Raw genomic sequence first — 47,461 nt, 5'->3', positions numbered from 1 at the left:
TGAGGGTGTGGGAGAGTAGGTCACCGCCGGACTTAACTTGAGTAGATGGTTTGAGGCCCTGGTACCGTTTGGTGCCGGGGCCTCACCTGTTTAACGAGAAGGGGAGGGGGAATTGGGTAGCTGGTGCTGCTTGGTTCCCCCTCTCCTCCTGCTTTAACCTCGATAGCTGCTAAGCGACTAAGGCAACCATAAACACTTGACTTAGGCATCATTGTTCAAGGGGTCACTCGAAATGGGCATAGTGTGGGATATGAGCGAGGCTGCGACTGACTCATCGACGGTGACTCGACTCGTCTTCCAATTGCGAAAGAGGGAAACCGAACGTGAGAACTTATGTCGTTACTGGCGCTGCTTCCGGTATTGGCGCGGCCACTGCAGAATTGATTCGAGAACGTGGGCACAAGGTCATTGGAGTTGATCTACGCGATGCTGAGGTAACTGCTGACCTATCGACGCAGGCGGGCCGGCTAAGCGCCATCAGCCAGACCATAGAGCATTCCGAAGGCAAGATTGACGCGGTCATCGCGGCCGCAGGCATCTCGGCTCCTAAGGCGATTACCGTCTCGGTAAACTACTTCGGCGTAACCAGGTATCTGGAAGGCCTGCTGCCTGCATTGGGACTCTCGCAGTCACCACGCGTGGCCGTGGTTTCCTCGATGGCCTCGATCCAGCAGAATTCCGCTGAACTCGTTGATGCGTTGCTTGCAGGCGACGAGGAAGCAGCCCTGGCCATTGGTGCAGCCTTGGAAGCCGCTGGCCCGCGATCCGGTTACCTGAATTACCCGTCCTCCAAGCGTGCGCTGAGCCGCTGGGTTCGCCGCGAGTGCATCTCGGAGAAGTGGGCCGGCGCAGGGATCCCATTGAACGCTGTGGCTCCTGGCACCGTGATCACCAACATGACTCGGGACCTATTGGCGACAGAAGAAGGCAAAACGATGGTTGACCAGAATGTGCCGATGCCATTGAACTACCACTCTGAAGCCGTGGTAATTGCCAAGCTACTGCTGTGGCTAACGAGTGCAGAAAATACTCACGTCACCGGGCAAACGATTTACTGCGATGGCGGTGCCGAGGCTACGCTCCGCGGGGATGATATCTGGAGCTAGCCCAGTTAGCTGGGTATGTCGAAGGACACTATTGGTAACGCGTTCTGAAGTGGCGCATCCACTGCGTGCTTGATATAGTTATGGAGTTGTCGCAATCGCGAATGACACCGTAGTTTTCCCATGGCTAGCCATGAGGTATAGAGTTACGGCGATCATAGCGTGGGGGAAACGCCCAGATCCATACCGAACCTGGAAGCTAAGACCCACAGCGCCGATGGTACTGCACTCGGGAGGGTGTGGGAGAGTAGGTCATCGCCGGGCATAATTTGCCGAAGGCCCCGAACTTTTGTTCGGGGCCTTCGATGTTTAACCGGACTCTCGCGCAGCGGACTTAAAGCCAATGGCGGCTTGGAGTTCAATTTCCAAGCCGCCATTGGCGCTAGCCAGTATTAGGCGTTGTCCAAGCGCAGACCGCTTTCCGTATCAAACAGGTGCGCGTGCTGCAGATTTGGTGCAATATTGATGCGCTGTCCACGTGCGGGCGGCGTACGGCCGTCAACACGAACCACGACTATCTGAGTTTCGCCGCCTAGCTCTGCCGAACCGTAGATGTAGGCATCTGCGCCGAGCTCTTCAACAACGTCGACAACAATCTCCACGCCTTCGCCGGCACCGACAATCTCGATGTCCTCTGGACGGAAGCCCAAGGTGACTCCACCCTGTGCTCCCGGCGCATCGATAACAGCTGAACCGAAAGCAACCTGTCCATTGGCAGACTGCAACTGCACCAGGTTCATGGCAGGGGACCCAATGAAGCCTGCGACGAAGACATTGCGTGGGCGATCGTAGAGCTCACGAGGAGTGCCTACCTGCTGCAATTCGCCGTCCTTGAGTACGGCAACGCGGTCACCCATAGTCAAGGCTTCCACCTGGTCGTGGGTCACGTACACGGTCGTGACACCGAGTCGGCGGGTCAGCGACGCAATCTGGGTACGGGTCTGCACGCGCAGCTTTGCATCGAGGTTGGACAGCGGTTCGTCCATCAAGAACACCTGGGGCGAACGAACGATGGCGCGACCCATGGCCACACGCTGACGCTGGCCGCCAGACAAGGCCTTGGGCTTGCGGTCCAAGTACTTCTCCAGATCGAGAAGCTTGGCTGCCTCCAGCACGCGCTTCTTGCGTTCCTCCTTGTCGACGCCGGCGATCTTCAAGGCAAAGCCCATATTCTCGGCAACGGTCATGTGGGGGTACAGCGCGTAGTTCTGGAAGACCATGGCGATGTCGCGGTCCTTAGGCGGAACGTTGGTCACATCCTTATCGCCAATGAGAATACGACCGGAGTTTACTTCTTCCAAACCCGCGAGCATGCGCAGGGTGGTGGACTTGCCGCAACCCGAGGGGCCGACCAGGACAAGGAATTCTCCATCTTGGATTTCCAAGTCGATAGCGTCGACGGAAGGCACAAGTGCGCCCGGGTAAATACGGGTGGCCTTTTCAAAGGTCACAGTTGCCATGATGACAATCCTTTCACGGGCAGGTACGTGCCCGACGATCCGTAGTGAAAGTGAGTTGGGACACTTCAGTGTCGCATGGAAATCAGACTTTTCAAAAGGTGTGGTAATTCACTTGGCGAAAGGATATTATGCGCGGCCGCAGTTGGTCCAGGTCCCACCTTGATGCCCAGATCCGCTGCGCCAAGAACCTTGAATCCGTTCTCGTCGGTCACGTCATCACCGACAAAAAGGACCGCTTGGACGTCGAGTACTTCACGCAACCACTGCAGGCTCTGGCCCTTATCACCGTGATGCACGGTGGCCTCTAGCACCGCTTTGCCTTCAAGCAGTTTGATGCCATCCAAATCACCTAGCGCCTGCCGCGCCTGTGCCAGGGCCGTGGCAGCAACATCAGGTGTTGCCTGGCGGACGTGCAGGACCGTGGCCGACGGTTTGTACTCCACGCTGGCGTTCGCGTGCATCGCAGCAACTCGTTCCAGGCGCTGGGTAATTTGTCCGAGCAGCTCGGACTGCCCAGCGGTCAGCGGCTCATCGTGCCAGATCGCGCCCAGCTGTGGCGGAACCATGCGCTCGGCGCCGTGCGAACCAATGCGAATCTCTGGACGAGGCTCAGGATAGACCTCGCTCAAGGACTGCAGGTTACGCCCCGACACCACCGCGGTGTATACCCCGGGACTGGAAGCCAGCTGCTCGAAGGCAGCAGCAGACTCTTCCAGCGGCCGGGCCTCTTGCGGCCGGTCAACCAGCGGGGACATCGTTCCATCAAAGTCCAAAGCAACTAGTACCCGCTGATGGGCAGCAAATTCAGCCAGCGCGGCCTGCAGGGCAGGGTCAAGGTCAGGCAATGGTATTCCTCATCGGAGATCAGGATTCCTGTCGGAATCTTCTAGCGAACGATTTCGTGCACGGAGGTGGCCGCGTTGATCTCGGCCAGCTCGGCCAGGAAGTCCTCGGACCACTTCGAGACGTCGTTGAGCGCCAAGTGGCGGTTCATGCGTTTCATCCGGCGTTCCTGCTCTGCCTCATTCATCTGAACCGCTTCAACGATCCTGGCCTTCATCCCGTCGATATCGTGCGGGTTGACCAGGACAGCCTGGGTCAGCTGATCTGCAGCTCCGGTGTACTCCGAGAGCACCAGTACGCCGCGACCATCCTGGTGCGCAGCGACGAACTCCTTGGCCACCAGATTCATCCCATCGCGCAGGGCCGTGACCAGCAGGACATCGGCTGCCAGATACATGGCGATCATTTCGCGCAGCGGATAGGACTGGTGCAGGTAGCGCAGGGTGGTGTGGCTCAGGGTGTCATGCTGGCCGGTGATCTGCCCGACCATGAGCTCCACCTGATCACGCAGCTCGATGTAGCTGTCCACGTTTTCCCGGCTGGGGCTGGCTACCTGGATCAGGCAGACATCACCGGCGCGCAGAGTCTGGTCGGAGAGCAGCTCGCCATAGGCCTTCAGGCGGTGGCGAATGCCCTTGGTGTAGTCCAAGCGGTCCACGCCCAGCATGATGGTTTTCGGATTGCCCAGCTCATGGCGGATCTGGGCGGCACGGGCAATGATTTGCGGATCGCGTGCGAGCTTGGCGATTTGCTCGGTATCGATGGAAATCGGATGCGCATTGGCACGGCAGAGATTCTGCATGTCGTTACCGGCTGGGGGCGAAGCCACATCGCCCTTGGTGGAGTAGTCGGTGAACCGGCGCAAGCAGCGCAGGAAATTGCTCGCATCGGTTTCGCGCTGGAACCCGACCAAGTCCGCGCCGACCAGTCCCTGCAAGATCTGGGTGCGCCAGGGCAGCTGCGAAAACAGGCTGGCCGCCGGGAACGGTATGTGCAGGAAGAAGCCGATTTTCAGATCGGGTCGCGCCAGCCGCAGCATCTGCGGAACCAGCTGCAGCTGGTAGTCGTGGACCCACACGGTAGCGTTCGGAGCAGCGATTTCCAGTACGGCATCGGCGAATCGCTGGTTGATCCTCTTGTAGCGGTCCCACCAGGTGCGGTGGTACTCCGGTGGCACGATGACGTCGTGGTAGAGCGGCCAAAGCGTCGAGTTGGAGAAGCCCTCGTAGTAGAGGGTCAGGTCATCCTCATCCAGGGGGACCGGAACCAGATGGATGTCATCCTTGTCGAAGCTCTCCAGCTTCTCGCCGATACCGCCATGCCAACCCACCCAGGCACCTTCGGACGCAGCCATGACCGGTTCCAAGGCGGTAACCAAACCACCGGGCGAACGCTGGAATCCTTGCGATCCGTCAGGGTTGGTGATGCGGTCCACCGGAAGGCGGTTGGCTACAACCACAAAATCGTAGGAATATTCGGTCTTTGTACTCGGCGCTGGGGTACCCACTGCAAACCTCCTGGTTTGTTCAATCTGGTTCACCGGCGTGGTGCAGATTCGTCGGTTCTGAGTGAATGACTTCTCGTCAAATTTCCTCGCTCTTGCTATTTAGCCTAGTGAAAACTGACTGCTAAGGGAACGAAGAGACGGATTTCTCCGTCATATGGGCTACTTCTGCGCATGTGCCGCGTGGTCAGCAAAGGACGGGCAGCAAAGAAACGATATCCGACGATGGCTTGGTTTAACGCTCAACTTAAGGTTTTCGAAGCACTTTGGGTGCTGTATGCGAAAGATATGTGAGTCCTGTGAAGGTGGGGGAATCTTGAGTTTTCAAGGATATTGGCGCTCGGAGTTGGCTAAGCTTGACTCCAGATGATAGTTGTCCGCTGACCAAGGAACCGCCAAATTTATGTCTACAAATAATCCGCGCCCATCGAAGGCAGAGCGAACCGCGAGTGCCCGAGAGAAGGCGGCGCAGATGCGTGCCGCTCAAGATGCCGCTCAGAAGCGCAAGTCGCTTTTCGTGAAGCTGGGCGTATTGGCCGCAGTCATTGTGGTCATCGCACTGGTAGTTACCTTGATCGTGCAGAACAACAACGCAAAGGTGGCAGACTCCGGCGCCGTGCCGCAGGGCGGTACCGCAGCCGGTGGCATCATGGTCACCTCGCCGGACACTGTCGCAGAGAAGTCCATCGAGAATGTGGATATCAAGACGCTCGAAGCGCCTGCCGAGGCGCCATCGCCTGCTACCCCACGCGACCTGACGGTGGCTGAAAAGGGCGAACCGATCAACATCGCCATGTACGTTGACGCCAACTGCGTTCACTGTGCAGACTTCGAGGCTACCTACGGGGACCAGATCGAGGAATGGCTGGCCAACGGCGACGTCACCGTTGAATACCGCAACGTCGGCTACCTTGACCGTGGTTCAGCAACCAACTTCTCCTCGCGCGGCGCCAACGCATTGGCTTGCGTCGCCGACGAAAGCCCAGAAGCCTACATGGGCTTCGTCAAGGCGCTGTGGGGCCACTACCCAGAGGGCGAGATGAAGAACGCCGAGCTGGCCGATCTGGCGATCCAGAATGGCGCTGCGCAGTCCGTTGAAAGCTGCATCGCAGATGACAAGTTCCGTCCATTCGTCCAGTACACCACTACTGCCGGCCAGTACGATGGCGTGGCTGGCACCCCATCGATCTTCGTCCAGGGCGAGGTAGTCGATCTGGCAAAGGAAGACTTCCCAACCGCAGTGAAGGAAGCAATCGCTGCCAACAAGTAAGTCGAACCGGTAGCCTCTGGACAATTGTTCGGGATCCGGTAGTATCCTTATTGATCTCGCACCCCGACCGATGGGAAGGAAGCCAATGCTGGCTTCCTTCCCATCGGCATTTAACTCGGAGCATCGCCAATTCGCAGTGCCGCAGGGTTTTCGGATATTCTTATTCGGTACGCCCCCTTAGCTCAGCTGGCCAGAGCGTCTGTCTTGTAAACTGAAGGTCACCGGTTCGAATCCGGTAGGGGGCTCTGACCTGGTCCTGACCAGCAACGGGAACCGTGTCCATGAATCTTCATGGCGCGGTTTCTTTTTTTAGCCCCAGATCATGCCCGAGCCAGCGTCGCGCCTATGGCAGGCTCAAAGATCCCGCCGGTAGAATTCTGCGCAGAACCTATATTTGAAGGAGCCGACCATGGCCGGAGGCCTTGCAGCACTATTGGACGACGTGGCGGCGCTGGTGAAAGTCACCGCGGCATCGCTTGATGACATCGCGCTGGGCGCTGGCAAGGCCAGCACCAAATCGCTAGGCGTCGTCATCGATGATGCGGCAGTCACCCCGCAGTACGTGGCCGGGCTCTCGCCCAAGCGCGAGCTTCCAATCATCTGGAAGATCGCCGTTGGGTCTATCCGGAACAAGATGCTGTTCATCCTTCCGGTGGCGCTGGTCCTATCGCAGTTCGCTCCATGGGCGCTGACCCCGATCCTGATGATCGGTGGCGCCTATCTGGTTTTCGAAGGCGCCGAGAAGCTGCTTGAGGCGATGGGCGCGATCAAGCACCACACTCCGGGCGGCAAGGAGGGAGTGCGCGACGAGAAAGCGATCATCGGATCGGCAGTGCGCACAGACCTCGTGCTTTCCGCGGAGATCATGGTCATCTCGCTGAACGAGGTGTCCCACGAGCCGTTCTTGAATCGCGCGCTGATCCTGATTGTGATCGCCATCCTGATGACCGTCGTGGTCTATGGCGCCGTGGGCTTGATCGTCAAAATGGACGACATCGGCCTGCACATGGCCGCCAAGCCGCGCCAGCTCACGCAGAAGATCGGGCGCGGCCTGGTCAAGGCGATGCCCATCGTGATGTCCATCCTGAGCAAGGTCGGCGTGATCGCGATGCTCTGGGTCGGCGGGCACCTGCTGCTGGTCGGCATGGACGAACTGGGCTGGCACGCACCGTACGGCTTCGTGCACCACGTGGAACTGCTGGTCCACGACGCGACCGGCCAGGCCGGCGCCGTGCTGGGCTGGCTGGTGAACACCGCCTTCTCCTGCCTTGCCGGTTTCATCATGGGTACCGTGATTACCGTCATCATCCTGGGCATCCAGAAGCTGCGCCACAAGGGCAAAGCCGAAGCAGACCACTAGGAACAGGAATCAGCCAGATGCCCGCGCACGTAGAATAGAGAAGTTGCCGCCCGGACTCGGTCTACCGGTCCAGCCCAACTGTCTGGCCTACGTGGAAAGATCGATGCGTGTTGAGTAGAGAATTGACAGATCAGGCCACCGCCCGCCATGCGCGCGGAGCCTACTTCACCCCGGAACCCGTTGCCAGCTTCATGGCGCAGTGGGCGCTGGGGGAGCAAGGATCCAGGGTCCTGGAACCCTCCTGCGGTGAAGCGCAATTCCTTGCCGCTGCCCATCCGGTGCTCGCAGATGGCCGAGACCGGGTCGAGCTGGTGGGCCTGGAACTGCACGAACCATCGGTGCAGGCCGCCCGTGAACGGATGAGCGCCGCCGGGATCGACGCGCGCATCGAGCACGCCAACTTCTTCGAGGTCACCGGCAACGCCGAGTTCGACGCTGTCATCGGCAACCCTCCCTACGTGCGCTACCAGCTGCACCGCGGGGCTGACCGGCAGCTCTCGCGCGCCGCGGCCAAAGCCTCGGGCGTGGAACTGAATGAACTTGCCAGCATCTGGGCCGCTTTCGTCGTGCATGCCACCAGCTTCCTTGCCGTCGGCGGGCGCCTGGCCCTGGTGCTTCCGGCAGAGCTGATGTTCGTGAACTATGCCGGGCCTGTCCGCCAGATGCTGCTTGAACGCTTCGCCAGCGTGCACCTGGCCGTCTTCGAAGAGCGCTTGTTCGCCGACGCGCAGGAAGAAGTGCTGCTGCTGCTGGCCGAGGGCTACCGCGAAGGGGCTAGCGGTTCCTTCAACCTGCACCAATTCCGCAATGCGCTGGATCTGCAAGCCCTGGGCGAAGGCACCCGCCACACCCCGGTGCGCATGAACGAGCGCTGGACCGGTTCCCTGGTCGGCCTCGAAGCCCAGGGGATCTTGTCGGCGGCACTGGCCGCCGGCCGGATGGCGCCGCTGCAGTCCTGGGGCGAAACCTCGCTGGGCGCGGTCACCGGCAATAATAAGTGGTTCACCCTCTCGGCCCAGCAGATCCAGGACCTGGGGCTGGCCCGCGAGGACCTGATCCGGATCTCGCCTCCGGGCTCGCGCCACCTGCGCGGGCTGGAATTGAGCGAGGACGGCTGGGAAAAGCTCGCCGAGCACGGGGCAGCTGCCTACATGTTCCGCCCCGGCGCGGAACCCAGCGGCGCCGGTGCGCGCTTCGTGGCCAGCGGTGAACTGCAGAACGTCGACCAGGCCTACAAGTGCAAGGTGCGCTCGCCGTGGTGGCGGGTGCCGGTGCTCTCGGTGCCGGACCTGTTCATGACCTACATGAACGCCGACACCCCGCGGTTGACCGCCAACGAGGCCGCGGTGCACCACATCAACTCGATCCATGGGGTGTACCTCGGCGCCGATGCGCGCGAGCTGGGCCGCGAGCTGCTCCCGGTGGCATCGCTCAATACCCTGACCATGCTCGGAGCCGAAATGGTGGGCCGCTCCTACGGCGGCGGCATCCTGAAGCTGGAACCGCGTGAAGCCGACCAGCTGCCGGTCCCGGCGATCGGCATGGTGCAGCGCTATGCCCGGCAATTGCGTGCCATCAAGCCGGCGGTGCGTGAACTGCTGGTGCAGGGGCGCAAGCAAGAGGCCACCGACCTGGTGGACGGCGTGGTGCTCGAGCAGCTGCTCGGCTTGGAGCCGGATGCGCTGGAGGCGGTCCGCACTGCGCGAATGAATATGCTCGAACGCCGCAAGGCCAGAAGCAAAGCCGTGAGGGGATGAACGTGGCCAATCCTGCGATCGAAAAGACCTTGGCCTTTGCCGAATTCGATACCACGTTGATGTCAGCGGCGAAGGATTCGCCCTGGCTGGGCAATGGCGCGGTAACCGAGGAATTCAACCCGTCCTTCCCGGTGCTCGAACGCCTGCTGAGCATCCCGGTCCGCAACAAGGCGGTCACCCGATCGGGCCGCTTTGCCCAGGGCGTGGACGCATGGCTGGCCCATGAATTGCGCCGTGCCGGATTCGATGCGGATCTGGTGTGGCCGCGTCCCGAGGCGCCCCGGGTCTTGTCCAGCGACATCCTGGAACTGCTGCGCAAGCTGCCAGAGCGGCTGGCCGACGAGGTGCACGAGTCCATCATGGCGGGCAAGGCGGGCAGCATCGACGCGCGCATCCTGGGCCGCGCCTACATGAAGCAAACCGACGTGGTGATGACCCATTGGTCCACCGGTCCCGAGCTGCTGCTCAGCACCAAGGCGATGACCTCATCCTTCGGCAAGAACCTGGCCAACCGCTATGAAGAGGCCTATGGGGATGCGGCTAACCTGCGGGCCCGCTACCCGCTGGCAGCCGTCGGGTTCTTCTTCGTGCAGCGTGCCACGATCCTGGAATCCGAGCCGGCTGCCTTCCGCCGCACCGTGGACATGATCCGCAAGCTGCGCGACTTCGGCGACGGCTTCGGGTACACCGCCACCGGCCTGCTGCTGGTGGATTGGGATGAGAGCGCAGAGGATCCAGAAGTGAAATGCGTCCACGCTCCGGTGCCAGCGGATATTGCCGCGCCGCAGTTCCTCAACACCATGGTCGATGCGGTCCTGAAGGTCACCCCGATTGACCTGCACGAGGCCGCTCGCGCTCGCCGGGCCGGAGAAGTTGCCCCGCTGCCGGGCCACGGCTCCGTGGACGAGCAGCAGGACGCCCTGTTCTAGGCGGTCACATCACCGGCACGGCGGAGGCCGAATCATCGGATCCGAACTGCGCGGCGAATCCCTGGACCGGGGCCGGGCCGGCCATGAGGCTCGGGGCTGGCATCGCACTTTCGGGAAGGTGGATGGCCACGTGGTCCTCGGAGGCCTGCGGCAATTGCGCGGCCCACTGCCATGCGGCCTCGGTGGCCCGGTAGATGAACTTCAGCTGCCCATCGTGCTCGAAGCTGCGCTCGCGCTGCCACAGCTCCGAGCGCTCGTAGAAGGCCCAGGATGCCGGGTTCTGCGAATCGATGACGCTGATCGGGGTTTTGCCCGAACGCAGCGCGTGGGCAAGGCGCAGCGACGTCGCATGCTGGCGGATGCCCAGGCGGCGGTAGTCCGGGCGCACGGCCATGCAACCGAGCTCCACGGCATTCATCGAAGAAGTCGGGGCAATGATGGAATCATGCACGAGGCCTGCGGCAACCAAGGTGCCCTGGTCGCGCACGGTCACAAGCAGCGAGAGCCGGTCGAACTTCTGGTTCCAGCGCTGGTCGACCAAGGGGTAGAGGGTCGCTAATTCGGCGCGCTGGGCCGGCTGAACGCATAGGGATGACAAGGAAAAGTTCAGGTTTTCAAACACTGGGGTACGGTCCTAAATTCTAAGAACGAACGAAAGATGAGGCTTTTGCGCGGTGGAAAAATCCACTGCGCGGTTTCGTTGGCCTTGAGGGGACCGATGCCGGCGGCTTCCGGCAACTTCCTTGTAGGGTCCAGTTTGAGCTCGATGAGCTAGAAAAATTATGGAGTCTAAAGTCCCTTTTTGACAAGTGGAAATGGGTACTTTTAGGTGAATCGCAAATAAACTATTCGGCGTTGTTTTTCTGCTCTACTCATTGCCTGAACCACGACTGTTCGAACCTGCGCTCGAAGCGGCATTTCGGCGTGTTCCGGGGGCGGAATCCGGGCGCTGGAACCGGTGGCCGATTTGGAGTGAGGTCCACGGCCCGGTAGGATTGCTTATGCGCTTGGCTTGCAAGTCAGGGCGCAGATGGATCTTTAGCTCAGTTGGTTAGAGCGTTCGCCTCACACGCGAAAGGTCGCTGGTTCGAGTCCAGTAAGATCCACCAAGAACGAAAGCCACCGCAATGCGGTGGCTTTCGCTGTTTCCGGGACAGCCAGGATCCTAGGCGCCAAGCAGCTGGTGCACCATGGGCTTGACCTCTTCTCCGAGCAACTTGATGCTGTTCATCATCGCCTCGTGCGGCAAGGAACCGGCAGAGTACTTGATGTCAACGCGCGACAAGCCCAGCTGCTGGGCCACCTTGGCCATCTTCCGTGCCACAGTTTCCGGGCTGCCGGCCATCATGGCTCCCTCGGGCCCCATGGAAGCCTGCAAGCGCATCTTGCTGGCCGGCGGCCAGCCTCGTTCGGCGCCCAGCCGATTCATGGTGCGCTGGTAATGCGGCCAGAGGGTTTCCAGGGCCTCCTGGTCGGTGGAAGCCACCAAGCCATGGAAGTGCGCCGAGACCGGCAATTCTCCATGGCCGAACTCCTTCAGCGCACGGCGGTAGAGAGTGGCCAAGCCTTCGAAAGCCGAGGGCTGGCCGCCGATAATGGCCAAGCACAACGGCAAGCCATGCCGGGCCGCGCGGGTTACCGACTGCGGGCTGCCACCCACACCCACCCAGGTGGTCAAGGGCTGGTCTTCCAGCAGCGGGTAGATCTGCTGGTTGCGCAAGGCGGCGCGGTGCTTGCCCTGCCAGGAAACCGGCGTGCCGTGGCGGAGCTTGGCCAGCAGATGCAGCTTCTCTTCGAACAGGTCCTCGTAGTCTTCAAGATCCAGGCCGAAGAGCGGGAAGGATTCAATGAAGGAGCCGCGGCCTGCGATGATCTCCACTCGCCCGTTGGAGATCGCGTCCAAGGTGGCAAAGCGTTCGTAGACGCGCACCGGGTCGTCGCTGGAGAGCACGGTCACCGCGGTGCCGAGCTTGATGCGCTGGGTAGTGCTGGCCAGGGCGGCCAGAACCATTTCGGGGGAGGAGATGGCATAGTCATCGCGGTGGTGCTCGCCGACACCGAAGAAATCAAGGCCCGAGGCTTCGGCCTGCTGCCCCTCGGCGATGACATTGCGGATCACCTGGGCATGGCTCAGCGGGTTGCCCTGGGCATCCTCGGTGATGTCGCCGAAGGTCTCGGCTCCGATTTCTGGCAAAGGGAACTGCGTATTCATTGGATCCTCCGGATTATATGCAAACACATCTAACTTCTGCATGGTGCAACCAACTGCCGAGCGCCGGTATTCCAGTGGCCGAAAATACCCTTAAATGTGTTCGGCAATACCTCCCGAATTCGCCACGTTCCCGACAACTTTTCATGCACGGGTTGTATGGTGAATCCCATGGGAAAAACTTTGGATGAGGGGGCATGATTCGTGGCGCATCGATCTAGCGAGGAACAGGCCGCCTCGTCGAATGCCGTAGGCGAGGATCCGGCTCCGCTAGCTGGCGTCTTGCCCCGCATTGCCACTAGTGAGATCAACATGGGCTTCCATCCGGCAGAGCCCGCCGAAGAGCCGGCAACGGCATCTGAATTGCCGCTCAATACGGCGGTCAGCGCCAACGTGGCGGCTGCCGATGTCTCGGATATCGAGTGGCGCACCGGCCAGGTTCACACCACCGATGAGGGCATTACCCTCATGCCTACCCGCGCCAACCCGGTGGCCCGTCGGCTGCTGGCGAAAATGTGGATCTCGGATACCCCTCCCACTGAGGCGCTGAACATCGTTGAGCGCCTGCAGGGCACCCCCTACGCCAACCCCAAGGTCAATGTGGACCAGGACGCGTCCAACCGGCGCACCATGGAGTTCGCGCTGGATTTGGGCGAGACCTTGATCCGCTACGGCGCAGGCGCCTTGGAAGTGGAAACCAGCGTGATCGCGGTGACCGCGGCACTGGGCCTGAGCCACTTGGACGTGGACATCACCAACCAGTCCCTGCATTTGAACTACAGCCCGCCGGACGCCGAAAGCTACTCGGTGCTGCGTGTGGTCCGCTCCTACACCTCGAACTACGCCGGCATGGTGCTGGTGCACGAACTCGTCTCGGATATCATTGCCGGCGGCGTATCGCGATCCGTTTCAGCGAAGCGGCTGAAGGACATCACGCGGCAGCCCAAGCCGTTCCCGCGCTGGATCGTCGCCTGCGGCCGGGCCGTGTTCGCGGCCGCGTTCGTGCTCTTCATTGGCGGCTCGTGGGCTGGTGCGCTGGTGGCGATGCTGTCCTCGAGCCTCGTGACGCAGATCGGCCGATACGGCTCGCGCTGGAGAGTGCCCGAGTTCTTCACTATCGCGGCCTCGACATTGGTGGTCACCGGCATCGCCTTGCTGGGGCATCAATTCCACGCTCCGCTGGATCCGGCGCTGGTGGTCTCTGGCGGCATCTTGCTGCTGCTTCCGTCGGGCAGATTCGTTTCGGCATTGCAGGATGCCATCAACGGCTTCCCGGTGACAGCGGTAGGCCGGTTGTTCTCGGCCAGCCTGATCTACGGGGCGATCCTCTGCGGAATTGCTACGGCCCTGGTGATCTCGGATCTGCTCGGGGGAGAGAAGGTCGACGTTCACCAGATCGTCCAAACCGACTATCCGGCCTGGCTGCTGGTGGTCTTGGTGGGCGTGGCCATTGTCGCCGGTGCGGTCACCGAGCAGAGCGCGCTGCGCCTGCTGCTGCCTACCGCCGGCATTGCGGTCGGCGGCTACCTGGTGCAGCTGCTGGCTGAAAGCATTGGACTCGGAGACCGGGCTACCCCGGCGCTGGTCGCCACGGTGATCGGTTTCGCCGCGCGGCTGGCAGCGGACAAACTCCGCTCCCCGCAGCTGGTGCTAGCGGCTCCTGCGGTCATGTTCCTGCTTCCGGGCCTGATGATCTTCCGCGCAATGTACGGCATCGTCATCAACGTCAATGACACCGCCACGGGACTGGTGGAGATGTTCAACGCCATGGCGATCATGCTCTCCATCGCTGGCGGCGTCGTCTTCGGCGATACGCTGTGCCGTCCATTGACCTCCAGCGCCCGGCGTGAGCGCCGGCGGATCCGCCGACGCTAGGCTTTCGGCAACGACCAGTCAATCGGCTTCTGTCCGCTGTCGGACAGGAGCCGATTGATGCTTGAGAAGGGCTTGGAGCCGAAGAACCCGCGCGAGGCTGAGAGCGGCGAAGGATGGGCGCTTTGCAGCTGCACGGCATTGGACAGGGACTCGGAGAGTTTCTGCGCATGCTGGCCCCAGAGCAAAGCCGCCGGAGGCCGCGGACGGTCATTGAGCGCGGTGAGGATGGCATGCAGAATTGGCGCCCAACCCAGCTTCTGATGCGAGCCGGCATTGCCAGCGGCTACGGAGAGCACCTGGTTCAACAGCAAGACGCCTTCTGAGAGCCATGGACTGAGATCCGGATGCGCAACCGGATCCAGCCCCAGATCGGACTGCAATTCCTTGTAGATATTGGCCAAGGAGCGCGGCAGCGGTCGCACCTGCTTGTTGGCCGCGAAGGCCAAACCGTTTGCGTGGCCGGGTGTCGGATATGGGTCTTGGCCAATAATTAGGACCTTGACTTCGGACAATGGCAGGCTCAGTGCGCGGAACATCACCTCCGGTGCCGGCAGGATCTGTTCACCGGCCGCCGAACGGGCCGCCAACTCGGTGGCCAGGGAACGCAGCAACGAGTCCTGCTCGCAGAGTGCCGGTACCCAGTCTGCAGCGATAAACCCGTGGTCGGCCATGGATTGGGCACCATGGTAGAACGGGAAATCAGCCGCTTCGTACACTGGTGTCCGAGCTGGCTGGGGTGCATCGAAAAGTGCTGGCTGCAAATCGTCCATAGGGGTAATTGTGCCGTTTTTCTGGCGTGCCTGTGCTCGGCCACACGGTGTTAGGCAAGCAGATTGGTTAGAATATCGGTGGTATGTCTACCGATGGTGGATTACATGCATAACCGAAACCTGAGAAAACTGGTCCAATGACAGAGGTGAGAACGTATGGCTGAGAATGAATTGCTGGTGGATTTCGTCATGAACCCGGATTCGGAATTGGATGAGCGTTCGCAACAGATCCTCAACCTGGAAAAGTTGTGGTGGAAGTATGCCGGGGCCAAGGAACAAGCCATTACCAAGCAGTTTTCGATGTCGCCGACGAATTATTACCAGCTGCTGAACCAGCTGATTGAAACCGACGCGGCACTGGCCTACGACCCGATGTTGGTCAAGCGCCTGCGCAGAGCACGTTCCACAAAACGTCGCGTGGGCGGTAAGGTCGGCACGGGACGATAACCCTGCCTGCCGTGACCAATCAGACCTCGAGCAAGGACAAGAATGACCAACTACCCGCGTGACGAATTTGATCGCGTTCCGGAGTTCAGCACCCGTGTGGGTTCGCACCACGCCCACGGATGGGCGCAGTCCGCCGCGTCGAAGTCAACCGGTGGGAAATTGCGCTGGGTAGTGCTGACCGCTGTACTCGTGCTGGTGATCGGTGCCTTGTCCTTCATCTTCGGCCCTCAGCTCAAGGAGACCCTCGCGACTTCCACGGGAAGCGACACCTCGCAAACCCAGGAAGTCACCGCCGAGCCCTCCGTGGAACCCACACCTAGTGAATCCGCATCGCCAACGAGCACCATCGATGACGAAGACGTGCTCTACGGCCAGCTGATTGGCGTGTACAACGCGGCAAGTGTTGCCGGTCTGGCTAATGAAGGCGAAGACGCCATGGCCGAAGCCGGGTTCACCAGCATTGTGGCCGACAACTGGACCAGGCCCGCAGAAGTCTCCACGGTTTATTACATGTCCGAGTCCTACCGCACTACCGCTGAAAAAGCTGCAGAAATCCTGAATATCGACGAAGTTCTGCAGACCAGCAACATTCCGAACCGGGTCACCGTGGTTCTGGGCTCCGATGACACCCTGGGGCTAAACGAATAATTCGTTCATAATTCCATTCGCTTAGAGCCGATCGGCTTGCACTCGCCATGCGAGAGTGCCAATATTTGTATTAGCACTCATGCGTTGCGACTGCTAACGCCGGTCGGCTTTTGCGTTCTCCAAGAACTCCATGAAGCACCGGACAGCGGACGCAGGGCGTGGGCGTGGAAAATACCTCAGATAGCGAGAGCTGAAACGGTTGCTGGCCCGATGCCGCACCGGTCCACTCGTCCGTCGCGGGCGCTGTCTGTCGGTTGCATTTTCGCAAAATCGTCCCGAAAGGACCGTACGCCACAATGGCTAAGATGATTGCATTTGACGAGGAAGCACGCCGCGGACTTGAGCGCGGCCTGAACACCCTTGCTGACGCGGTGAAGGTCACCCTGGGCCCACGCGGCCGCAACGTTGTTCTGGAAAAGAAGTGGGGCGCTCCTACTATCACCAACGACGGCGTGTCCATCGCTAAGGAAATCGACCTCGAAGAGCCTTACGAGAAGATCGGCGCAGAGCTGGTCAAGGAAGTTGCCAAGAAGACCGACGACGTCGCTGGCGACGGTACCACCACCGCAACCGTGCTGGCACAGGCACTGGTCAAGGAAGGCCTGCGCAACGTTGCTGCAGGTGCTGACCCAATCGCACTGCGCCGCGGTATCGACAAGGCCGTAGAAGCTGTTACCGCTGAACTGTTCGCCGCTGCGAAGAAGGTCGAATCCAAGGAGCAGATCGCTGCTACCGCTTCGATCTCTGCTGGCGATCCGGAAATCGGCGCACTGATCGCTGAAGCTCTCGACAAGGTCGGCGAGCAGGGCGTTATCACCGTTGAAGAATCCAACACCTTCGGCCTGGAGCTGGAGCTGGCAGAGGGCATGCGCTTCGATAAGGGCTACATCTCCGCTTACTTCGTCACCGACGCTGAGCGCCAGGAAACCGTTCTTGAGGACCCTTACGTCCTCATCGTGAACTCGAAGATCTCCTCGGTCAAGGACATGGTGACCTTGCTGGAGAAGGTCATGCAGTCGAACAAGTCGCTGCTGATCATCGCCGAAGATGTCGAGGGCGAAGCCCTGGCTACCCTGATCCTGAACAAGATCCGCGGCCTGTTCAAGTCCGTTGCTGTCAAGGCTCCGGGCTTCGGCGACCGTCGCAAGGCCATGCTGACCGACATCGCTATCCTCACCGGCGGCCAGGTTGTTTCCGAGGAAATCGGCCTGTCCCTGGACAACGTAGGCCTGGAAGTCCTCGGTACCGCCCGCAAGGTCGTTATCACCAAGGACGAGACCACCATCGTTGAAGGTGGCGGCGAAGCCGACGCCATCGAGGGACGCAAGGCCCAGATCGCTGCCGAGATCAAGAACACCGACTCGGACTACGACCGCGAGAAGCTGCAGGAGCGCCACGCAAAGCTCTCCGGCGGTGTCGCTGTGCTGAAGGCCGGCGCTGCTACCGAGGTAGAGCTCAAGGAGCGCAAGCACCGCATCGAAGATGCCGTGCGCAACGCCAAGGCAGCTGTTGAAGAAGGCATCGTCGCCGGTGGTGGCGTTGCACTGATCCAGGCTGGCGCTGCAGCATTCGAGAAGCTGGTTCTGGAAGGCGACGAAGCTACCGGTGCGAACATCGTCCGCGTTGGCATCGAAGCCCCGCTGAAGCAGATTGCCCTGAACGCTGGCATGGAGCCAGGCGTTGTCGCTGACAAGGTCAAGGGCCTGCCAGCAGGTCACGGCCTGAACGCTGCAACCGGCGAATACGTCAACCTGCTTGAAGCTGGTGTCAACGACCCAGTGAAGGTGACCCGTTCGGCACTGCAGAACGCGGCATCGATCGCTGGCCTGTTCCTGACCACCGAAGCTGTTGTCGCAGATAAGCCAGCTCCTGCTGGCGCTGCCCCAGCCGGTGGCGATGACATGGGTGGCATGGGCGGAATGGGCGGCTTCTAAGCTTCCCGCACGCACTAAGCACGCAGTAATCGCGCCGATGGCCCGGATCCTTTCGAGGAATCCGGGCCATCGGCCGTTTAACGTGGGACAAGCGTTGCACTACAGCCAGCTGTGCAACAGCTCCAGCTCGGTGCCCAAATTATTCCGCGCGCGCTGCTCCCAGCGCCGGGATCCGGCTTGGGTGCCGTAGATCAGTTCTTTCTCCAACAGGCCGCAGAGGATCTTGCTGCGCCCGGAAGCAAGCACATGGCGGGGAAGATGCCCGTACTCCTTGTAGATCGCCTCGGCGTAGCGCTGGTAGGCCGGAGCGGGGCGGGCCAGGACCTCCAGATCGGCATCGCAGAGGATATGGCCCAGGCGATCGGTTTCTGCCGGGGCATGCTTGGCGGTGAGCATGACCAGCCCGCTGACCTTCGAGACGGCACCAGGGGAGAGGACTCCCCACAGCCGTTCACGGGCCAAGGTGGCCGACTTGAACTCGTCCTCGCTGGTTCCAGCGTAGACGGCGTCGTGGAACCACGCAGCGAGTTGGAGCAGCATGAGCTCTTCGGGATCGGCCTGGCCTTCAGCCAGCCAGTCGATGGCTTCGAGCACGGAGAGCAGATGCACCCGGTCGTGGTAGTGGCGATGGCTCTCGGACCAATAGCCCAACAGCTCGGTTCCGAGCTGAGGCTCGGTGGGCAAGGTGCGGGACCACCGCCGGGTGAGGACGGTTCCCAGCTTCTCCGGACGGTATTTGGCTGGTATCCGAATCCCGGACTTGACCAGTGCGCGGACCAGCTCGGATCCGGAGACTTCAAGGGCGCCAGCAGCCACGAGCCGATCGTAGCGTTCGCGAGGCACATCGTAGTGATCCCGGTCGAAAGCTCGGCGGGAGATTTCTTGCTGCCCGGCGAACTCATGGAGTTCAGCCAATGAAGTATCCGACACCAAGTGGGCAAAGAGCGTGCCGTGGGCAGGCCAGCGCGGCGGGTCGATCAGAATGCTCATAAGGCTAAGCCTACTGATCAACCGGCCGTCGCGTCTGCGGTTTTCAGTAACGGAACAGCGAGGTGTTGACCTGCTCGACCTCTTCGTACTGCATGGAGGCATGGTTCAAGGCCGTGGCAATGCTGCTCAGCGCCTCTTCGATCTGCACATGGGTTGAGCGCCATTCGGCCACGATCGACTGGAAGGAGGCCGCGGCGGAACCCTGCCAGGTGCTTTGCAACTGGTCCAGGTTCATTTGCATGGTCGAGACCTCATTGCGTAGCCGGTCAATGGTGTTCATGACGGCCTGGGATTTAACCTGCATCTCGCCGGTGTTGGTGGAGAACGTACTCACTGGAATCGTCCTTTCTGGAATGAGCGGTTTGATCACTGATGCACTCACCTTAGAAACACCACACCCCGTGCTGGTCAAAACCGGCACGGGGTGTGGAGAAAGCCAATGGCGCTAGTCTCCCGTATCGTCGACTTCCGGTGCTTTCGGTTCGCGCAGCGGCACGTAGGGCATGGAGATGGACATCGTGGCGCCGCCGCCGGGGGTATCTGCCAACGCCACCGAACCTCCGTGCTGCTGGACGATGGCCGCAACAATGGCCAAGCCCAGGCCGGAACCGCCGGTCTCGCGTTGGCGCGAGCTATCGGAGCGGTAGAAGCGTTCAAAAATGCGCTTGGAATCCTCGGCCGGGATGCCCGGGCCGTGGTCGCGGATTTCAACGACCGCGTCCAGCGTTCCAGCCACCAATGAGCGCACGCCGACGGCAATTTCCAAGGGGGAACCTTCCGGGGTGTAGCGCAGCGCGTTGGTGAGCAGGTTGGCGATGATCTGCCGGATGCGGGCATCATCACCGACGGTGCTCGCTGGGCTGGGGCGTTCGGACACGAGCCCCACAAGTTTGACGGTACGGTCCGGTGCACGGACCTTGGTGTCTTCCACCGCGTCCTGGCCCAGGACCAGCAAATCCACTGGCTGCTTTTCCATGGGGCGCTGCTCGTCCAGGCGGGCGAGCATTAAGAGGTCCTCAACCAGGCGGGCCATGCGCTTGGATTCGCTTTCGATGCGGCCCATCGCCGAGTCCATGGCCTCCGGATCCGCCAGCCCGCCGTAGCGGTAGAACTCCGAATAGCCCTGGATGGTGACCAACGGGGTACGCAGCTCATGCGAGGCGTCCTGGATAAAGCGGCGCATCTTCTGCTCGGAAGCCTCGCGGTCGTTGAACGCCTTTTCAATTTGGGCCAGCATGGCGTTGAGCGAGCGCGAGAGCCTGCCCACTTCGGTCTCTGCGGGATAGTCCTTCACGCGCTGGGACAGATCGCCATCGGCGATCATCGACGCAGTGCGCTCCACATTGATCAGCGGCTTGAGCGAACGCCCGGTGAGCCCGTAGGCGATCATCGACATCAGCAGGGCCGCAAGCGTGCCGGTGGAGAGCACCAGCACCGCAGTTTGGTTAACGGTACGGTTCACATTATCCAGCGGCATGGACAAGAACAGGTTCAGCTCGCTGCTCTTCAACGGGATCATCACCGTACGCCAACCAGCGGAGGTGGGGAAGGCGCCGGGGACCGTGGCGGGGGAGTTCGGGTGGGCTGCCAGCTGCTGGATCTGTTCCATATTAAGCAGCGGCAGGTCCGTGCCGTTGGAAGGACCGACCCGCGAACGCGGCATCACGTAGACGATCTCGCCGTCCTGGTCGCGAATGTCAGCGTAGGCGCTGCTGAGCCCGAGCAGCGTGGCATCGACATCCAAGGCGTCATGGCTGCCGTTGTCCTCGTTCAAGGAGTAGAGGTAGGCCTTGTTCAGCCCGTAGGCCATCGTCGACTTGGACACGTTCAGCTGCTTGTCGATCTGGCTGGTCATCGCGATCCTCAGCGTATGCGCCGAACCGATAGCTGTAGCGAAGATCGCGACGATCATCAGTCCAAACATGACCGCGACCAGTTTGGTCCGCAACGAGGTGCGACGCCACTGGGCTCGAAATGACTTCATATGCTGACTTTACAAGGCCTTCAATTATTGGCGCGGACCGTTACGTGTGCCGTTAGCGGCGGTCTGGGGTGCGCATCAGGTAGCCCACGCCGCGCTTGGTCTGGATCAGTGCAGGCCACTCCGGGCGGTCCACCTTGCGACGCAGGTAGGAAATGTAGGATTCCACGATCGAGGCATCGCCGTTGAAGTCGTATTCCCAGACATGGTCCAAGATCTGCGACTTGGACAGTACGCGGTTCGGGTTCATCATCAGGTAGCGCAGCAGCTTGAACTCGGTGGGGGACAGGTCAATGATCTCCCCGGCACGGCGCACCTCGTGGGCGTCGTCATCCAGCTCAAGGTCGGCCACGATGATGGTCGCGTTCTCGTCCTCGCCATTGGCGGTACGACGCAGGACGGCACGGATGCGGGCTACGACTTCATCCAGGCTGAATGGCTTGGTGACATAGTCGTCGCCGCCGACGGTCAAGCCAGTGACCTTGTCGCTGGTGTCGTCGCGCGCGGTCAGGAACAGCACCGGGAAGTGTCGGCCAGCGGCGCGCAATTTCCGGGTAATGGTGAAACCGTCCATGTCAGGAAGCATGACGTCCAGGACGGCCAGGTCCGGCTCCTCGGCTTCAACGGCGGCGAGGGCTTCGCGTCCGTTGGCAGCAGCGACAACTTCGAAGCCTGCAAAGCGCAGGGAAGTGGAGAGCAGTTCGCGGATATTCGGCTCGTCATCGACAACGAGAAGTTTTGCCTCAGCAGTTTTTGGACTCATGGATTACAGTGTGCCGAAGAAGTCTGGGCGTCAGCTGAGTGAATGCTGAAGCGAGTGGCTAGCTTTTTCGGCGCCTGGCGACGTTTCCGAAGACCACGATGGCGGCCAGGATGAATGCCGTTGGCAAGCCCAAGCGCGCAAAGAGCATCAGCAGCGGCGGGATGGCTATCTCCTGGAAGTAGAAGACGAGGGTTCCGACCAGCGCCAAGGCGGAAAGGATGGCGATGATGATCGCCAATCGGGAAAGTGCAGTCATGGTTTTGGATGAATCGCTCACGCTACCAAGTTTAGCCCCGGAGCCATGGGCGACAGGCGGAATGCGAAGATTGCCGGGCAAAGATGAATTCACCGCACGAGAGATGACATAATCTTAGATAAAGGACTTGAAGCGATCCAGCAGATTGAGCACCCGGCAAGACGCAGAGAAGAATTCCGGCAGTGGCTCCGCCGGATCGCACATATGAATATGCATGGCGCTGAGCAGGCCTCGGCCATGCAGCTTAGCTACAAGAACGAACGAGGTAAATGATCATGCCTAGCGGCAAGGTTAAGTGGTACGAAAAGGCCAAGGGCTTCGGCTTCATCACCGCCGAAGATGGCAAAGAGATCTACGTCAATGCCGCGGCATTGCCCGAAGGCGTGCATGACCTGCGCCCCGGAACCCGCCTGGAATTCGGCGTTGCCGAAGGCCGCCGCGGTCCACAGGCACTGAGCCTGCGCTTGCTCGAAGCCGCTCCATCGGTCGCACGTGCCAAGCGCAAGAAGCCCGAAGACGAGGCAGTGCTGATCGAAGATCTTATTAAGCTGCTCGACAACGTTTCCAATAGCTTGCGCAATGGGCGTTATCCTGAACAGGCATATGGCAAGAAGGTTGCTACCGTACTTCGTGCGGTAGCCGACGATCTGGACGCATAAATAATGGCCCGTAAACCCAAGTTGGACACCATCCTCGCCGAGGCAGTGGATACTGCTCGCGGCGCGCTCGCAGAAATTGCCGGTGCGTCAGAAATCGGCGAACACCTAGGCGTCACGGCGGAAGGTGAGCGACTTGTCACCCATCGTTTTGTCTCCCATAAGTCGGGATATCAAGGATGGACCTGGTTCGCCACGCTTGCGCGGGTCTCACGGGCAAAATCCAAGGACCTGACGGTTTGCGAAGTAGGCATTATTGCAGGGGAGCAGTCATTGCTCGCTCCGGCATGGGTGCCATGGGCCGACCGCCTGGCAAAGGAAGAGATTGAAGCGGCCAAGGCCGCCGAAGCCGCAGAGGACTTGGCCGGGACCGGCGGGGAAGCCGACGGTCCTGAAGCTTCGGAGCCAGCGAAGGAGCCGGATCCATCGGATCCAGGCGCCGAGGCTCAGGATCCGCAGACCGAAGCCGAAGCGGACGGCGCCGAAAATGACGATGACGCTGTGCAGCAGCATAAGTCGCCGGCACGTCGCCAGGTACGCCGCCGTCGCACGGCGCAGCGCACCGCAGCCCGTCGCCGGGCAGCGCAGCGTAATCGCACGCGCAAGGAAAACTAGGCAATAGCGGCAAAGACCTTCGCACAACGATGATGAACCGTTGTGCGAAGGTCTTTGGCTTTAATCGAGGGTTCTTAGAGCTGCTCGATCACGTAGTCGATGCACTTGAGCAGTGCTTCGACGTCGCTTGGCTCGATCGCAACGAAGGTGGCGATCCGCAGCTGGTTGCGGCCCAGCTTGCGGTATGGTTCCACGTCGACAACGCCGTTAGCGCGCAGTGCCTTGGCAATTGCCGAGGCATCGACCGAGTCATCGAAGTCAATGGTGGAGATGACGTTCGAGCGGTGCGCTGGGTCGGCCACATAAGGGGAAGCGATTTCGGAAGCCTCGGCCCAAGCCCGGATCATCCCTGCGGACTGTGCCGTGCGCGCTGCCGCCCACTTCAGGCCGCCGTTGGCATTGATCCACTTGATCTGCGCATCCAGGCCCACAAGAGTGGTCAGCGATGGCGTGTTGTAGGTCTGGTTCTTCAAGGAGTTATCCAGCGCGGTCGCCAGGTTCAAGAAGTCGGGGATCCAGCGGTCGGTTGCTGCAATTTCCTCGATGCGGGCAATCGCGGCGGGAGAAACGAAGGCCAGCCACAGGCCGCCGTCGGAAGCGAAGTTCTTCTGCGGAGCGAAGTAGTACACGTCGGTCTCGGACAGATCCACGTCCAGGCCTCCGGCGGCGCTGGTGGCGTCAATGACTACCAGTGCATCGTCGTTGGCGCCAGCAACGCGCTTGATCGGCGCCGCGGCACCGGTTGAGGTCTCATTGTGCGGCCACGCGTAGAGGTCTACGCCGGCTTCGGCTACGGGTTCAGGTACGGTGCCCGGCTCGCCGACAATGATGGAGGAAGGTTCCAGGAATGGAGCCTTGTCGGTGGCTTTGGCGAACTTCGAGCCGAATTCGCCGAAGGACAGGTGCTGCGCCTTGGAACGGACCAGGCTGAATGCAGCGGCATCCCAGAACGCGGTGGATCCACCCACGCCGAGAAGAACTTCGTAACCCTCTGGTGCGCTGAACATTTCCTTCAGGCCGTCCTGAACCGAAGCTACGAGGTTCTTGACCGGAGCCTGGCGGTGGGAGGTGCCCAGCAGTTCGGCGCCGGCATCGACGATGGCCTGGATCTGTTCTGCGCGAACCTTGGAAGGTCCTGCACCGAATCGACCATCGGCGGGCAGAAGGTTTTCTGGAATGTTGATATCCGTGCTCATCGCGCTCCTCTTGTAGCGATAGATTGAAGTGCCATAACGGCCACCATTACCCATGGTTTGGAATATTGACAGATAGCCTTGGCGTTTCAATAGATATCTTCGCAAATAGCGGGGTGCCGTGAGAAAAGCGCGTCGGTCGGTTACGCCGAGGGCTTGGCGGGTTACAGGGCTTTCTGCAGCTCCGACCAAGTAGAGTGGGATATCGACGCCACGTAAATTTCGAGCGAACTTAATTGTTGTGACTTCCAGGAGCGACTGCCGTGTCTGATCTTATCGATACAACTGAGATGTATCTGCGTACCATTCTTGAGCTTCAAGAAGAGGAAATCGTGGCATTGCGCGCCCGAATTGCAGAGCGTCTTGGCCACTCGGGCCCAACCGTGTCGCAGACGGTTGCTCGCATGGAACGAGACGGCCTGGTTATCGTATCGACCGATCGCCACCTTGCTTTGACCGAAAAAGGTCACGAGCTGGCTACGGGCGTGATGCGCAAGCACCGCTTGGCGGAGCGCCTGTTGTCGGACATCATCGGGTTGGACTGGGAGTACGTGCACGATGAAGCGTGCCGCTGGGAACACGTGATGAGCGAACGCGTCGAGCGTCGGCTCTTTGATCTTCTGGGCAAGCCAACAGTGTCGCCCTACGGCAACCCAATTCCGGGCCTGGAAGTCCTCGGTGGCCCCAATGTGGGCGAAATCTCACATGAAGTAGAGAACTTGGATGATGCCCTGCTGTCCGGAAACATCGGCCCGGTGGCAATTGAGCGCCTGGCCGAACCTATCCAAACGGACCCAATCCTGCTCGGACAACTGAACGAAGGTGGAATCCGCCCAGGTGCGATTGTCACCTTGGAGCGCGCCGACGACTACGTTGTAGTGCGCGTGGACGGCATCGAAGGCGCTCTGGAGCTGCCGGTCGAGGTCAGCGCACACGTATTTGTAAAGTCTCAGAAAAGATAACGAAATTGTAACTTTCGGCGTTGACAGGTAGCGTTAAGCCTTGGAGCTAGCGATCTAGTTAGCTCTATCCATTTTTGGTGCGACCGCCTAGTGTTGCCCTGCGCCAGAAACGGTCACCAAATCTTGAGGGCAATAACGGGGGACCCACTTTCCGGCGTGCAAACGCCTTGGGGTGAAGTTCTGCGACAAGCAGGCCGGCTGATTCTCAATAGCCGAACCCGACAGCTAACTTCGTAGGCGCAACAGTGAGAGGAATGTTTTGGTAGAAACCAAGACTGCGGGACGTCGCCGCGCTGCCGGCGTCGAAGTAGATGTGATTGCAGAAGTCACCGCTTCGACTGCTGAGCGTAACGGCGGGCGCCGAGCAGCACGTGCCGCTGCCACCGTCCCGATGATTGCACCGGTCAAGCCGGTACATGAAGATTTCGTTGGTCGACGATTCGACTCCATGCAGCGCTACGGTGTTGCTCCTAACCAGACCCTGCTGGCCGGCAAGGATACCGCGAGCAACGTCGTTGCATTGCCAGGAGCTGTTCAAGCCCCTGCCAGCAAGCCTGCCCCGATCGAAGCAGCAGGCAATGTCGAGTTCATTTCTAGCCTCAAGTCCAAGGTTCAGAAATCCACCCACCGTGGATTCGCCCACAAGGTGGCAGCCGTAGCCGCCGTTTCGGGTTTGGCGCTTGCCGCCGTAACTCCACAGCTCTCCGGCAGCGCGGAGGAGAACAAGGCCGTTGAGGTCGCAGCTCAGCGCACCGCCACTTCCGCAGTTGTAGATGTAACTGCACCTACCGGCAATGCGGAACTGTCCGTGGAGCGTGCAGCTTTGACCTCCGAGCTGAACACCGAAGTTGCCAAGGAAGAGAAGTTCGCCGAGATCATGACCGCTTCGGGCGGTAGCGTCACGGCCATCAAGGACACCTCGGGATTGCTCGGCGCACCGGTCACCACGAAGCGCATCACCTCCACGTTCGGGCACCGCAAGAATCCAACCGGTCCAGGTTTCATGATTCACAGCGGCACCGACTACGGTGTGCCAAGCGGTACCAAGGTCTACGCGGCAGCTGACGGTGTTGTGACTGTCTCGGGTTGGGCTGGGCACTCCGGTAACCGCATCACCCTTGACCACGGCAACGGCCTGGAGACCGGTTACAGCCACAACAGCCAGCTGGTTGTGAAGGTTGGCCAGAAAGTTAAGCGCGGTGACGTTGTTGCGTTGGCCGGCAGCACTGGCAACTCAACCGGTCCTCACGTGCACTTCGAAGTGATCGTTGACGGTCAGTTCAAAGACCCAGCAGGTTGGTTATAACGACGTTCGTCACCATTCCGTGATCAAAACGTGACATTTCAAAAAACTTCCTATAGTCTTGTATGCGTGCCATGGGGATCCCTGGGCATCATTGCGTGAGAACCGAGCACTGCCAACACGCAATGAGTAGTTATACACAACTCGTACGGCAGTGGCGGGGGAACCAATATCGGGTCGTTAGTTTTGGCTAACAACCCTAGGGGTGAAGTGGATAGAGAAGGCAACTTCGAATCCACCGAGGTAACTCCACTTCGAACCCGACAGCTTACCTCGTAGGTATCAAGGAGAGGCAATATTTTGACCAAGAGTCATGCACGCGGACGTCGCCGCGCCGACGTTCCACGCACCAACTCGCTACAGGCGATTTCGCAGGCCGTAGCATCCAACGCTGGCTCGGTAGGCCGCCAGGCCGCCGTTGTAGCTGCAGCATCCGGCTTGATCGTCACTCTGGGCGTGCCTGGCCAGGCAACTGCACCACGTGACGTTTCTGCATCGCCTGTTGACACCATCAATCCAGAGCGTGTTGCAGTCAAGGCAGTAAAGGTAGCTGCTGACAAGAAGGCTGATGTCGCAATCGAGCGCGCCAGCTTCACCGCTGAAGAGAAGCCAGAGCCTGTTGTCATTGCAGTTTCGAATGACATCACCCCAACTACCCGCAGCAGCAACTCGGGTAACTCTGATTCGATGGCCCCGATGACTCGTCAGAGCCGTTCGGGTGGACAGGAATCGGCTCCGCAGCAGAAGGCTCAGCCAAAGGCTGAAACTCCTGTTCAGACCTCCAACCTTTCCGGCATCGCAGGCACCGCTGCCAAGTACGTGGGCGTTCCATACGTATGGGGTGGCAACGGTCCAAGCGGCTGGGATTGCTCCGGCTTCGTCAAGTACGTCTACGCGCAGCACGGCATCAACATTGCTCGCGGCACCTCGGCCATCCTCGGATCCGGCCAGTTCGTCCGCACCAGCAACCCTAAGCCAGGCGACTTGGTATTCCAGAACGGTGGCGGCCACGTCGGCATCTACCTGGGCGGCGGCCAGATGATCGGCGCGCAGAACCCAACCGTGGACACCATGATCCACTCGGTTTCGCGCAACCCGCTGTACGGCTACTACACCCTAGCTGGCTAAGCTTCAAAGCTTTTCATAGGCCATCGGATGAGAAAGACATCCGATGGCCTATGTTCGTTTAACCAGTTGAACTCCGGGCATCAGAACGATGAAAAGAAGACAATTTCTTGGTTAGGTACCCACCAATAATCCGAAGCATCGCATAGGCTAGCGCTTAGAGACACTCCGAGCAGAACGCGAGCTCCATCAATGCCAGATGGTGGCCATCGGTTCATGAAGGTAGTACGAGCAATGCGAACTTTGGTATTAAACGCAGGATACGAACCACTAGCAGTTGTGACGTTCCGTCGAGCACTAGTGCTAGTCATGACCGAAAAAGCGAGCATCGTTCTCCAAGATGATCTCGCCCCCATCCGCAGTTCTCATGGAGATCTACCTCGGCCAACTGTCATCGTTCTGAAACGCTATGTACGACGCCCCTACAGGGACATGCAACATGTCACCCGTAGGGGCGTTCTGCGTAGAGACGCTTTTACCTGCGCGTATTGCGGCAAAGCTGCCAATACGATTGACCACGTGATTCCCCGCAGCAGGGGAGGCCAGAACACCTGGGAGAACCTCGTGGCCGCTTGCCTGCTATGCAATAGCCGCAAAGCGGACAAGATGCTCTCGCAACTGGGCTGGCAACTGCGTATTACACCTCATCGTCCACGCGTTGCTGGCCATCTGGTTTCGGGACTGCAGCACGTTGATGCGGCATGGGACGAATACTTGCACGCAAGCTAGCCGCTGGCCTGATGCTGCTGGGAGGAACCCAGTGGCGCCTATTTCTTGCTGCGTTCAATGGCTAGCGGCAGGACGCGGTCGCGAAGCAACGGAGCTAGATCGTCGCGTTCCAGGGCCACCTGCGGGTCGATCCACAGCAGCTCCTCCAATTCCGCTAACGGGACGAGTTCGCCATCGAAGGCTGCGCTGTATAAAGAGGCGCGGATCATCGTCTCCGCCTCGTTGGCAGCCGGTCCGATCCATTCGCCGTCGTATTGCAGCTCGTCAGCGGTGAAGCTGAGGCCCAATTCTTCACGAATTTCTCGAATGATAGTTTGTAACGCTGTTTCCCCGGCTTCGGGTTTGCCGCCAGGTTGCATGAACTTCGTCGTTCCACGCTTGCGAACCAGGAGAATTTCTCCTTGGTTGTTGATTAAACACGCCGCTGAGATCGTCAAATTTTTCTTCACTAAAACACAATATCGCGTGTTTATAGGAGTTAGAGATGGTAACGTGCTTAATTGGATCTCCAACGGTTTTAGTTCTAGTTCACCATGGTTACTTTACTCGCAGTATCTAACCGAAGTATTGATGACTACCGAAAACGTTGGAATTGAAAGATCGATCCATCAACTTTACAGATCTATGGAGCAATAAATGCGACGGGGTACAAATCTAGGACGCTTGGGAGACTTCAACCAAGCCGTAATTCTTGAGTCAATTCGACGGGCACCAGAGGGAATTAGCCGCGTTGAACTGGCCGGTTCGACTGGTCTGTCGCCACAGACCATTTCCAACGTTGTCCGCCGTTTGCTGGATGACGGAATCGTCCGAGAAGACCGCACGATCGTCTCCGGACCAGGCAAGCCTCGCACCGTTCTGGAGCTCGAAGGCAACCGTCTTGTTTCCATTGGCATCCACCTAGACCCCAGCGTGCTGACCTTCGTCGCAATGAACCTGCGCGGCGAGGTCCTGCGCGAACGCCGCATCGAAGTTCCCAACCTCGAAGTAGCTACCGAAACTGTCCAGCTCATGGCAACTACCGTTAAGGAACTCATTGCCGAGATCCGCGTGCCGAAGAAGCACATCGTCGGTGTCGGCATTGCTGTTCCGGGTCCAGTAAACGTCGAAGAAGGAGTGGTGCTGAACCCGCCACTGCTCGATGGCTGGGCAGATGTTGAACTGGTGAACCCGCTGCGCAAGCTCTTGCGCCTGCAGGTCATTATCGAAAAGGACACCATCGCTTCAGCAGTTGGCGAACTGTGGCAGTCCAAGGAAGAGAAGAACAACGACTTCGTCTTCATTTACTGCGGTCACGGCTTCGGCGCTGGCCTGGTATTCAACGGCGATGTCCACCACGGTGCAAGCAACAACGCTGGCGAAATCGGCCACTACTCAACCGGTTACAAATCTGTGGCCTGCGAACAATGCGGTGCGGAGGATTGCCTCGCTTCCGGCACCTCCTACGAATTCATCGCCGCGCAGGCCAAGGAGCGCGGGCTGGAACTGCCAAGCTACGAAATCGTTGGCCCGGAACAGCGGGCTGCCGGAATGAACCGCCTCTACGAGCTGGCTCACGAAGGAAACAAGGTCGCCAAGGAACTGGTCACCGAAGCCATGATCAAGGTTGGCGAAGTTGCCGGCCAGCTTGCCAACTCGCTGGACGTTCGCGAAGTCGTCTTCGGCGGTCCACAGTGGGAAAAGGTATCCGAACTGGTCGACGATCAAGTCCGCGACGCCATTGGCCGCCGCTTCGCCCTGCGCGGAGTGCATGAAATCGAAACCCGCACCTCCGAGCTCGGCTCCAACGTCGGCGCCATCGGTGGCGCTTGCGTGGTCATGGACGCTTCGCTGTCGCCAAAGGCGACCGCATTGCTGCTGCGTTAAGCGAGACTCATACTAAGCACTGCGGGTACGTTCCAGATGGAACGTACCCGCAGTGCTTAACTCCGTAGTAACGACAAGAGCCTTGTTTCCCGTCCGAGGACTGGAAACAAGGCTCTAGTTGTGCCCCTGGCCGGAATCGAACCGACGGCCTACCCTTTAGGAGAGGGTCGCTCTATCCTACTGAGCTACAGGGGCATGGGCGTGAAAACACCAACAACACTATCTTACTAGGATGTCCCGGGTGTAATTCCCACGCACTGGCTTAGGCAGTACCCTCGCGAATTGCGAGCATCTTTGCCTTGAGCGCACGATTGGCACGGATAGCGCCAAGACCCACAACAAGACCCGCAGTGATGATCAGCAGTGCCCAGCGGATGGTCGTGAGGATCGATGCCAAAACGACAGCTCCTTCACTGAGGTCACCAGTTAACAGGGCATCAATTGCGAAGTTCTCCCAAATATCGATTGCTGCGAAGCCCAGAGGGGCGACCCAAGCCAGCCAACGCGTCTGGCGGTGAGGAATCCAGCGGATGAACAACAGCATGGAGAAGACCGCCGTAAACATCGGGAAGAGGAAACCAGCGGTCTTGTGCAAGTAGTTGAGCTGGCCAACAGCATCTTCATCCATGGCGCCACGCAATGCTTCTATGTCGCTTACGGTGTAGCCGAAAATACGCTGATCGGGCATCGCCAGGGAATCGCTGAGGTCCTGCATCTGCACCATCGTGAGCAGATGGTAGTACGCGAATAGCGCAGCGCATATGATCAAGCCCACCGAGATTAGCAGCATCGGGTTCGAACTGTTCTCGTGGGAGGTGCTTTGCACCTTGCCTGGCCCCATGTTCATGCCGCGCGGCGCGTTCGGCGCCTGGGCGAACTGCTGGGGCTTGCGGTATTCCTTGGTTTTCCTGACCTTCTTTGCCATATCTCCTATTATGCCCGGCCAATAGCGTGGGCTTTCCCGCTCACACTGAAAGTGTCCGGCGCTCCACGTAGACTGGCTACATCATGGATTTCCTTTTTGACGATTTCGCCCCGGATACCGCACAGCAGGTCATGCCCACTGCTGAGGAGCTTTTGGTCGGCATGAACCCGCAGCAGGAAGAAGCAGTTCGTTATGCTGGGGGCCCGTTGCTGATCGTGGCCGGCGCTGGTTCAGGAAAGACCCGTGTGCTTACGCACCGCATTGCCTACCTCCTGGCGACCGGCCGTGCTCGGCCGCACGAAATCCTGGCGATCACCTTCACCAACAAGGCCGCTGCCGAAATGCGCGAACGAGCCGCTGAGCTTATTGGCGACGAGCAAGCGAAGAAGATGTGGATCTCTACTTTCCACTCCTCATGCGTGCGTATTTTGCGTCGCGAGGCGGCCACCATTGGAATGAAATCCAACTTCTCAATCTACGACTCCACGGATTCCTTGCGCCTGATCACCTTAGTCGCCAAATCTTTGGAGATCGACCCGAAGCGTTTCACGCCCAAGGCGATTGCCCACAAGATCTCCTCGTTGAAAAATGAGCTGATAGATGATGAAGACTACGCGGCGACGATCAATACCAATGATCCGTTCTCGCGAGCCGTTTCCGAGGTCTACCGCGGTTACACCCGCCGCCTGCGCGCTGCCAACGCCATGGACTTCGACGACCTGATTGGACAGGTCATCTACATGTTCCGTGCGTTCCCGCGAGTGGCCGATAACTACCGCCGCCGGTTCCGCCATGTGCTCATTGACGAATACCAGGATACTAACCACGCCCAGTACTCGCTGGTGCGTGAACTCACCGGTGCCGAAGGTGATACCGTCCCAGGCGAACTGACCGTTGTCGGCGACTCCGACCAGTCGATTTACGCTTTCCGCGGTGCCGATATCCGCAACATCGTCGACTTCGAAAAGGACTATCCGAACGCGGCAACCATCAAGCTGGAACAGAACTATCGTTCCACCCAGACGATTCTGTCCGCGGCCAACGAGGTCATCAAGCGAAACCCCGACCGCAATGACAAGAAGCTGTGGACTGCCAGCGGCGACGGCGAGAAGATCACCGGTTATGTTGGTGAATCAGAATCCGACGAAGCACGCTGGATTGCCGAAGAAATACTGCGCTTGAACGATGACGAGGATGTCCGCCCGGGCGACGTGGCGATCTTCTACCGCACTAACGCCCAATCGCGTGCACTGGAAGAACAGCTGATGCGCGTGGACCTGAAGTACCGCGTAGTCGGCGGCACCCGGTTCTACGACCGCAAGGAAATCAAGGACGCACTGGCCTACCTGCGCGCCTTGGTAAACCCGGATGATGACATCAACGTCCGCCGTATCCTCAACGAGCCCAAGCGCGGCATCGGCGACCGTGCCGAAGGCGCCGTGGCAGCGTTGGCTGAACGGGATCGCGTTTCCTTCATGGACGCATTGCGCCGTTCGGATGAAGCACCAGGCTTGGGAACCCGCGGAATCAAGATGACTGCTGCGTTCGTCTCCATGATGGATGACTTGAAGACCGTGGCAGAAGGCTCAGGCCCGGCAGAGGCCCTTGAAGCAGTGCTGGAGCAGACCGGTTACCTGGAGACCCTTCGGCTCTCCTCGGATCCGCAGGATGAGTCGCGGGTGGAGAACCTTGCCGAATTGGTCGCCGTGGTCCGGGACTACGTGAACGAAGAACCGGAAGGCGGTCTCGAAGGGTTCCTGGAGCGCGTGGCGCTCGTAGCCGATGCCGACCAGATTCCAGAGGCTCCCAGCGATGATGAGGGAGCAGCAATGGCCGTGCAGGAAGGCGTGGTCACCTTGATGACCCTGCATACTGCCAAGGGCTTGGAATTCCCGGTGGTCTTCCTGACGGGCATGGAGCACGGTGTCTTCCCGCACCAGCGTTCCATGACCGACGAAAAGGAGCTCGCCGAAGAACGCCGCTTGGCCTATGTCGGACTGACCCGTGCCCGTGAACGCCTGTACCTGACCCGTGCCGAACAGCGCAGCCTTTGGGGGCAGGCCCAGTACAACCCTGCGAGCCAGTTCCTGGAAGAGGTTCCGGGCGAGCTGATCGACTGGAAGAGCGAGGGCTCTGGCGGTGGAATGGGCTTCGGTTTCGGTAACGCAGCGGTGAATTTCGCCACGAGCAGATATGAACGTGGCAGCCACTGGGGTGCAGGTTCGGCATCGGCGCAACCGGTGCGAGGGCACAACGCCGCCCCTATTTCCAAGACGCGAGTTGTGCAGAATAAGGACATTACCATCCCTGAAGTCGGGCAGAATGTTAAGCATTCCTCGTTTGGCTTGGGCACTGTTATTGCTTTAGAAGGCGCAGGCGACAAGACGGTGGCCAAGGTGCAGTTCCCGGACTCCGAGAAGAGGCTATTGCTGCGCTATGCACCGCTAGAAATCGTGGACTAGCCGACGGGCCCTCCGTGTTTCCTGCGTCACATTCGGCTGCTTTGATGCAGGACCCGCGAGTTTCTCTACGTGTTGTAAAAGTGGGAAGTTTGCGAAAGTCGGGATAGTCTGAGAGGTGCGCACGGGCTACGGCGCCTAACGACGTCCCGGTAGTTGCGGTGCGCTCTCTTTGGCATGGCATGGATTTCGGTCTGTGGCCGTGCCGCGAGTCAGCATGAACTTCGAACGAAGGACACAAACCCGTGGACCTGTATGAGTACCAGGCGCGCGATCTATTCGAGGCACACGGCGTTCCCGTGCTTGCCGGTATCGTCGCTTACACCCCGGAAGAAGCAAAAGCCGCAGCTGAGAAGATCGGCGGCGTTGTTGTAGTAAAGGCACAGGTCAAGGTTGGTGGCCGTGGCAAGGCTGGCGGCGTCAAGGTCGCTAAGACCGCCGACGAAGCTTTCGAGCACGCTTCCAACATCCTCGGTATGGACATCAAGGGCCACACCGTAAACAAGGTCATGATCGCTCAGGGCGCCGACATTGCTGAGGAATTCTACTTCTCCGTACTGCTGGACCGTGCAAACCGCAACTACCTGGCCATGTGCTCGGTAGAAGGTGGCATGGAGATCGAGGTGCTCGCAGTTGAGCGCCCGGATGCTCTGGCGAAGGTTGCCGTTGACCCAATCGTCGGCATTGATGCCGCGAAGGCCGCTGAAATCGTTGAGGCAGCTAACTTCCCTGAAGAGCTGCGCGCAAAGGTTGCAGACACCATCCAGAAGCTCTGGGTTGTATTCAAGGAAGAAGACGCCACCCTCGTAGAGGTAAACCCACTGGTGAAGACCGGTGCCGGTGACATCGTTGCACTGGATGGCAAGGTTTCCCTGGACGACAACGCATCTGAGGTTCGCCACCCGGCTCACGAAGAGCTCGAGGACAAGGGCGCAGCCGATCCGCTGGAAGCCAAGGCAAAGGCCGCTGGCCTGAACTACGTCAAGCTGGACGGCGAAGTAGGCATCATCGGCAACGGTGCTGGCCTGGTCATGTCGACCCTGGACGTTGTTGCCTACGCTGGCGAGAACCACGGTTCGGTCAAGCCTGCTAACTTCCTTGACATTGGCGGTGGCGCATCGGCTGAGGTCATGGCTAACGGCCTTGACGTCATCCTGAATGACCCACAGGTCAAGTCGGTCTTCGTCAACGTCTTCGGTGGCATCACCGCATGTGACGCTGTCGCAAACGGCATCGTTGGCGCGCTGAACACCCTGGGTGACGCAGCGAACAAGCCACTGGTTGTCCGCCTGGACGGCAACAACGTTGAAGAGGGTCGCGCCATCTTGGCCGAGGCCAACCACCCGTTGGTCACCCTGGCAGCAACCATGGATGAGGGCGCCGACAAGGCTGCCGAGCTCGCCAACGCAGCGAAGTAAGAGGGATAAGCGAACAATGAGCATTTACCTGAACAAGGACTCCAAGGTCATCGTCCAGGGCATCACCGGCGGCGAAGGCACCAAGCACACCGCCCTGATGCTCAAGGCTGGCACCAACATTGTTGGCGGCGTTAACGCCCGCAAGGCCGGCACCACCGTGACCCACGGTGACAAGGACATCAAGGTTTTCGGCACCGTGGCTGAGGCCAAGGCCGAGACCGGCGCAGACGTATCGATCGTCTTCGTCCCACCTAAGTTCACCAAGGACGCAGTCGTTGAGGCTATCGAGGCCGAAGTTGGCCTCGTTGTAGTCATCACCGAAGGTGTTCCAGTACAGGACTCCGCTGAGTTCTGGGCTCTGGCACAGTCGAAGGTTGACGCCGACGGCAACCAGATCACCCGCATCATCGGCCCTAACTGCCCAGGCATCATCACCCCAGGTGAAGCACTGGTTGGTATCACCCCGAACAACATCACCGGCAAGGGCCCAATCGGCTTGGTTTCCAAGTCAGGTACCCTGACCTACCAGATGATGTACGAACTGCGCGACTTGGGCTTCTCGACCGCAATCGGCATCGGCGGCGACCCAGTCATCGGCACCACCCACATCGATGCCCTGGCTGCTTTCGAAGCTGATCCAGAAACCAAGGCCATCGTCATGATCGGTGAAATCGGTGGCGACGCTGAAGAGCGCGCTGCTGATTACATCAAGGCCAACGTCACCAAGCCAGTTGTTGGCTACGTGGCTGGCTTCACCGCTCCTGAGGGCAAGACCATGGGCCACGCAGGCGCCATCGTTTCCGGTTCGGCTGGCACCGCCCAGGCGAAGAAGGAAGCACTGGAAGCTGCAGGCGTCAAGGTCGGCAAGACTCCTTCGGAGACTGCTGTGCTGCTGCGCGAAGTTTACGCAGCTCTCTAAGCTGACGCTGAACCAGGGCTGACGCCCTGGAGCATACGCCGGAAACGAACGGTCGCCGCTTCTCCTGAATCTTCAGGAGAAGCGGCGACCGTTTCGCATTTAATTGAAATCTTCTAGTCAAATCGCTGATGCACTCATAAGCTGATTAGAATATATGGTTCCAGGGTCTTAAAAAAGGATTGCCGATGATGCGGAGAAGCTACTGGGCAACACTAGCGTGCTTATCCCTGGCATTGGCATCATGCACGAGCCCGGAGGCCGGCGAAAGTACGGGGCCGTTGCCTTTGAGCCCCGAAAAGGCAAGTTCATGCGATCGACCGTACATTGCCAGTGGCGGTCAGTTGCGTGGTGCACCGCAGCTGATCCGGGTCGACCGGTTCCATGATCAGCAGATGCGCCAAACTCTGATCGATGCACCCGTCGGCTCGACTATCAGCTTCAGCCCTCGTCCCAACTGGGACAACGTCAATGAAGTGATCATGGCAGCCAGCGCCGTCTCCGAAGCCACTGTCGCCGAAGAGCCCTACGATGCCAGTGACGGGCTGGAATCGTTGATCAGAAGCTCCGACCAGTCTGCGGGGCTTCTGGGCTACTGGGCAGCGCGTCCCGTGACCTACACATATAGCGTTCAATGCCTCAACGAGCAGCAGAGCCGCTACACGCTGGTCTTCGATACCTGGTCCGACTCCGAATTCGGAATCCTTGACTGCAAGCTGAGGCTGGATGCGATGGCTCAATGGGCTGCGCAAGCAGCCTATGAATCCTACTGCCAATTCTCCTAGCCGTTGAGCCGGATACAACAATGGCGGGCTGGTTCCGCTTGGAACCGGCTCCGCCATCGCTTAACCCTATTGCGAGGCTATCTAGCCTCGGACTGCTCCGCCTCGGCGTCTGCAATCTCCTGCTGGTAGTTCATTTCCAATTCAGGAACCTGCTCGAAGAGCGCTTCGACATCGAGGTCAGGGTTCTCGTCCTGGGTTTCAACTAGCTCAATGGCTTCCGCTTCCGACGCGACCGAAGGCAGCGAGCCGGGCAATGGCTTCCGAGCGGATTCGCGCAGGTAGCAGACCGCAATGAAACCCGCGACCGAGGTGCCCATAACCCAGAAGGCCGGAGCCAGGGAGGATTTGGTCAGGGTCACCAACGCCTGCATGATGAACGGCGCGAAGCCACCAAAGATGGCTACGGCGAAGTTGTACGAGATGCCCATGCCACCGTAACGCGAGGCGGTTGGGAACAGCGCTGGCAACGACGAAGCCAGATTGGCAACGTAGAAGACTACCGGGACTGCCAGCAGCGCAAGGCCAAGCAGGGTGGACCAGATCTGGCCATGCATCATGAACAGGAAGGCAGGGATAGCCAGGACGATGGCCGAAACCGAACCAATGAACAGGACCTTGCGACGGCCCACGCTATCGGAAAGCTTGCCCGCCAAGGGGATGCACAAGGACATGCCCACCAGGATCGGCAGGGTCAGCAGGTTGCCGTGCACCGGATCGTATTCCAGCGTCTCAGTGAGGTAGGTAGGCATGTAGCTGGTCAGTGCGTAACCGGCGGTGTTGGCCGCCGATACCAGTACGAAGCCGGTGAGCAATTCGCGCCAGTAGGCCTTCACCAGGTCGATGACGCCCTTCGGGGCATCGGCAGCGCTCCGTGCGTCCTCGCTCGCGCGGTTAGCGGCTTCCTGGGCTTCCTTGAAGGCTGGAGTGTCTTCGATCTTGGCGCGGAACCACAGTGCGATAACACCCAGTGGAAGGGCCACCAGGAATGGAATGCGCCATGCGAAGCCTTCCATGACATCGTCGCTCAGGGTCAGCTGGAGGATGGAGACGAAGGCGGCACCCAGGGCGAAGCCCATGTAGGAACCTAGATCCAGCAGCGAGGCGAAGAATCCACGACGCTTGTCCGGGGCATATTCGGTAATGAACGTAGTAGCACCGGCGTACTCGCCGCCAGTGGAGAAGCCCTGGGCAAGCTTCAACACGACCAGGAGAATTGGTGCTGCTACACCCCATACCGAGTAATCCGGGAGGATTCCGATGCCAAACGTGGCCGCTGCCATCATGAGCAGGGTGAAGACCAGAATCTTCTGGCGTCCTACTCGGTCACCCAGCTGGCCCAAAATCACGCCACCAAGCGGGCGCGCGACGAAGGTGACAGCGAATACGCCTAGGCTGAACAGGGTTTGGATTGCAGGCTCGACGGTGTCGGGCATGAAGAGCTTGCCGATAATTACTGCAAGATAGCCGTAGACACCTACGTCGTACCATTCCATCAAATTGCCAACGACGGTACCGCCGATGGCTTTCTTGAGCATCGAATTATCGACGACGTTGACGTCTTCTACCTTCAGGCGGCGTTTCCTCAGGAATCGCTGCTTCCGTGTGTTTTTTGCTTCCATAGTTTCACTCCTCATATCTTTCTTGATCTTGTCCCGGTGCCGGCGACCATATTCATCCACAAGAATGAGGAGCGAAATAGCTGCTCCTTGAGCTGGTTGCGGTCGCCGTGTGACTCGTCGAAATCGATAGATTTCTACTCAAAAATCCGGCGAAAAACCGGCATTGAGCGATGAAACGCTTAAGCGGACAATCATTAAGTTTACCAAAAATTGGATTAATTCCCTGATCGAGGGGCTCTCCAGGGGCGTATGCGTGCCCATGGGAGCAGTCGAATCCTGCGTGGACCTACCGCCGAATACCCACGGAAGCATGGGGCAAACGAGCCATTGGCCAAGTTGTGGATCGAGGTGCGCGAAAAGCCGAAATTGTGTCGAAGGACTCGGAGCGCCAGGGGTTGGAAATCAGCGAAACAACGCGAAAACGGTGCACTTGAAGGTCCTGAATCCGGTGGCGAATGGGGGCTTCCGACGGTAAAAAACGCACGCTGTTCAGCAGCGGTTGGCGCTCAGTCCACAGGGCACAAAAATGCCCCAAGATTGCTGGTGGGCAGCTTGGGGCATGTAGTCGAAGCAGGCTAGCCGCGGAGGCCGGCAGCAGCTTCAGTATCAACTCTCAGGAATGAAGAGCCGATGGCAGCGAACGCGCCCGGAATCAGGAGCATCCGGTGCTTCGGGTTATAGAAAATCTCTTCGAGCGGAGACGCCAGAACTCTGCGAATCTTTTCCAGAAGCCGGTCGTTTTCCAGGGACAGGCGTTCCTGTTCGGTTTCAATCACCACACGATCGTTGTTGATACTCACCGATGCACTCATCCAGTCATCATCGGGGGTACTGAGAGTCTCCGATTTAATCAGGGACACGGTTATTACCGCCTTTGTCGTTCGTATCGCCCGGACGAGGATCCGTCTGGGCGCTTGCCCGATGAACGCACTATGTGTGGCGTAGCGCACATCATCGGTCACTTCGAATATACAGGGTTTTACTGAGCGCCGCCTGCTAATACGGCGGATTTAATCAACCTGTTACTCAAGCAGTCCTCGGATATCTTGGGCGGTCAAGGCCTTGGAGAATCCATCGGCTTCATCCATCACTGTCGAGATCAGCTTGCGTTTGCTTTCCTGCAGCGCCACAACCTTCTCTTCGATGGTGCCCTGCGAAATCATTCGGTACACCATCACCTGTCGCGTCTGGCCGATGCGGTGCGTACGGTCGATAGCCTGGGCTTCCACGGCTGGGTTCCACCATGGATCCAGCAAGAAGCAGTAGTCCGCTTCGGTCAGGTTCAAGCCGAATCCGCCGGCCTTCAAGGAGATCAAGAACAGCGGAGCTTCGCCTTCCTTGAACTGCTCGATGACCTTGGCGCGGTTGCGGGTATTGCCGTCCAGGTAAACGAACTTCACGCCACGCTCGGTCAGCTTGTCGGCCAGCACCTTCAGATACGAGGTGAACTGGCTGAAGATCAGCGCACGGTGGCCTTCGCCCACCACATCATCGAGCTGGTCGAAGAGTGCTTCCAGCTTTGAACCGGGTACGTCCGACAGCGCTGGATCCACCAATGAAGGTTCCAGAGCCAGCATGCGCAGATGGGTCAGCGACTGGAAAATGGTGAAGCGGTTGCGATCCAGATCTTCAACCAGGTGCAAGATTTTCTGGCGTTCGCGGTTCAGATGGGTGTCGTAGACATGCTGGTGTTCTTCGGAAAGGCGCACCAGAAGCTGTTGCTCCTGCTTGGCCGGAAGATCCAGCACCACGGATTCCTTGGTGCGGCGCAGCATGAATGGCTTGATGCGACGCTGCAGCAATGCAAGGGTGTCCTTGTCGCCCAGCACTTCGATAGGGCGGGCGAATTGGCGATTAAAGCGTGTTGTGTTCAGGAACAATGCCGGAGCAACCAGCGACAGCAAAGCACCGAGCTCGGAAAGGTTGTTTTCCATCGGGGTACCAGTGACGGCCAATTTGAAATTGGTCTGCAGGTTCACCGCGGTGCGATGGGCCTTGGTGGATTTGTTCTTCACGAACTGCGCCTCATCGAGGATCAAGCCGGCAAAGCGCTGCGCCTCGTAAATCTCGTCGTTCAGACGCAACAGGGTATAGGTCGTGAGAATGACATCGTAATTCTCGGCCAGTTCGCTCAGCTGCCGTGGCGAAGGCAAGGTGCCCTCGACGCTGACTACCCGCAGGGATGGGGCGAACTTGTTGATTTCCATTTCCCAGTTGGAAACCACCGAGCTCGGGGCGACGACCAAGAACGGCAGACGGGTGCGCTGGGTTGCGGGCAGCTGAGCACATGCCTGCGGATCGGCCCAGAGCTTGTGGGCATGGAGAATCAGGGCAATCGTTTGCAAGGTCTTGCCCAAGCCCATGTCATCGGCGAGGATTCCGCCGAATCCGCCTTCATACAGGCGAGAGAGCCAGTGGAACCCTTCAACCTGGTAAGGGCGCAATTGGGCGTTCAGCGTGTTCGGCACCTGCGCGTGGTGGGCTTCAGCGACCTTGAGCAGTGAACGCATGCGTGCGATAAACAAGTCCGCGCCGTCAATGCCTTCAGCCATCTCATCAAGTTCTTCGAACAATGAGATTTGGAAGACCGTAAGCTTCAGGTCTCCCTCCTTCGGCTTGTCATTCATTGCCTGCGCCTCGTCAACGAGCGCCTTGAGCTTGGCGAACATGGGGTGGTTCAACGAGAACCAAGTGTTATCCGGCAGGCGCAGCTTCATCTGGCCATTGCTCATGGCCTCGACGATCTGCGAGAAAGGAACCTCGTGGTTGCCCACGGTGATCAGCAAGCCAAGGTCCAGCCAGTCGGTCCGTTCATGATTCACGGCATTGATCTTCAGCTGAGGAAGTTCACGCAGCTGACGGAATTTCGGCCGGGTACCCTTCTCAACCAGCTTGACTTCAGGAATGCGTTCCAGCGCGGGGAGGATCTCGGTGACGAAATCGATGGTGTCATCGCGGGCGTAGAACTTCGGCGACAAGTTGGGATTGCCGCTTTCTTCATGGACCAGGAAAACTTCATGCACTGCGGCCTGAAGCAGTTCCTCGGCCTCAAGGTCATACACTTCCTGGTCGCCAGGGATCCCCGGGTAGAGGATCTGGAAGTCCAGCGCGGCGGTGTCGTTCGGTTCGTTATTCTCGTTGAATTCGCGCTTGTAGACCACGGTCGCCTGCACATAGGGCGGTTTCAAAGCAGGCAATTCCAGCTCGTCGCTAACGCTACGCAGCTCGAAACGGCGGGCCAAACGCGGGTAGGAGGATTCAAAGAAATCGTTGATCTCCGGCCTAGGCACGGTGACCGGACGGCGGTCAACATACCAGCGGCGGTGCGCGTCAGGAATCGGCTCAACACTTGGCGCGAGCCAAATTTCATCGGGCTGAGCCAACTGGGCATAGAAACCATGCTCGGCGATGACACCGCTTGGTGCTTCCGGATCGAGAATGAGATCCTGGTTTGCAATGTGCAGGACACCGTCCAATTGCAGTCGTTGCTCATCCAGGGAGGCCTGCATGCTGAAGCTTGCTGGAGCAACGATGCGCACGCGCTGCTCGGATCGGGTCGTGATCAGCGGAATTCCCAGCTCATCAGCTTGGTCAAGCAGCGGCCAGAGCAGATCGGAAGCGTACTCGTCCAGGAACAGCCAGTCCTCATCCACCTTGAACTGCAGCTGGCTGTCGCTGCGCGCCATGGAGGCAAAGCGGGTAAACCAGTGGTGCTGCGCCCGCAGCAGGTTCCAGCCGTAGGTCTTGAAGCCCAGGGTGGTCCAGCGAAGCTGGCCACGAACCCAACGGCCTTCGGTGTTGCGTACCATTGGGCGCACTCCCAAGCGGAAGCGCTTATTGCGGGTCGGGTGCGGGATGGTTCCGGTCGGCATCCACTGTTGCTGCTGGGTGGCGTCCTTCGAATCGAAGAGCAGGAACTGAAGCGCCATCGGCACTACCGGATCGTGCTGCGAACCAAGCAGGCCATCGGCCGGGCCCGGCTCGGACTCTTCAAACCATGAATCGACTTGCTGCGACCAAACTGTGTTCGGCTTCTCTTCCCGGGCAGGCACGGCGCGTGGCTGGGAAGCGATCTTGTTGGAGACAATAGCCAGTGCCGCGATGTGCGAGCAGATTCCGGGTGCGTCGCAGGTGCACTCGCACGATTCGATCTTCCACTCTCCACCGTCCATGAGGACCTGGATCATCGGAGAATATTCTTCGCCAGAATCGGTGACGGTGCCTTCGATCTGGTGGGTGCTTTCGTCGAATTCCACGTCAACCACGGAATTTGCTTCTGCAGCCAGGTTCTTTCCATAGAAGAAAGGAACGTTGCCCAGAAAAGCCAATAAGTGGCGGGCATCAATGGTTGGTGGAACAGATTCAATCATCCTCTCATCGTTTCACGTTCCGGGCCTTCGCGAAAGTTGAAGGGCCTTTCTGTGAATAATCACTATCTATGACGTAGCGTTGACGCATGTCCCAAGTGTGGCCCTACCTTCCAGCACGCGCAGTGACCATAACGACGCTCGTTGAATTCGACCGTCTCGCAGCCGAAGCGCTGGCTTCCCACCGCGCACGCGGAAAAGGCTGGCGAGTGCACCGTGTTGATCTGCGCGAACGGGATACCGTGCTGGAATCCTTGGATCTTTCCGAAGCGCTATTCATCGATTGCCAGTATTCCGCGCAAGGAGCGCAGATCGTGCAAGCCACTGGCGGGCTGTGCATGAGCTCGGGGGAGGAGCTTCCCTTCGAGACGGTGGCTCGCGGCTTGTATTCGCCGCATGAGTTGTACTCGGGGATCCGGACGCAGACCTACGAGCATGTGCCTGATGCGAAGATCTACGCGTACTCCCAGCAGCATGCAGCGGTGAATTCCGATAGCGATAGCAATGCGCTGGCAAGAACCCTGCATGATCACCACATTGGCCAGGCGCTGGTCTCGGCAGTGTACGAGGGCACGTTCAAGGAAACCCCGATTATCGGGGTGATGGGCGGGCATGCGATGAGCCGGGGCACTGCGCAGTATGCGCAAGCTTTGGAGCTTGGGCGCATGATTACCCGGGCCGGCTACGCGGTCGCCACCGGTGGAGGCCCCGGCGCAATGGAAGCTGCCAATGCCGGTGCGTGGCTGGCCGATTACGGACCAGAAGATGTCGCTACGGCATTGCAGATGCTGGCCGAAGTGCCAGATGCGATCCATCAGCGCACCGGCTGGGCGAGAACTGCGTTGATGGTCAAGGAGCGTTTCCCGAGCCAGCGGCAGTCCCTGGGCGTGCCAACCTGGTTCTACGGCCATGAGCCGCCGAATCTGTTTGCCACCCAGATTGCCAAGTTCTTCACCAATTCCATTCGTGAAGCGATTCTGCTGGAGCAGTCCAACGGCGGGCTGGTAGTTCTGCCCGGGGCCGCTGGCACGGTGCAGGAAATCTTCCAGGATGCCTGCGAAAACTACTACGCTACCGGTGCTCGCGTGGTGCCGATGGTGCTGATCGGCAAGGACTATTGGACGAGGGATCTGCCTGCTTGGCCGCTGCTTCAGGCCCTGGCCAAGGACCGTGTCATGGAACAGAAGATTGCTCTGGTGGAAACCGCCGAAGAAGCGATGGAGTTCATCCAGAGCATGCAAACCCTGCGCCGGCGTACCCGGAGGCCGGAGAACAGCTAGAGCACGGCATGGAAAATGCCGGTACAGACAGTGCCGTACCGGCAGTCGCAACGTAGCGGGCTACTAGCTGATGCTGACGTCGAAGATCAGGCCCAAGCAGTAGGTGATGGCCGCTGCGCCCCAGCCGATGGCTAGCTGGCGCAGGCCGCGCTTGAGTGGCGAGGCACCGGAGAGCAGGCCTACGATCCCGCCGGTGATCATCAGGGCCAATCCCACCAGGACTACCGAGACGATGATCGCGGTCATGCCGGACAGGCCAAGGATATACGGCAGGATCGGCACCACAGCACCGGAAGCAAAGAGGAAGAACGAGGTGGCCGCCGCACCGGTGGCCGAACCCAGCTCCTGGTGCTCCTTCTCGAGTTCTTCGCCGCGACCCTCTGGGTTCAGCGAGAAGTCGGGGTTGCAATCGCAGGTGAACAGGCCCATGCGTTCGGCGGCCCGGTGCTCGGCATCTTCATCGCTCATGCCGCGGGCCTTATAGATTAGCAGCAGCTCGTTGGCGTCCAGATCAAGGTTCGGGGCCGCTGTCAGCGTGACCTGGGTTGGGCGTGAAGCTGTCAGCAGCTCGCGCTGGGAACGCACCGAAACGTATTCGCCAGCTGCCATGGACAGTGCACCGGCCAGCAAGCCGGCAATGCCGGAGAACAGCACGAAGGTCGCTGAAACACCGGTCGCACCGATGCCCATGATCAACGCGAGATTGGAAACCAGCCCGTCGTTGGCGCCGAAGACCGCAGCACGGAAGTTGCCCGAAAGGCGCGCACGGCCTGCTGTAGCAAGCGCGCGAACGACTTCTTCGTGGACCTGTTCGTCGGCCGCCATCTGCGCGGTGGCGTCCTTGTCATCGCGGTAGGGCGAACTGCTCTCGGAGCGCTGGGCCATGGCCAGGACGAAGACCGAACCGAAATGCAATGCCAGGAAACGCAGCATGGTGCGGCGCAGCGACGGGCGGACTTCCTTGACATGTTCGCCGAGCAGGACGCGCCAGTGGGATTCGTGGCGTGCTTCCGCCTCTGCCAGGCCCAGCAGGATTTGCCGTTCCTGCCCGGTTTTCTTTTCCGCGAGGGCCCGGTAGATGGAGCCTTCTGCGACTTCATCAGCGAGATACTTGCGCCATCGCTGGATCTGCGCTTTGGTAGGTTCGGTTGCTGAGTGCTGTGACATCGCGAAGATGACTCTCCTGGAACATGGAGTTTCCCAATGAAACCCGTGGATCGGATCAACTACCCAGTTTAGTCAGGGCTCCTGCACTTGGGAATTTGGCAAGACTAAAAGCAAATCGCTTGCCCGCAGGATCTCCGGCGACTGGCACCACCAGCAGCAATTCAGATGTGGCCGGGTCGAAGGTCGGCCGGCGGGCACAACGAGCAATGAGCTGTTCAAGCCTGAGCGGATCTGCAACGTAGCGGGTGCGCCAGCGGCCTTCGGCCTTGAACTGCACTTGGCCGGTCTGGCGGTCGATGACGGGCAGAATCGGATATGCCATGGGACGTCAACTCTCTTGCGCGCTCTTGCCCGTGCACCTGTTGATGCGCGGACCGCTTCCTCATCCGAACCACCCATGAACTTGGGGTTGGTGCGCGGCCAGTCGGAGCTTGGCGCCGCGTCTCGTGAAGCAACATTTCCGATGGTACCGCCGGTGGCAGGGCGCGGTGAAGTCCGAATGCGTAATATGACTGCGGCTCAGCTGCCCGGGGCAAAGGCATTGGCCAGTTGCTGCAGCTTCTCGCGTTGTTCGGCCCATTGCCCCGCGGTGTAGCCGGGCAGCAGATCCAGTTGCGCGGTCCAGCCAGCACGGCCATCGAGCTGCTCGCGGATAATATCCAGATGCCCTGCATGCCGGGAGGTCTCGGCGAGCGCATGGATGAGCAGGTGATCCAAGGTGGTTTTGCCAGCTGGCCCCCACCACGGTACCTCTACGGGACAGTCCAGGGGCAGGTCGCTGATGGCTTCATCGGCGAAGGCGATGGCTTTCCGATACAGGCCGATCAGCTGTTGCGCATCCATATCTGCTGGCGGGAGGAAATCCGCGTCGGGATCATGCGGCGCAATGAATTCGCGAACGTAGGGGTCATCGGCCCTGCGCTTGAGGCAGGTGCCGAAATATTCGTATTCATTGATCGCCAAATGGTGCAGTACTCCCAGGATATGGGTGCCTGTGGGGGTGAGCGGAGTGCGTGCCAGGTGTTCGGCGAGGCCTTCTGCCTTGTAGATCGCATTCTCGCGCGCGTCGTTCAGGTACCCGCAGAGCTTGTCCTTGGTGCTGTCCATGGACAGAGTCTAGTGAGCGCTGCAGCCTCGCGGTAGAGGGCGCGGTGTGTTTACCATTGGTAAACTTGCCCCGCAGGCCTTGAAGCCAAAGTGGTTGCGGTTGTTGCTGCAGAAAACGTCGAGGAGCCAAACGATGAAAACCTTGCCAGTTGAACCAACCGGTGCTGCGATCAATATCGGTGCGAGGCTGCGCGGGGTGCGGCAGACCCAGCGTATGACCATTGACCAGGTCGCCGAGCTATCCGGACTGACCAAGGGTTTCCTCTCGCGTGTGGAGCGCGACCTGACCAGCCCTTCGGTTTCCACTCTTTTGCGGTTGTGCGAAGTGCTGGGCATGGAGGTCGGTACCCTCTTCGAGGTTCCTGAAACGAAACTGGTCCGACTGGAGCAGGCGCCCCGTGTTTCCCTGGGCGGTGACGGCATCACGGAGCAGCTGGTCACGCCGCGCAGCGAGAAGCGGGTGCAGATGATTCGCGCCGAGATTGCGCCCAAGGGCACCGGTGAAGCGGAACTGTATTCGGTGGATTGCGAGCTGGAAGTGCTGCACGTGATCGCTGGAAAATTCATCCTGGTATTGCCTGATCAGCGCGTAGAACTCGAAGCAGGCGATACGATCACCTTCCCCGGGCGTGAACCGCATAGCTGGGAAAACGATTCTGATGAGGTCGCTGTGGTTACCTGGACGCTGATCCTCTCATGACGCCAAGCCACGGCACTTGCTGCCATGGCACGGCATGCGCAGTGCGGCTGCGCGTTCGTCTGCGGGGAGATGAACCGCGTATTCTAGGAACGATGCGTTGTTCCGGGCGCTCGGGACAATCAGTGATGGGAGAGGCGTGAGGACAGGCGAACCAACCGCTGCGCAAGATC

General features: G+C 59.6%; 43 protein-coding genes, 3 tRNA genes, 1 rRNA gene and 3 riboswitches (1 of these 50 cut by a window edge). Of the genes, 26 read left to right on the top strand and 21 right to left on the bottom strand.

The features are described from left to right. Positions 1-323: 323 nt before the first annotated feature. Both ACIP6G_RS17360 and rrf read left to right on the top strand, forming a co-directional pair. A complete protein-coding gene (locus ACIP6G_RS17360) occupies positions 324-1,106 on the top strand; it encodes an SDR family oxidoreductase (protein ID WP_400291515.1) in 783 nt (260 codons plus the stop codon). Between the two features lie 144 nt (positions 1,107-1,250). Next, positions 1,251-1,367, top strand: a 5S ribosomal RNA gene (gene rrf, locus ACIP6G_RS17355). Positions 1,368-1,495: 128 nt separating this feature from the next. Here the strand turns inward: rrf and ACIP6G_RS17350 are convergent. From ACIP6G_RS17350 to ACIP6G_RS17340, 3 genes are all read right to left on the bottom strand, one after another. After that, positions 1,496-2,563: an ABC transporter ATP-binding protein gene (locus tag ACIP6G_RS17350; RefSeq protein WP_105659109.1), complete on the bottom strand. Its 1,068-nt coding sequence runs from the start codon at positions 2,561-2,563 to the stop codon at positions 1,496-1,498. Between the two features lie 65 nt (positions 2,564-2,628). Continuing rightward, positions 2,629-3,408 (bottom strand): trehalose-phosphatase, encoded by a 780-nt coding sequence (otsB, locus tag ACIP6G_RS17345; protein ID WP_400291513.1) that lies wholly within the window; start codon positions 3,406-3,408, stop codon positions 2,629-2,631. A gap of 41 nt (positions 3,409-3,449) precedes the next feature. Next, positions 3,450-4,913, bottom strand: coding sequence for a trehalose-6-phosphate synthase (locus ACIP6G_RS17340; protein WP_332503258.1), 1,464 nt, complete (start codon positions 4,911-4,913; stop codon positions 3,450-3,452). Positions 4,914-5,313: 400 nt separating this feature from the next. Between ACIP6G_RS17340 and ACIP6G_RS17335 the strand changes: the two genes are divergently transcribed. The 5 genes from ACIP6G_RS17335 (at position 5,314) to ACIP6G_RS17315 (ending at position 10,226) form a co-directional block, all read left to right on the top strand. Next, positions 5,314-6,180: a thioredoxin domain-containing protein gene (locus tag ACIP6G_RS17335; protein ID WP_332728156.1), complete on the top strand. Its 867-nt coding sequence runs from the start codon at positions 5,314-5,316 to the stop codon at positions 6,178-6,180. Between the two features lie 171 nt (positions 6,181-6,351). Then, positions 6,352-6,425 (top strand) — tRNA-Thr (locus ACIP6G_RS17330). Between the two features lie 164 nt (positions 6,426-6,589). Beyond that, on the top strand, positions 6,590-7,540 hold the full coding sequence (locus tag ACIP6G_RS17325; RefSeq protein WP_332487740.1) for a DUF808 domain-containing protein: 951 nt from the start codon (positions 6,590-6,592) through the stop codon (positions 7,538-7,540). A 122-nt stretch (positions 7,541-7,662) separates the two neighbouring features. Next, complete coding sequence (locus ACIP6G_RS17320) at positions 7,663-9,297, top strand: class I SAM-dependent DNA methyltransferase (protein ID WP_400291511.1); 1,635 nt, start codon at positions 7,663-7,665, stop codon at positions 9,295-9,297. Then, a complete protein-coding gene (locus ACIP6G_RS17315) occupies positions 9,294-10,226 on the top strand; it encodes a hypothetical protein (protein ID WP_400291509.1) in 933 nt (310 codons plus the stop codon). The genes ACIP6G_RS17320 and ACIP6G_RS17315 overlap by 4 nt, the downstream gene beginning before the upstream one ends. A 4-nt stretch (positions 10,227-10,230) precedes the next feature. On the opposite strand, the gene ACIP6G_RS17310 is transcribed toward ACIP6G_RS17315, so the two are convergent. After that, positions 10,231-10,848 (bottom strand): GNAT family N-acetyltransferase, encoded by a 618-nt coding sequence (locus ACIP6G_RS17310; protein ID WP_332487736.1) that lies wholly within the window; start codon positions 10,846-10,848, stop codon positions 10,231-10,233. A gap of 410 nt (positions 10,849-11,258) precedes the next feature. On the opposite strand from ACIP6G_RS17310, the gene ACIP6G_RS17305 reads away from it, so the two are divergent. After that, a tRNA-Val gene (locus ACIP6G_RS17305) sits at positions 11,259-11,335 on the top strand. 56 nt (positions 11,336-11,391) lie between these two features. Here ACIP6G_RS17305 and ACIP6G_RS17300 read toward each other — a convergent pair. Further along, complete coding sequence (locus tag ACIP6G_RS17300; protein ID WP_105661591.1) at positions 11,392-12,438, bottom strand: LLM class flavin-dependent oxidoreductase; 1,047 nt, start codon at positions 12,436-12,438, stop codon at positions 11,392-11,394. Positions 12,439-12,639: 201 nt separating this feature from the next. Between ACIP6G_RS17300 and ACIP6G_RS17295 the strand changes: the two genes are divergently transcribed. Then, the gene (locus tag ACIP6G_RS17295) at positions 12,640-14,310 is read left to right on the top strand and encodes a threonine/serine exporter ThrE family protein (protein WP_105659118.1); all 1,671 of its coding nucleotides are present in this window, start codon (positions 12,640-12,642) and stop codon (positions 14,308-14,310) included. On the opposite strand, the gene ACIP6G_RS17290 is transcribed toward ACIP6G_RS17295, so the two are convergent. Further along, entirely contained in the window at positions 14,307-15,080 is a 774-nt protein-coding gene (locus ACIP6G_RS17290; RefSeq protein ID WP_400291506.1) for a uracil-DNA glycosylase, read from the bottom strand. The two genes, ACIP6G_RS17295 and ACIP6G_RS17290, sit on opposite strands and share 4 nt — an antisense overlap. 156 nt (positions 15,081-15,236) lie before the next feature. Here ACIP6G_RS17290 and ACIP6G_RS17285 point away from each other — a divergent pair, with 156 nt between their 5' ends. From ACIP6G_RS17285 to groL, 3 genes are all read left to right on the top strand, one after another. Next, positions 15,237-15,527 carry a DUF3263 domain-containing protein gene (locus ACIP6G_RS17285; protein ID WP_105659120.1) on the top strand — a complete coding sequence of 97 codons (291 nt, stop codon included), beginning with the start codon at positions 15,237-15,239 and terminating at the stop codon, positions 15,525-15,527. A gap of 42 nt (positions 15,528-15,569) precedes the next feature. Further along, positions 15,570-16,175 (top strand): LytR C-terminal domain-containing protein, encoded by a 606-nt coding sequence (locus ACIP6G_RS17280; protein ID WP_105659121.1) that lies wholly within the window; start codon positions 15,570-15,572, stop codon positions 16,173-16,175. 296 nt (positions 16,176-16,471) lie between these two features. Then, positions 16,472-18,109 carry a chaperonin GroEL gene (gene groL / locus ACIP6G_RS17275; protein ID WP_105659122.1) on the top strand — a complete coding sequence of 546 codons (1,638 nt, stop codon included), beginning with the start codon at positions 16,472-16,474 and terminating at the stop codon, positions 18,107-18,109. A 99-nt stretch (positions 18,110-18,208) separates the two neighbouring features. Here groL and ACIP6G_RS17270 read toward each other — a convergent pair whose 3' ends face one another. From ACIP6G_RS17270 to ACIP6G_RS17250, 5 genes are all read right to left on the bottom strand, one after another. After that, positions 18,209-19,099 (bottom strand): DUF4031 domain-containing protein, encoded by an 891-nt coding sequence (locus ACIP6G_RS17270; protein ID WP_400291503.1) that lies wholly within the window; start codon positions 19,097-19,099, stop codon positions 18,209-18,211. A gap of 43 nt (positions 19,100-19,142) precedes the next feature. Further along, complete coding sequence (locus ACIP6G_RS17265; protein ID WP_038990044.1) at positions 19,143-19,433, bottom strand: WXG100 family type VII secretion target; 291 nt, start codon at positions 19,431-19,433, stop codon at positions 19,143-19,145. 111 nt (positions 19,434-19,544) lie between these two features. Beyond that, entirely contained in the window at positions 19,545-21,083 is a 1,539-nt protein-coding gene (locus tag ACIP6G_RS17260; RefSeq protein ID WP_400291501.1) for an ATP-binding protein, read from the bottom strand. 52 nt (positions 21,084-21,135) lie between these two features. Further along, a complete protein-coding gene (locus tag ACIP6G_RS17255; RefSeq protein ID WP_105659125.1) occupies positions 21,136-21,843 on the bottom strand; it encodes a response regulator transcription factor in 708 nt (235 codons plus the stop codon). 58 nt (positions 21,844-21,901) lie between these two features. Then, a complete protein-coding gene (locus tag ACIP6G_RS17250; RefSeq protein WP_105659126.1) occupies positions 21,902-22,120 on the bottom strand; it encodes a hypothetical protein in 219 nt (72 codons plus the stop codon). A gap of 254 nt (positions 22,121-22,374) precedes the next feature. On the opposite strand from ACIP6G_RS17250, the gene ACIP6G_RS17245 reads away from it, so the two are divergent. Together ACIP6G_RS17245 and ACIP6G_RS17240 are read left to right on the top strand one after the other, a co-directional pair. After that, positions 22,375-22,758: a cold-shock protein gene (locus ACIP6G_RS17245; protein WP_038990235.1), complete on the top strand. Its 384-nt coding sequence runs from the start codon at positions 22,375-22,377 to the stop codon at positions 22,756-22,758. Positions 22,759-22,761: 3 nt separating this feature from the next. Beyond that, entirely contained in the window at positions 22,762-23,370 is a 609-nt protein-coding gene (locus ACIP6G_RS17240) for a DUF3027 domain-containing protein (protein ID WP_400291498.1), read from the top strand. 74 nt (positions 23,371-23,444) lie between these two features. Here the strand turns inward: ACIP6G_RS17240 and serC are convergent, their stop codons facing one another. Next, entirely contained in the window at positions 23,445-24,566 is a 1,122-nt protein-coding gene (gene serC / locus ACIP6G_RS17235) for a phosphoserine transaminase (RefSeq protein WP_105659128.1), read from the bottom strand. Between the two features lie 260 nt (positions 24,567-24,826). Here serC and ACIP6G_RS17230 point away from each other — a divergent pair, with 260 nt between their 5' ends. The 4 genes from ACIP6G_RS17230 to ACIP6G_RS17215 all read left to right on the top strand — a co-directional run bounded on the left by ACIP6G_RS17230 (position 24,827) and on the right by ACIP6G_RS17215 (position 28,682). After that, complete coding sequence (locus ACIP6G_RS17230; protein ID WP_105659129.1) at positions 24,827-25,525, top strand: metal-dependent transcriptional regulator; 699 nt, start codon at positions 24,827-24,829, stop codon at positions 25,523-25,525. 104 nt (positions 25,526-25,629) lie between these two features. Next, a riboswitch (cyclic di-AMP (ydaO/yuaA leader) is annotated at positions 25,630-25,780 on the top strand. 4 nt (positions 25,781-25,784) lie between these two features. Further along, positions 25,785-26,831, top strand: a complete 1,047-nt coding sequence (locus ACIP6G_RS17225) for a M23 family metallopeptidase (RefSeq protein WP_105661597.1) — start codon at positions 25,785-25,787, stop codon at positions 26,829-26,831. 123 nt (positions 26,832-26,954) lie between these two features. After that, positions 26,955-27,125, top strand: a riboswitch (cyclic di-AMP (ydaO/yuaA leader). Positions 27,126-27,128: 3 nt separating this feature from the next. Beyond that, positions 27,129-27,956, top strand: a complete 828-nt coding sequence (locus tag ACIP6G_RS17220) for a C40 family peptidase (protein WP_105661598.1) — start codon at positions 27,129-27,131, stop codon at positions 27,954-27,956. Positions 27,957-28,145: 189 nt separating this feature from the next. Further along, on the top strand, positions 28,146-28,682 hold the full coding sequence (locus tag ACIP6G_RS17215) for an HNH endonuclease (RefSeq protein ID WP_400291495.1): 537 nt from the start codon (positions 28,146-28,148) through the stop codon (positions 28,680-28,682). Between the two features lie 38 nt (positions 28,683-28,720). Here the strand turns inward: ACIP6G_RS17215 and ACIP6G_RS17210 are convergent, their stop codons facing one another. Next, positions 28,721-29,131 carry an NUDIX domain-containing protein gene (locus tag ACIP6G_RS17210; RefSeq protein ID WP_105659133.1) on the bottom strand — a complete coding sequence of 137 codons (411 nt, stop codon included), beginning with the start codon at positions 29,129-29,131 and terminating at the stop codon, positions 28,721-28,723. Between the two features lie 187 nt (positions 29,132-29,318). Here ACIP6G_RS17210 and ACIP6G_RS17205 point away from each other — a divergent pair, with 187 nt between their 5' ends. Further along, entirely contained in the window at positions 29,319-30,548 is a 1,230-nt protein-coding gene (locus ACIP6G_RS17205) for an ROK family transcriptional regulator (protein ID WP_105661599.1), read from the top strand. 121 nt (positions 30,549-30,669) lie between these two features. Here ACIP6G_RS17205 and ACIP6G_RS17200 read toward each other — a convergent pair. After that, positions 30,670-30,743, bottom strand: a tRNA-Arg gene (locus ACIP6G_RS17200). 67 nt (positions 30,744-30,810) lie between these two features. Further along, positions 30,811-31,473 (bottom strand): hypothetical protein, encoded by a 663-nt coding sequence (locus ACIP6G_RS17195; RefSeq protein ID WP_400291493.1) that lies wholly within the window; start codon positions 31,471-31,473, stop codon positions 30,811-30,813. 83 nt (positions 31,474-31,556) lie between these two features. On the opposite strand from ACIP6G_RS17195, the gene pcrA reads away from it, so the two are divergent. The 4 genes from pcrA (at position 31,557) to ACIP6G_RS17175 (ending at position 37,051) form a co-directional block, all read left to right on the top strand. Next, a complete protein-coding gene (pcrA, locus tag ACIP6G_RS17190) occupies positions 31,557-33,935 on the top strand; it encodes a DNA helicase PcrA (protein WP_400291491.1) in 2,379 nt (792 codons plus the stop codon). Positions 33,936-34,177: 242 nt separating this feature from the next. Further along, positions 34,178-35,350, top strand: coding sequence for an ADP-forming succinate--CoA ligase subunit beta (gene sucC / locus ACIP6G_RS17185; RefSeq protein WP_105659137.1), 1,173 nt, complete (start codon positions 34,178-34,180; stop codon positions 35,348-35,350). 16 nt (positions 35,351-35,366) lie between these two features. Then, a complete protein-coding gene (gene sucD / locus ACIP6G_RS17180) occupies positions 35,367-36,269 on the top strand; it encodes a succinate--CoA ligase subunit alpha (RefSeq protein ID WP_133833227.1) in 903 nt (300 codons plus the stop codon). A gap of 392 nt (positions 36,270-36,661) precedes the next feature. Then, on the top strand, positions 36,662-37,051 hold the full coding sequence (locus ACIP6G_RS17175) for a hypothetical protein (protein WP_400291489.1): 390 nt from the start codon (positions 36,662-36,664) through the stop codon (positions 37,049-37,051). Between the two features lie 77 nt (positions 37,052-37,128). On the opposite strand, the gene ACIP6G_RS17170 is transcribed toward ACIP6G_RS17175, so the two are convergent. The 3 genes from ACIP6G_RS17170 to ACIP6G_RS17160 all read right to left on the bottom strand — a co-directional run bounded on the left by ACIP6G_RS17170 (position 37,129) and on the right by ACIP6G_RS17160 (position 43,040). After that, a complete protein-coding gene (locus ACIP6G_RS17170) occupies positions 37,129-38,670 on the bottom strand; it encodes an MFS transporter (protein ID WP_400291487.1) in 1,542 nt (513 codons plus the stop codon). A 575-nt stretch (positions 38,671-39,245) separates the two neighbouring features. Then, positions 39,246-39,530 carry a hypothetical protein gene (locus tag ACIP6G_RS17165; RefSeq protein WP_146112257.1) on the bottom strand — a complete coding sequence of 95 codons (285 nt, stop codon included), beginning with the start codon at positions 39,528-39,530 and terminating at the stop codon, positions 39,246-39,248. A 162-nt stretch (positions 39,531-39,692) separates the two neighbouring features. Further along, entirely contained in the window at positions 39,693-43,040 is a 3,348-nt protein-coding gene (locus tag ACIP6G_RS17160) for an SNF2-related protein (protein ID WP_400291485.1), read from the bottom strand. Positions 43,041-43,126: 86 nt separating this feature from the next. Between ACIP6G_RS17160 and ACIP6G_RS17155 the strand changes: the two genes are divergently transcribed. Then, positions 43,127-44,317: an LOG family protein gene (locus ACIP6G_RS17155; RefSeq protein WP_400291483.1), complete on the top strand. Its 1,191-nt coding sequence runs from the start codon at positions 43,127-43,129 to the stop codon at positions 44,315-44,317. Between the two features lie 63 nt (positions 44,318-44,380). Here ACIP6G_RS17155 and ACIP6G_RS17150 read toward each other — a convergent pair whose 3' ends face one another. The 3 genes from ACIP6G_RS17150 to ACIP6G_RS17140 form a co-directional block, all read right to left on the bottom strand. Beyond that, positions 44,381-45,484 (bottom strand): VIT1/CCC1 transporter family protein, encoded by a 1,104-nt coding sequence (locus ACIP6G_RS17150; protein ID WP_400291481.1) that lies wholly within the window; start codon positions 45,482-45,484, stop codon positions 44,381-44,383. A gap of 55 nt (positions 45,485-45,539) precedes the next feature. Then, a complete protein-coding gene (locus ACIP6G_RS17145; protein ID WP_388024970.1) occupies positions 45,540-45,806 on the bottom strand; it encodes a hypothetical protein in 267 nt (88 codons plus the stop codon). Between the two features lie 16 nt (positions 45,807-45,822). Beyond that, a riboswitch (SAM riboswitch) is annotated at positions 45,823-45,936 on the bottom strand. 67 nt (positions 45,937-46,003) lie between these two features. After that, positions 46,004-46,591 (bottom strand): DinB family protein, encoded by a 588-nt coding sequence (locus tag ACIP6G_RS17140; protein ID WP_400291479.1) that lies wholly within the window; start codon positions 46,589-46,591, stop codon positions 46,004-46,006. A 133-nt stretch (positions 46,592-46,724) separates the two neighbouring features. On the opposite strand from ACIP6G_RS17140, the gene ACIP6G_RS17135 reads away from it, so the two are divergent. Together ACIP6G_RS17135 and ACIP6G_RS17130 are read left to right on the top strand one after the other, a co-directional pair. Then, positions 46,725-47,291 carry a helix-turn-helix domain-containing protein gene (locus tag ACIP6G_RS17135; protein WP_105661607.1) on the top strand — a complete coding sequence of 189 codons (567 nt, stop codon included), beginning with the start codon at positions 46,725-46,727 and terminating at the stop codon, positions 47,289-47,291. 136 nt (positions 47,292-47,427) lie between these two features. Continuing rightward, positions 47,428-47,461: the 5' end (the start) of a hypothetical protein gene (locus ACIP6G_RS17130; protein WP_133833221.1), read on the top strand. Its footprint extends 383 nt past the window's final position; 34 of the gene's 417 nt are visible here — the first part of the coding sequence; its start codon is at positions 47,428-47,430; its stop codon lies off the right edge, out of view.

Origin of the sequence: Glutamicibacter sp. NPDC088483 (genome assembly GCF_044753145.1) — a bacterium.
GTDB lineage: Bacteria > Actinomycetota > Actinomycetes > Actinomycetales > Micrococcaceae > Glutamicibacter.
Note: the sequence above shows the minus strand (reverse complement) of the source record. Positions and strands in the feature narration are given on the sequence as shown.

Excerpts from the sequence above, each read along its gene's own strand:
- ACIP6G_RS17270 (WP_400291503.1), bottom strand. The coding sequence starts at position 19,099 with ATGAGCATTCTGATCGACCCGCCGCGCTGGCCTGCCCACGGCACGCTC.
- ACIP6G_RS17245 (WP_038990235.1), top strand. The coding sequence starts at position 22,375 with ATGCCTAGCGGCAAGGTTAAGTGGTACGAAAAGGCCAAGGGCTTCGGC.
- ACIP6G_RS17135 (WP_105661607.1), top strand. The coding sequence starts at position 46,725 with ATGAAAACCTTGCCAGTTGAACCAACCGGTGCTGCGATCAATATCGGT.
- groL (WP_105659122.1), top strand. The coding sequence starts at position 16,472 with ATGGCTAAGATGATTGCATTTGACGAGGAAGCACGCCGCGGACTTGAG.
- ACIP6G_RS17290 (WP_400291506.1), bottom strand. The coding sequence starts at position 15,080 with ATGGACGATTTGCAGCCAGCACTTTTCGATGCACCCCAGCCAGCTCGG.
- ACIP6G_RS17215 (WP_400291495.1), top strand. The coding sequence starts at position 28,146 with ATGCCAGATGGTGGCCATCGGTTCATGAAGGTAGTACGAGCAATGCGA.
- ACIP6G_RS17170 (WP_400291487.1), bottom strand. The coding sequence starts at position 38,670 with ATGGAAGCAAAAAACACACGGAAGCAGCGATTCCTGAGGAAACGCCGC.
- ACIP6G_RS17300 (WP_105661591.1), bottom strand. The coding sequence starts at position 12,438 with ATGAATACGCAGTTCCCTTTGCCAGAAATCGGAGCCGAGACCTTCGGC.
- pcrA (WP_400291491.1), top strand. The coding sequence starts at position 31,557 with ATGGATTTCCTTTTTGACGATTTCGCCCCGGATACCGCACAGCAGGTC.
- ACIP6G_RS17150 (WP_400291481.1), bottom strand. The coding sequence starts at position 45,484 with ATGTCACAGCACTCAGCAACCGAACCTACCAAAGCGCAGATCCAGCGA.
- ACIP6G_RS17255 (WP_105659125.1), bottom strand. The coding sequence starts at position 21,843 with ATGAGTCCAAAAACTGCTGAGGCAAAACTTCTCGTTGTCGATGACGAG.
- ACIP6G_RS17240 (WP_400291498.1), top strand. The coding sequence starts at position 22,762 with ATGGCCCGTAAACCCAAGTTGGACACCATCCTCGCCGAGGCAGTGGAT.
- serC (WP_105659128.1), bottom strand. The coding sequence starts at position 24,566 with ATGAGCACGGATATCAACATTCCAGAAAACCTTCTGCCCGCCGATGGT.
- ACIP6G_RS17205 (WP_105661599.1), top strand. The coding sequence starts at position 29,319 with ATGCGACGGGGTACAAATCTAGGACGCTTGGGAGACTTCAACCAAGCC.
- sucD (WP_133833227.1), top strand. The coding sequence starts at position 35,367 with ATGAGCATTTACCTGAACAAGGACTCCAAGGTCATCGTCCAGGGCATC.
- ACIP6G_RS17195 (WP_400291493.1), bottom strand. The coding sequence starts at position 31,473 with ATGGCAAAGAAGGTCAGGAAAACCAAGGAATACCGCAAGCCCCAGCAG.
- ACIP6G_RS17335 (WP_332728156.1), top strand. The coding sequence starts at position 5,314 with ATGTCTACAAATAATCCGCGCCCATCGAAGGCAGAGCGAACCGCGAGT.
- ACIP6G_RS17145 (WP_388024970.1), bottom strand. The coding sequence starts at position 45,806 with ATGGCATATCCGATTCTGCCCGTCATCGACCGCCAGACCGGCCAAGTG.
- ACIP6G_RS17350 (WP_105659109.1), bottom strand. The coding sequence starts at position 2,563 with ATGGCAACTGTGACCTTTGAAAAGGCCACCCGTATTTACCCGGGCGCA.
- ACIP6G_RS17315 (WP_400291509.1), top strand. The coding sequence starts at position 9,294 with ATGAACGTGGCCAATCCTGCGATCGAAAAGACCTTGGCCTTTGCCGAA.
- ACIP6G_RS17280 (WP_105659121.1), top strand. The coding sequence starts at position 15,570 with ATGACCAACTACCCGCGTGACGAATTTGATCGCGTTCCGGAGTTCAGC.
- ACIP6G_RS17155 (WP_400291483.1), top strand. The coding sequence starts at position 43,127 with ATGTCCCAAGTGTGGCCCTACCTTCCAGCACGCGCAGTGACCATAACG.
- ACIP6G_RS17325 (WP_332487740.1), top strand. The coding sequence starts at position 6,590 with ATGGCCGGAGGCCTTGCAGCACTATTGGACGACGTGGCGGCGCTGGTG.
- ACIP6G_RS17175 (WP_400291489.1), top strand. The coding sequence starts at position 36,662 with ATGCGCCAAACTCTGATCGATGCACCCGTCGGCTCGACTATCAGCTTC.
- ACIP6G_RS17260 (WP_400291501.1), bottom strand. The coding sequence starts at position 21,083 with ATGAAGTCATTTCGAGCCCAGTGGCGTCGCACCTCGTTGCGGACCAAA.
- ACIP6G_RS17285 (WP_105659120.1), top strand. The coding sequence starts at position 15,237 with ATGGCTGAGAATGAATTGCTGGTGGATTTCGTCATGAACCCGGATTCG.
- ACIP6G_RS17160 (WP_400291485.1), bottom strand. The coding sequence starts at position 43,040 with ATGATTGAATCTGTTCCACCAACCATTGATGCCCGCCACTTATTGGCT.
- ACIP6G_RS17140 (WP_400291479.1), bottom strand. The coding sequence starts at position 46,591 with ATGGACAGCACCAAGGACAAGCTCTGCGGGTACCTGAACGACGCGCGC.